The sequence below is a fragment of the Roseomonas fluvialis genome, assembly GCF_022846615.1.
GTDB lineage: Bacteria > Pseudomonadota > Alphaproteobacteria > Acetobacterales > Acetobacteraceae > Neoroseomonas > Neoroseomonas fluvialis.
This window is the reverse complement of record NZ_AP025637.1, coordinates 3,007,235-3,060,579: the sequence shown is the minus strand read 5'-3', so window position 1 is coordinate 3,060,579 and position 53,345 is coordinate 3,007,235. Positions and strand designations below refer to the sequence as shown.

The window sequence follows — 53,345 nt, the reverse complement described above, 5'->3', positions numbered from 1 at the left end:
GCCCGCGGCGGGCAGGGCGATGGCGGCGAGCAGCAGGGCGGCGGCCAGCATCCGCACCAGGCCCGGCACCGTGAACGCCATCTTCGTCCTCGCGTAAGCATTGGTGGCCAAGATGCGTCTCCCGCACGCCGCCGGCGCGGCGCGGTTGCCCGGCGCGCGCCCCGGCATCCGGGCCCGGCGGCGCCGGGGATGCGGGGCGGTGCGGGTGGTTCGGGGCGGACAGGGCAAGCGCCGTGCCAGGGCCAGAGCCGGGCGGGCGGCGGGCAGGGCGGCAGGGCTTGCCGGGTGGGCGGCGGAGCCTGCCGGCAGGAGGAAGGAGAGGACGCATGCAGCCGATTCGCGGCCCCGGAGGCAGCACCACGATCCGCGCCGGGCGCGCGGTACGCGGCGCCGCGGGCGGGTTCCGCATCGATGCCGGCGCGACCGAGGCCGAGGGCGCGCAGGCCGCCGAGCGCCCGGCCGCGGCATCGGCGATCGGCCTGCTGGCGCTACAGGAAACCGCCCCGGCCGCCGAGCGCGATGCGCGCGCGCGCCGCCGCGCGGATGCCATGCTGGATGAGCTTTCCGCCCTGCAGCGCGACCTGCTGCGCGGGCGCGCCGACCCCGCGCGGCTGCGCCGGCTGGCCGACCTCACGCAGGGGGAGACGGCGGCCGATCCGGCCCTGGCGGAGGCGGTTGCCGCGATTTCCCTGCGCGTGCGGATCGAGCTCGCGCGGCGCGAGAGCGCAGGTTTTCTGTCATCAGACTGAAAACCACGCTGTTTCAGGGATTTGTCGCCGAACCCCCCTTTTCTTTACGGCAGGGGCGCGTCTATGTTCCGCCCGCTTTGAACGGGGGTATCGGGCTGCCGCGGTGGAGGCGGCCCGGGCCTTGCGCCGGGGGATTGGACTGATGCTCGTGACGCTGCCGCCCGATTATCGCCCCTCGGATACCGAGGACTTCATGAACCCGGTGCAGCTGGAATACTTCCGGCAGAAGCTGTTGCGATGGCGCCAGGACCTGCTGCGCGAGGCGGGCGAGACGCTCTCCTCCCTCTCCGAAGGCGGCATCGCCGAACCGGACCTCACGGACCGCGCCTCCGTCGAGACCGACCGGGCGCTGGAACTGCGGACCCGGGACCGCGCGCGCAAGCTGATCAGCAAGATCGACCAGGCGCTGGATCGCATCGAGACCGGCACCTACGGCTATTGCGAGGAAAGCGGCGAGCCGATCGGCCTGCGCCGGCTGGAAGCGCGCCCGATCGCGACCATGAGCATCGAGGCGCAGGAGCGCCACGAGCGGATGGAGCGCGTCCACCGCGACGACTGAGCATGACGGTCGGTCGGGCGCCGTATGGCCCGATGACGGTGATCGACATCACGGTCACGTCGGCTGGAATTCTGCTTCGTCCCGGCGGCTGAGAAGCCGCTGCCGCCACCGCGTCGTTGGCGCGCGCCACGGCGGGGGACCCGATGGACACGCTGTACCGGACAACGTGGTCGGGCGAGGGCTGCGTGGCGATCGCGGCGCAGGTCTTCGGCATCGCCATGGCCGCCGTCGGCGGCGCGGCCGTGGTCGTCGCCCTGATCCTTTGGGCGTCGCTGCGACGCAAGCCCGGCAGCGCGCGCATGTTGCGCTGGCCGCTCGCCGCAGCCGGCACGGTCATTCTCGGCGTCATCGTGTTCTCGGTGCTCGACGGGCGCACCACGCACCGCATCCTGGTCGGCGGCGACAGCCTGGTCTTCGAGGGGTGCGACGGCCTGCGCGCGTTCCGCCAGGCGGTCGCCTTCGACACCATCACCGGCATCGGGCACCGGACGCGGCACGGGGGCGGAAGGTCGGCGACGCTGCATGACGAGGTGGCGATGTCGGTGCGCGGCTCCGACGCGATCCTGGTCATCCCGCTGTCGACCGACGCCGCGACGCTCGACCGCGCCGTGCTGCGCCGCCTGGTGCCGCCGCGCGTCATCGAGGCCTGGCGCGGTTCGCTCGCGCAGCGGGGCCTCACGCTGCCGCTGGACGATTGACCAGGGCGGGCGCGGATCAGCCGAGCGTCGGCGGCGCGTCGTCCAGCCCAGCCGGCGCCACGGCCAGCGCGTCGCGCGCGATCAGCCCCGCATCATCCTCCTTCACGCGGCCGACGCGCGCATCGACCGGCCAGAAGGCGAGCAGCGCATCCTCGGCCGGCTTGAGCAACGCGGCGGGGTCCTCGCCCGCCAGCCAGTCGTCCCAGGCCTCGCGCGGCAGGATCACCGGCATGCGTTCGTGCAGCAGCGCCTGGCGGCCGGCGGCGGCACAGGTAACGATGGAATAGGTGCGCAGCCAGTCGCCATCGGGCTGCTTCCAGCCTTCCCACAAGCCCGCGCAGGCCATGGGTTCGCCGGATTTCAGCGAACAGGCGAAGGGCTGCTTGGCCTTTCCTTCCGTGCGCCATTCGTAGAAGCCGTCCATCGGCACCAGGCAGCGGCGTTTCGCGAAGGCGTCGCGGAAGGCGGGCTTTTCCGCGACGGTCTCGCCCCGAGCGTTCATCATGCGCGCGCCGCCGGTCGCATCCTTCGCCCAGCGCGGCACCAGGCCCCAGCGCAGCACATCAAGGTGCAACGCACCGGTTTCGGGATGGCGGCGCACCACCAGGCCGTCCTGCGTCGGCGCCTTGTTGAAGGATGGGATGAGGTTCGGCACCGCGTTCGTCGTGCCGAAGTAGCGCGCGATGTCGCCCGATCCACGCGCCTGGAAATATCGCCCGCACATTTGGTTTGTCCGCCGGGGAGGTTAGCCGCGACGCCAACCCTAACCTCCCGGCGGTAGGGGGGGCAGGGCCCCCCTAGACCCCCGGCCGCGGGGCACCTCCGCGGCCCTTTCCTGGGCGGAGCGCTTCGGGAGTGGTGGCGAGGCGACGGGCAGGGCGTCTAGGCTCGGCGGCGCAACGACGGAGCCGCCCGTGACCCAGACCGCCGCCGACTTCCTCGCCGCCTCGCTCGAAGCCGCCGGGGTGAAGCGCATCTACGGCGTGGTCGGCGACAGCCTGAACGGCGTGACCGACAGCCTGCGCCGGCACGGCGCGATCGATTGGGTGCATGTGCGCCACGAGGAAGCCGCGGCCTTCGCCGCGGGGGCGGAGGCACAGCTGACCGGCCAGCTCGCGGTGTGCGCGGGCAGTTGCGGGCCGGGCAACCTGCACCTCATCAACGGGCTGTACGATTGCCAGCGCTCCGGCGCGCCGGTGCTCGCACTGGCCGCGCATATCCCGAGCAGCGAGATCGGCATCGACTATTTCCAGGCCACGCACCCCGAGATCCTGTTCCAGGGCTGCAGCCACTATGTCGAGCTGGTGTCGCACCCGGCCATGCTGCCGCAGGTGCTGCAGCGCGCCATGCGCGTGGCGGTCGCGCGCAAGGGTGTCGCCGTCGTGGTGCTGCCGGGCGACGTGGCGCTGAAGCCGCTCGATGCGACGCCGGCGCCCTGGGTCGCGCCCGTCGCGCCGCGCATCGTGCCGGCGGCCGATGAACTCGCGACGCTCGCCGCCCTGCTGAACGCGGGCGGGCGCACGACGCTGCTCTGCGGCGCCGGCTGCGCGGGCGCGCAGGACGAGGTGATGGCGCTCGCGGCCAAATTGAAGGCACCGATCGTGCGCACGCTGCGCGCCAAGGACATCCTGGAATACGACAATCCCTTCGATGTCGGCATGACGGGCTTCATCGGCTTCGCGTCCGGCTATGCGGCGATGAAGGCCTGCGAGACGCTGGTCATCCTGGGCGCGGGCTTTCCCTACCGGCAGTTCTACCCGGAGCACGCCAAGGTCGTGCAGGTGGATTTGAGCCCCGAGGCGCTGGGCAACCGCTGCCCGCTGGTGCAGGGGCTGGTCGGCGACGTGCGCGCGACCCTGGCGGCGCTGCTGCCGCTGCTGCAGGACCAGCCGGACCGCGCCCACCTGGACAGCGCGCTGGCGCATTACCGGACCGCGCGCCGCGACCTCGATGCGCTGGCCGAGAGCAGCCCGGACAGCGACATCATCCACCCGCAATACCTCTCGCGCCTGGTGGGCGAGATCGCCACCGAGGACGCCGTCATCACCTGCGATGTCGGCACGCCCACGGTCTGGGCGGCGCGCTACATCCCGATGAACGGGAAGCGGCGGCTGGTCGGGTCGTTCAACCACGGCTCGATGGCGAGTGCGATGGTGCAGGCGATCGGCGCGCAATGCGCCTTCCCCGGCCGCCAGGTGGTGTCGATGTCGGGCGATGGCGGCTTCACCATGTCGATGGGCGACCTGATCACGCTCACGCAGGTGGGGCTGCCGGTGAAGGTGGTGGTGCTGAACAACGGCACGCTCGGCTTCGTCGAGCTCGAGATGAAGGCGGCCGGCTTCCTCGATACCGGGGTCGAGCTGAAGAACCCCGACTTCGCTGCCATGGCGAATGCGATGGGCATCAAGGGCATCCGCGTGGAGAAGCCGCAGGCGCTGCGCGGCGCGCTCGAGGAAGCCTTCGCCCATGACGGCCCCGCGCTGGTGGATGTGGTCAGCGCGCGGCAGGAACTGGTGATCCCGCCGCGCACCAGCCTGGGCAATGTGCGCGACTTCGGCCTGTTCCTGCTCAAGGCCGTGATGGACGGTCGCGCGCGCGAGGTGATCGACCTCGCGAAGGTGAACCTCACACGCTGATCAGAAGGGCAGGATCACGTCCAACAGTTCCTGCCCCACGCGCGGGCGCTGAACGTCGCTGATCGTGCCGCGGCCGCCATAGGCGATGCGCGCTTCCGCCAGGCGGTCGTGCCGCACCGTGTTGTCGGAGGCGATGTCCTGCGGGCGGATCACGCCGCCCACGGTCAGGTCGCGCAGTTCGGAATTGACGCGCACCTGCTGCCGTCCGGTCACCACCAGGTTGCCGTTGGGCAGTGTCTGCGTGACCGTGGCCGCGACGCGCAGCGTGACGGATTCGCTGCGCCGCGTGGCGCCGGTGCCGTTCACGCCGCTGGTCGAATTGCCCTGCACCATGTTCGACGGGTCGAAGCCGCCGGGGAACAGCCGGCCGTAGGAGGCATCGAGGCCGAGCAGCCGCGGCACGCCCATCGATTCCGAATTGTCGCGCGACCGCGTGGTGCGGTTCTGCAATTCGGCGTCGTCCTGGATCGCGACCAGGACGGTGATGATGTCGCCCACCGCCGCGGCGCGCTGGTCGCGCAGGAAGGTGCGGCTGCCTGGCCGCCACAGGGAGTTGTTCGCCAGCGGCGGGTCCTGCGGGTTGGGCATGGGCATCGTCACCGGGCGCCAGCGCGGGTCGGCGGTGGGGTTGGTGACATTCGCCATCTCGGGCGGGTCGCCCAGGCGTGACAGGCGCTCGGCGCCCGAACAGGCGGCCATGGCGAGCGGCAGGGCGAGGAGGACCAGGCGCTTCATGGCTCAGCGCCGCCCGGCGAGGATCAGCGGCGCGGCACCCGGGCGCACGCGCACGCGGGCGGGGCCGACGACCTCGGCCTCGACGACCTGGCGGGAGGCGAGGTTCATCACCTGCACCACCTCGCCGATCGCGGCGGCCTCGAGCGCGCGGCCCTGCGCGGTGAGCGCGAGGCCCGGCGCCTCCAGCACCATCAGCACCAGCTGGTTCTTGGCGACCACCACCGGGGCCACCAGGTCGACCGTCACGAAGGGCATGGCGGAGCCGATCGGGCGGCGCAGCTGGCGGCCGATGACGTCCTCGGCGCGCTGGGCCATCCCCGGGCGCACGCGTTCGGCGCGCAGGCGGCGTTCCTCGATGTCGGATGCGCGCACCACCTCGCCCACGGCCATGCGGCGGGTGGCCAGCACCACCGGCACGGTCGGCATGGCGCGCCCGGCGATGCGCAGGCGCTGCATCGCCATGCCCTCGGCCGCCACCACCAGCGTGGCGGCGAAGCGGCGGGTCGAGGCGTCGTAGTGCGGCGCTTCGAGCGAGATCTCGGGCAGGGCTGCGATCGGCACCAGCGGCGGGGCGAAGCCCGGCAGGTCCAGGTCGTACTCCGCATCGGCACCAAGGCGGGCCAGTTCGAGCCGCAGCAGGGCCTCGATCTCGTCGCGCGCGACCGGGCGGCCGGGGCGCTCGACGACGGAGCGCTCCTCGCCGGACAGCGGCTGCCAGGGCAGGCCGTGGCGGCGCGCGATGGCGGCAAGGTTGGCGGCATCGAGCAGCATCCGTCGCCCCGGCGCGGGGGCCGCGCCCACCGCCTGGGTGGCGCGCGCGCCGGCGTTCTCGAAGATGTCGCCCAGGCGCAGCATGGCGTCCTCGGCCAGCACGACCGGGCGCGGATGCGGGGGCAGGGCGTCGGCGCGCGCGGGCAGGGCCAGCAGCGGCAGCGCGAACAGGGTGCGGCGGAACATCAGCGGAGCCTCGTGAGGGTGGAGAGCATCTCGTCGGATGCGGTGATGACGCGGGAGTTCATCTCGTAGGCGCGCTGCGCGGTGATCAGGGACGTGATCTCCTGCACGACGTTGACGTTGGATGTCTCGATGAAGCCCTGCATGGTCTGGCCGTAGCCGACCGTGCCCGGTGCGCCCTGCTGGGCGTCGCCCGATGACGGCGTGGCGAGGAACAGGTTGTCACCGATCGCTTCCAGCCCGCCTTCGTTGGGGAAGATCGCGAGCTGCAGCTGGCCCACGTTCTGCGGCTGCACCTGGCCATCCAGCTTGGCCAGCACCTCGCCATTCGCGTTGATGGTGACGTCGCGCGCATTGGCCGGGATGGTGATGCCCGGGTTCACCACGAAGCCTTCCGCGGTGACGATGGTGCCTTCTGCGCTCAGCCCGAAGGTGCCGTCGCGGGTATAGGCGGTCTCGCCGCTGGGCAGCTGGATCTGGAAATAGCCGTTGCCGCGGATGGCGATGTCGAAGCGGTTCTCGGTCTGCTGCAGGTTGCCCTGTTCGGGGATGCGGTAGACGGCGGCGGTACGCACGCCGAGGCCGATCTGCGCGCCGGAGGGCAGCGTGGTGCCGGTATCGGCCGACTGCGATCCGGTGCGGCGCAGGTTCTGGTAGATCAGGTCCTGGAATTCGGCCCGGCGGCGCTTGTAGCCGGTGGTCGAGATGTTCGCGATGTTGTTGGAGATGACCTCGACATTGTTCTGCTGGGCCATCATGCCGGTGGCGGCGACGTGGAGGGATCGCATTCGGGGTGATCCTTACGAGCGCCGGCGCAGGATGCGCTCGACGGCGGTGGACAGGCGTTCGCCTTCCTTCTCGGCGAATTGCGCGGCGAACTGGAATTCGCGCAGTTCGGCCGTCAGGCGCGTCATTTCGAGAATGGGCCGGACGTTACTGCCTTCGAGCACGCCCTGCCGGATGGCGGGGCGCTCGACCGCCTGGGCCTCGGCGCCATTCGCCTCGAAGACGCGGTCGCCCTCGGCGCGCAGCGCCTGCGGGTTGTCGAAGCGCACCACGCGCAGCCGGCCGAGCACGCCGTTCTCGCTGCGGATGGTGCCGTCGCCCTGGATTTCGATGCGCGTGTCGTTGGGTGAGACCGCGATGGGCGCGCCATCGGTGTTGAGCACCGCGTTGCCTTCCATGTCGACGATCCGCCCGCCCTCGCCGAGGCTGAAGCGGCCGGCGCGCGTGTAGCGTTCGCCGCGCGGGGTCTCGACCGCGAAGAAGCCCTCCCCGGTGATGGCGGCATCGAGAGGATTGCCGGTGACCTGCATGGAGCCGAGGTCCATGTCCCGCCAGGTGGCGCGGTCCTGCACGAAGGCGACCGGGCGTCCGCCGGGGGGCACGCCGCCCTGGTCCTGGCGCTGGATGAATTCGCCGAAGACCGGGCGCAGCGCGCGGAAGCCGGGCGTATCGGCATTCGCGAGATTGTGCGCGAGCACCTGCGTGGCGCGGTTCTGCAGCGCGAGGCGCGAGAGGATGATGTAGCCCGGGCTGTCCATGCGGCGTGTCTCCGGCGGTGGCCGGGGCGGAAAGGGCAACCGGCGTGCCAGCCCGCAGCGCCCGTCCAGGCGGCAGAAGCTGCCCGGGGCCGGCAGGGCGCGCCCGGCGCACGGCACATCCGCCCGGGCGGCGCGCGCGGCGCAAGCCTTCCTTAACGGCAGCAGCGGAGGATGCGCCCCTCGGCAGGAGGCTGTGGATGTCGGCGGCGCCCGAAGCGGCAGAAGCGACCGAAGGTGCAAAGGGCGGCGGGGGCAAGAAGAAGCTCCTGCTGATCGCAGTGCCTGTGGTGCTGCTCGGCGCGGGCGCCGGGCTGTGGTTCACCGGCATCCTGCCGGGGCTGCTGGGCATGGGCCCGCCGCCGGCCGCCGCGGGCGAAGGCGCCACCGCCGCGGCCGATGCCGCGCCGCGCCCCCCTGCCTTCTTCGACATGCCAGAGATCGTCACCAACCTGAACGCGAGCGGGCGCCGGCCGGTCTTCGTGAAGCTACGCAGCAAGCTCGAGATCACGCGCGCGGAGGACGCCGCGGCGATCACCGCCGCCATGCCCCGGCTGCTCGACCTGTTCCAGACCCATCTGCGCGAGACGCGCCCGGAGGAATTGCGCGGGTCGGCGGGGACGCACCGGCTGCGCACGGAACTGGTGGCGCGCGCCAACATCGCGCTGTCACCGCCGCCGGGCAGCACGCAGCCCGCGCCGCGCGTCACCGACGTGCTGTTCGTGGAGATCCTGGTCCAGTGAGCGGGCAGGGCGAGAACCAGGGCGACGACGAAGACCTGGCCGCCGCCTGGGGCGCGGCGCTCGAGGAAGAAGGCGCGCAGCCCGAGCAGGAAGCCGCGCCGCCGCCCGATGCCACGCGCGTGCTCAACCAGGCCGAGATCGACAGCCTGCTGGGCTTCGAGGGTGGCGGCGGTGGCAGCACCGAGGAAAGTGGCATCCAGAAGATCATCTCCTCCGGCCTGGTGTCGTATGAACGCCTGCCGATGCTGGAGATCGTGTTCGACCGGCTGGTGCGCCTGATGTCGACCACGCTGCGCAACTTCACGTCCGACAATGTGGAAGTCTCGATCGACGGCATCGTCTCGCTGCGCTTCGCGGACTACCTGAATTCCATCCCGCTGCCGGCGATGCTGGGCGTGGCCCATGTGAAGCAGTGGGACAATTACGGCCTGGTGGTGGTCGATTCCGCGCTGATCTATTCGGTGGTGGACGTGCTGCTGGGCGGGCGGCGGGGCACCGCGGCCATGCGCATCGAAGGCCGCCCCTACACCACCATCGAACGCACGCTGGTCGAACGCCTGATCGGCGTGGTGCTGGAGGACGTGACCGCGGCCTTCGAACCGCTGTGCCCGGTGAAGTTCGAATTCGACCGGCTCGAGGTCAACCCGCGCTTCGCCGCCATCTCGCGCCCGTCCAATGCCTGCGTGATGGTGCGCCTGCGCGTCGACATGGAGGATCGCGGCGGCAAGCTCGAATTGCTGCTGCCCTACGCCACGCTGGAGCCCGTGCGCGAATTGCTGCTGCAGCAATTCATGGGCGAGAAATTCGGTCGCGACAGCATCTGGGAGACGCACCTCGCGGAGGAACTGCGCTCGACCGAGGTGGCGCTGGACGTCGTGCTGGACGAACAGCTGCTGCCGCTGTCGACCGTCCTCGACCTCAAGGTGGGCGACCGCATCGCGCTGGGTGTCGCGCCAGGCGCGCCGGTGCGCCTGCGCTGCGGCGACATCGCGATGTTCGAGGGCGAACTGGGCCGGCAGGACCAGCGCCTGGCGGTGCGCATCGCGCGTGAATACGGGCGTGCGCGCCGGATGGAGGCCTGATCGATGTCGATGCTCGAATGGGGTCTGCAACTGGTATTGCTGGGGCTGCTGGGGGCGGCCATTCCCTTCGCGCTGCGGCTCGAACGCGCGCTGCGGGAGATCCGTCGCGACCGCGGCGCGCTGGAAGGCAGCGCGCAGGGGCTGGGCGAGGCGGCGCGCATGGCGGAGGCCGCGATGGTGCGCCTGCGGGCCTCGGCCGAACTGGCCGGGCGCCAGGTGGCGGAACGCACCGCCGCGGCGGAACCCCTGCGCGACGACCTGCGCTACCTGATCGAGCGGGCCGAGACGCTGGCCGATCGGCTGGAGGGCCTGGTGCGCGCCGGGCGCCCGATCGCCGCCGAGGCGCCGCGCGCGGCCGAACCCGCGCCGCTGCAAAGCCAGGCCGAACGCGACCTGGTGCGCGCACTGGCGCTGGGTGCCGCGCGGGGGCAGGGCTGATGATCCGCCCGCGCCTGCTGCCTGTCGCGATCGCCGCGATGGCGGGGCTGTTCGTCGTGAAGGCGGAAAGCCTGGTCGGGCTGCTGCGGGGCGGTGCCGCGGTGGTCGCACCGGCGCGCGCGGCCGACCCGCCGCCGGCACCCGCGCCGGCCCCCGCGCCGGCGCCGGTCAGTGCGGCGCGCGCGCCCGCCCAGCCGCCGGCCGCCGCGCCGCAGGCGATCCCGGTCGCGGCCCCCGACCCGGCCACCGCGGCCGAGCGCGCGCTGCTCGAACAGTTGCGCGCCCGGCGCACCGAGATCGAGGCGCGCGAGCAGGCCGTGGTCGCGCAGGAGGTGGTCCTGCAGGCGACCGAACGGCGCCTCGCGCGCCGTGTCGAGGAACTGACCGCGCTGCAGCAGCGGCTGGAGGCGCTGGACCGCTCCCGCACCGAGCGCGAGGAAGCCGGCTGGCGCGGCCTGGTGCGCACCTATGAGGCGATGCGCCCGCGCGACGCGGCGGCGATCTTCAACGAGCTCGAGATGCCCATCCTGGTCGAGATCCTGGACCGCATGGGCGAACGCAAGGCAGCCCCCGTGATCGGCGCGATGCGCGCCGAGCAGGCGCGGCTCGTGACAACCGAGCTGGCGCGCCACCGCGCGCGCCGGACCGCCGCCAACTGACCCGAACCCCAGGAGGTACCGAAGGACCCATGGACAAGAACATGAACGTCCTGATCGTGGACGACTACCGCACGATGCTGCGCATCATCCGCAACCTGCTCAAGCAGCTCGACTTCAACAACGTGGACGAGGCGACCGACGGGCAGGAGGCGCTGGCCAAGCTGCGCGCGGGCAATTTCGGCCTGGTGATCAGCGACTGGAACATGGCGCCGATGACCGGCCTCGATCTGCTCAAGGAGGTGCGGGCGGATGCGCGCCTGAAGAACCTGCCCTTCATCATGATCACCGCCGAGAGCAAGACCGAGAACGTGGTCGCGGCCAAGCAGGCGGGCGTGTCGAACTACATCGTGAAGCCCTTCAACGCCGAGACGCTGAAGGAGAAGATCGAGAAGGTGATGGTCCATGCCTGACGGCAGCCCCGGCGACGACCGGATCGAGGCGGCGGTGCGCGCCGTGCTCACCTCGATGGCCGGCGACCTGACGGCGCGCGAGGCGGCGCTGCTGGCCGAACTCGAAGGCCTGGGCCGCACCATCGCGCGCGCCAAGGCCGAGATCGCGGCGCTGTCGGTGGACGACATCACCGGCGCGCATATCCCGTCGGCCACCGACGAGCTGGACGCCATCGTCGGCCACACGGCGCAGGCGACCAACGAGATCCTGGATTGCTGCGAGGCGCTCGAGAAACTGCAGGCCGAGGTCCCGGAGGCCGCGGCCGCCACGCTGCAGGACGCGGTGACGCGCATCTACGAGGCCTGTTCCTTCCAGGACATCACCGGCCAGCGCATCGGCAAGGTGGTCAGCGCGCTCAAGGCCATCGAATCGCGCGTCGAGGCGGCGGTGGCCAATGCATCGGGCCGGCCGGCGCCCGTCGCGCCGGCGCCGGCGGAACCGGTGACCGAGGGACGCGCCCTGGCGAACGGCCCGCAATTGCCCGGGGGCGCGACCTCGCAGGCCGAGATCGACCGGCTGCTGGCGAGCTTCGACTGATGCGCGCCGCGGGTGCGCTGGCGCTGCTGTTGCTGCTCGCTGCCCCGGCGGGCGCGCAGGAGGGCCCGCGCGTGCCGTTGCGCGCGGGCAGCCATGCCGACCACGGCCGCCTGGTGTTCGACTGGCCAACCCGCGTGCCCTACACCGCGCAGGCCGAGGACGGGCAGGTGGTGCTGCGCTTCGATGCGCCGGGCAGCATCGACCTGGCGGCGGCGCGCCGCCCGCCGCGCAACGTGCTGGCGGTGGAACAGGCCGACGGCGCCATCGTGGTGCGCTTCGCGCCCGGCGCGCGGACGCGCCATTTCCGTCTGGGCAACCGCATCGTGGTGGATGTGCTGGATGCGCCGGCGGGCGAGGCCGCGGCCGACGCGCCGGCCCCCCGCGCCGCACGGCAGGCCGCGGCACCGGCCGCCGCGCCGCCGCGGGCGCAGGCGCCGGCCGCCGCATCCGCGGGGCGCCCTGCCGCAGCACCTGCCGTGGCTTCTCCTGCGCCGCCCGCGGCGACATCCTCCGCGCCGCCCGCGGCGACATCCCCCGCGCGTCAGGCGCCGCCCGCTGCGCCCGCGGCCGACACCGCACCGGCCGCGCGCGCCGCGACCACGACGGCCCCCGCACCGCCGCGCCCGGCCTCCGACACCGCGCCCACACGGGCCGCGGCACCCACCGCGCCGGGGCGCGCCGCCGATGCCGCGCGCCCCGGCGCCGCCGCACGTCCGGGCGTGCCGCCATCCGCGCCGGCGGCGCGCGCCAGCGAACCGTCCGCGACGCGCAACGACGCGACCGCGGCGCAGCCCGCCGAAGCCGCTGCTGCCGTGCCGACCGCGAGCCTGGCCGCGGCGGATGCGCGGCCGGTGCGCCTGCTGGACGGCGCGCCCGCCTTCGCCGTCCCGGCGGATGCCGAGGCAGGGCTCAGCCTGTTCCGCCGCGGCGACTGGGTGCTCGCGGTGTTCGACCGGCCGCTGCGGCTCGATCTTTCGGCGCTGGCGCGACATGCGGTGTTCGGCAGCGCCACCGTCGCGACGTCCGGCGAGGCCACGGTGCTGCGCCTGCGCCTGGCGCCGCCCGCGGTGCTGCAGGCACGGCGCGACGGCGCGGCCTGGGTGATCGAGGCGCGGCCCGAACCGGCGCCCGACGCGGCGCCGCTGCGCGCGGTGCCTGAACCGGGGCCGCCCGCGCGCGTCGCGCTGACTGGCGGGCTGACGCCCGAGGCGGTCGGCACCAGCATTGCCATCACCGACCCCGAGACGGGCGAAGCGCTGCTGGTCGGCACGCTGCGTCGCGCCGGCCCGGGCATCGGCATCGCGCGCCGCCTGCCGGAGCTCGAGATCCTGCCCAGCATGATGGGCGCGGTGGTGCTGCCGCGGTCGGACCGCGTGGTGCTGCGCCCGCGCGGCGAGGGTTTCGCGGTGGAGGCGGCGGGGCGTGGGCTCGCCCTCGGCGCCGCGCCGGGGCGCGACCCGCCGGCCGAGGCGATGGCGCTGTCGCGCCTGCTCGACCTGCCGGTGGCGCCGGTGCCCGCGCTGATGGAACGCCTGCGCACGCAACTTCTCGCGATCAACGAGACGCCGCCGCTCGCGCGCGGGGTACCGCGCCGCGCGGTGGCCGAGACGCTGCTCGCGCTGGGCATGCCGCAGGAGGCGCAGGCGATGGTTGGCCTCGGCCTGCGCGAGGACCCGCACGCACAGGCGGATGCGCGGCTGCTGCTGGCGCAGGGCGCCGCCGCGCTGCTGTCCGGCCGTATCGAGGAAGCGCGGGTGCTGGCCGACCCGCGGCTGCCGTCCTCGGACGAGTTGATGCTGTGGCGCGGCCTGCTCGCGGCCGCGCAGGGCGACCCGCGCGCCGCCGCCCCGGCGCTCGCGGCCGGCGCGCCGCTGGTGCTGGCCTATCCCGAGGCGCTGCGCGCGCGGCTGCTGCCGCCGCTGCTGGAAACCCTGGCGACGGGCGACGAGGCCCCGCGCGCCGCGCGCCTGCTGGCCGAGGCCGGCGACGCGCCGGGCCTGGAGTTGACGCGCGCCATGCTGGCCGAGGCGGCCGGACGCACCGAGGACGCGCTGCGCCTGTACGAGGACGTGATCGCCGGGCGTGACCGGCGCCAGCGCGCCGATGCGTTGAAGCGCGTCGCGGAGCTGCGCCTGTCGACCGGCGCGACCGACGCGGCGGGCGCGGCGGATGCGCTGGACCAGGCGCTGTTCGCCTGGCGCGGCGGGACCGAGGAACTCTCGCTGCGCCGGCGGATCGCCGCTCTGCGCATGGCATCGGGCAACGGCCAGGCGGCCTTCGCGATGCTCGACGAAGCGGGGCGGGTCTTTCCCGACCAGGCGCGCGCACTTCGCCCGGAGCTCGCGGAAGCCTTCGCCGTCGCGCTCGAGACCGCGCCACCGCTGGCGGCCACCACGCTGTTCGACGCGCATCCCGACCTGCTGCCCGAAGGCGAGCGCGGCGAGGCGGCGGTGCTGCTGCTGGCCGAGAGGCTCGCCGCGCTCGACCTCGCCGGGCGGGCGGCGGCGCTGCTGGAGAGTGCCGCGGCACGCGCCACGCCGCAGGCGCGCGCGGCGATCGGCGCGCGGCTTGCGGCGCTGCGCATGGCCGAGGGCGACGCGGCGGCGGCGTTGGCCGCGCTCGACCGCAGCCGCGCCGATGACCTGGCGGAAGCGCTGGTGGGCGAACGCGCGCGGCTGCGCGCACGGGCGCTGGCCCGGCGCGGGGACCGCGCAGCCGCCGAACAGGCGCTGGCGGTGCTCGGTGCGGCCGGGGCGGAGGCGCGCGCCGAATTGCGCGCCGAGGCGCAGGACTGGGCTGGCGCGGCGGCGGCGCAGCGCGAACATCTCGACCACATTCTGCCCGCACCGCCGGCGCCGCTGGGCCAGGCGCCGCGCGCGGCACTGGCGCGGGCCGCGGCCTATGCGGCGCTCGCCGGGGAGGAGGATGCGCTGGTCGCGCTGCGTGCGGCGCATGGCGAACGCATGGCGGGGGGGCCGCTCGCCGAGGCCTTCGACCTGCTGACCGCCGACCCGCTGCGCGGCATCGCCGACCTGCCGCGGTTGCAGCGCGAGCTGGGGCTGCTACGCGTGCTGCCCACGCGGCTGGAGGCCTTGCGGGCGGGCGTGCAGGTCGCGCGCTGAGTTGCGCGTCCCCCGGGTGGGGGCGCGGCAATTTTTCCGGTCCCCGGGGTATAATTTCACTTGCGCCCCCGGCCCCCTTGCCGCATATCGCGCGGCCGTTGACCCAAATGGTCGGACTTCCCCGACCGCCCTGGTCATCTGCTGGCTGGAAGGAGCCCTCACATGGATGCTCTCGTCCAACCGGGGATGGTCTCGGATATGCCGAGCGACACCCGGAACATTGACGAAGACCGCTCGGTGAATCCCGAGAAGGACTATTTCATTGCGCGCAACGGCGTTCGTTACGCCGGGACGCACGTGATCATCGACCTGTGGGGGGCGACGAACCTCGACGACCCCGAACACATCGATGCCGTGCTGCGCGAGGCCGCGCTCGCGACCGGGGCGACGATCCTGCACGGGCATTTCCACCACTTCTCGCCCAATGGCGGTGTGTCGGGCGTGCTGGTGCTGGCCGAGAGCCACGTGTCGATCCATTCGTGGCCGGAACGCGATTATGCCGCGCTCGACATCTTCGTCTGCGGCGAATGCGACCCGTACAAGGCGCTGCCGGCGCTCAAGCGTGGCTTCCTGCCCGAGCGGGTGCAGCTGGCCGAACACAAGCGCGGCCTGATCGGCTGAGCGCCGCGTCCGCGGCGGCCCGCGGTCCGATGACCGGAGGGGCGAAGGCCCCGGTGATCTGAATCGGCCCGCGAAAATCAAGGGGGGCCGGACGGCAGCGTCCGGCCCCTTCGCATGAGAAGGGCAGGGCCATGGCCTACGACCTGTGGGTGAACGAGACGCTGTACGAGGCCTGGGGCCAGCGCTTCCGGGTGAAGCGCGAACTGGCCCGCGTGACCTCCGATTTCCAGGACATCCTGATCTTCGAGAGCGAGACGCATGGGCGCGTCATGATGCTCGACGGCGTGGTGCAGATCACCGAGGCGGACGAGTTCTCCTACCAGGAGATGATCGCGCATGTGCCGCTGCTGGCGCATGGGGACGCGAAGAACGTGCTGATCATCGGCGCGGGCGATGGCGGCGTGCTGCGGCGCGTTCTGCAGCACCGCGGCGTGCAGCGCGCGGTGATGGTCGAGATCGACGGCGAGGTGATCCGCCTGGCGAAGGAATACCTGCCCGGCATCGGCGGCGATGCCTGGACCGATCCGCGCGCGGAGGTGCTGGTGGCGGATGGCATCGACTATGTCCGTCGCGCGCCGGATGCGTCCTTCGACGTCGTGATCGTCGACAGCACCGACCCGATCGGCGTGGGCGAGGTGCTGTTCACCGACGAATTCTATGCGAACTGCGCCCGCCTGCTGACCGCGCGCGGGATCGTGGTGAACCAGTGCGGCGTGCCCGCCATGCAGGCGGATGAGTTGCGCGAGACGTCGCTGCGCCGCGGCAAGGCGTTCCCGGACATCTGGGCGTATCTGGCGGCCGTGCCGACCTATGTCGGCGGCTTCATGACGCTGGGCTGGGCGGGCAAGGACGCCGCCTGCCGCGCGCTGCCGGTGGAGACCATCCGCGCGCGCGCCCAGGCCGCCGGCGTGCTGGGCACCACGCGTTACTGGACGCCGGAGATCCATGCCGGGGCCTTTCACCTGCCGCCCTATATCGCGCAGCACCTGCCGGCGCGCTAAGGCGGGTCAGGCCAGCTCGGCGGGGGGCATCTGCAGGAAGTCGTCGCGGCGGAAGCGTTCGGCGAAGACGCCCTCGATGCTCTCGGCGGCGGTGCGGCGGGCCTGGATGAAGGCCGGGGTCTGCGCGCCGGCGGCGAGTGCGGCGTCCGCCTCGCGTCGCAGGGTTTCCATGTCGGAGCGCAGCGTCGCCTCGGCTTCCGCGGGCAGCAGCTTGCCCACCACATAGACGCCCTGCGACAGGCCCAGCACCGACAGCATCTCGGCCGGCAGGGTGAAGGCCGCGAGATCGGCCACGCCGTTCACGACCAGCGCCACCAGCGCGAAGCCGGTGAAGGCGAAGGCCTGCAGGCGCGTCACGTCAAGTTCCCCGCCGCCGCCCAGCACGTCGCGCAGGCTCGGCATCGGTTCGGTCGTGCTCACCACGCCCGAACCGAACAGGATGCGCCGCTGCGGCGGCGTGAGCGGGCGGCGCAGCGCGGCGGCGCGCGCGAAGGCCGACCCGCCCGCGGTGATGCCGAGCAAGGCCAGGATGTCGTTCGACAGACCGGCGAACGCCCCCGTGCGCAGGAACACGTAGAACACCACGCCGATCACGGCGAAGGACAGCACCAGCAATTGCAGTCGCCCCAGGCTGCCCGCGCCGTACGCATCCTGCGAGATGAATACCGGGTCCATCGCGCGCAGCCCCTTGCAGAGCACCCGGGTGCGGTTCTCCGGCTTCAGCGCGGTGCGCCAGGTGGCGCGCGCGGCGGTCGGTGCGCCGCCGATACGCAGCCACCATTCGTGCAGCTTGCGGCGGTTCTCCCGCGCGGCGACGAAGGCGGCCAGCAGCCACAGCGCCAGCAGCCCCGCGAAGGTCAGCGCGCGCGACAGCCCGAGCGGGGCGACCGAGACGGTGACGGTGCCATAGCCGATCATGCGGTGGTCCGCGGTGCAGGCGGCGACCACGATGTGCCAGTCCTCGCCGAACCAGCCGCTGCGGTTGGCGGGCATGTGAACGGTGACGGTGGCGCGGTCGTCGCCGCGCTGGTCGATGCCCACGAAGATCGCGGCGCGCGCCACGTCGGGGGGCACGGTCTGCACGCGGCCGAGTGGATCGCGGCTGGCGGGCTTGAACACCACGTCACGGGCAGTGCGCGCGGCGCCGATGAAATAGGCCTGTTGCCAGCCTGGCAGGTCCTCCTTCAGGACTGTGCTGGCGCGCATCACCTCCATGCGCAGCGAGCCGGAGGAGGCGGCGCTGTAGCGCCCCGCCGCCATGGGCAGCACCGGCGTGTCGCGCGGCCCGCCTTCGCCGGCGGCAAGCGTGCGCGCGAGCAGCGCCCAGTGGTCGAGCCGCCGGCCATCGGGCGCGCGGCACAGGACGGGGTCGCGCGCCGAGGAGACGCGCGCGCCATCGGTCAACGAGGCGGTCTGCGCGGCCGCGGGCAGGGCGGCGACCAGCAGGACAGGCAACAGGGCAAGGCGCAGGCGCATGGCGGGACCTCCGGCCGGCGCCGAGGCTAGGCGCGGCGCGCGCGGCCGCGCGTGCGCCACCTCACAGTGCGGTCAGGAGCCCACGAAGCCCTGCACCAGGCTGGCCGAGACCAGCCGCCAGCCATCCACCAGCACGAAGAAGATCAGCTTGAAGGGCAGCGCCACGACCGATGGCGGCAGCATCATCATGCCGAGCGACATCAGGACGCTGGCCACCACCATGTCGATCACGAGGAACGGCAGGAAGATCAGGAAGCCGATCTCGAAGGCGCGCTTCAGCTCGCTGACCATGAAGGCGGGCACCAGGGCGCGCCAGGGGGCCGATTGCGCGTCGGGCGGCGCGGGCAGGTTCGCCAGTTCGAGGAAGTGCGCGAGGTCGTCCTCCCGCACATTGGCGGCCATGAAGCGGCGGAACGGCTCGGCGGCGGCCTGCAGGCCCTCGAGTTCGCCGATGCGGCCTTCCGAAAGCGGCAGCAGGCCCTGCGTCCAGGCGGTCTCGAAGACCGGCTGCATGACGAAGAATGTGAGGAACAGTGCGAGGCCCACGAGAACCGGATTCGGCGGGATGCCCTGCGCACCGATGGCACTTCGCAGCAGCGCCAGCACGATGACGATCCGCGTGAAGGCCGTCGCCATGACCAGCAGCGACGGCGCGAGCGACAGCATCCCGATCAGCGCGGTGAGCTGAACCAGGCGCGATGTCGCCCCGGGCTGGCCCGTTTGGCCGAGGTCGATCGCGACCGACTGCGCCAGCGCTGCGCCGGGCAGCAGCAGGGCCAGCACAAGCAGCGCGCGGATCATGGCGTGCGCTCCGGCAGCCAGCCGACCACCTGGTCCTGCGCGCCGCCGGTCAGCAGCAGCACGTCGCGCCCGTCGCAGCGCACCAGCACCAGGCGCCGGCGGGCATCCAGCGCCAGGCTTTCCTGCAACGCGAGCCGCGTGCCGGGCTTCGCGGCCGGGGCCAGGCCGCTGGCGCGCAGCAGCCGGCCGCCCAGCAGCACCAGGCCCAGCACCGCGGCGAGCGATGCGGCCGCGGTCAGCCAGTGTGTGATCTCGGGGGTCATGCCGCGGCCTCCTGCCGGCGGGTGGGGGGTGGGTCAGGGCGGGGCGAGGCCGCCGCGCAGGCGGTCCAGTGCACGGACCAGGGCTTCGAGGCGCAGGCGGACATCGGCGGCCGCGGCGCGCGGGGCAGCGAGGGCGGCGGCGCAGATGCGCGAGACCTCGGCCTCGAGCCCCGCGAGGTCGATGCGGCGGCGTTCGCGCGCCAGCGCCTCGGCCACTGCGAGGGTGGCTTCCATGGCATCGATGGCGGCGATCAGCACGGCGGTCTGCCGTGCCTGTCCGGTCGGTTCGCTCACGCCCCCCATGCGGCTCATGGGCGGCATTACACACGCGCCATGGTTACCGAGCGGTTGCGCGGTGTGCGGTGCGGGCGTCCTCGCGCGGCAGGCGCACAGGTCGCGGCGTTAACCGAACCTTCGGCGGCGACGTGCGACGCATCCGGGCATGGACCCGACCCGCACAGGACCGATCGCGCTGGCCGAGAGCCGGATGCGCTGGCTCGATGCGCGCCAGCGCGTGCTGTCGCACAACGTCGCGAATGCCGATACGCCGGGCTTCCGGCCATCGGACCTGCGGCCCTTCGGCCAGGCGGTGCATGCGGCGATGGTGCAGACCAATGGGCGGCATCTTGGCCCCGCCGGCGGGGCCGACCCGCGTGCGCGGGCCGAGCGCCGCGTGCCGGACCGCAGCATGGACGGCAACGGCGTGGCACTCGACCGCGAGGCCATGCGCATCGCCGATACCGAGACGGCGCATGCCCTCGCGGTCGGGCTGCACCGCCGCTACCTCGGGCTGTTCCGCACCGCGCTCGGGCGCAATTCGTAAGGGAGTTCGACGATGGATCTCGATCGCGCCCTGCGCATCTCGGCGGCCGGCATGCAGGCGCAGTCCACGCGCCTGCGCGTGGTGGCCGAGAATCTGGCCAACCGCGACAGCACGGCCGAGACCGCGGGCGGCGACCCGTATCGCCGCAAGACCGTGACCTTCCGCAACCGCATGGACCGCGCGCTGGGCGCGCCGACCCTGCAGGTGACGCGGGTGGGGCGCGCGCAGGGTGATTTCCCGGTGCGGCACGACCCGTCGCACCCCGCGGCCGATGCGCGCGGCTACGTCCGCATGCCCAATGTCGACAGCCTGGTCGAGACGATGGACATGCGCGAGGCGCAGCGGTCCTACACGGCCAACCTGTCGGTGCTGGAAGTCACCCGCGGGATGCTGACCCGCACGATCGAGGCGCTGCGCGGATGAGCATTCCTCTGGCCCCCGCCGGTGCCGCCGCGGCGGCGTATCGCGCGGCGGATGCGCTGCCCGGTGCCGCGACGCAATCCGCCACGGCCGGCTTCGGCGCCGCGCTGACGCGCGCGATGGAAAGCGCGGTCGAGGTGGGCCGCGAGGCCGACACCGCATCGACCCGCGCGCTGACCGGCCAGGGCAGCGTAACCGATGTCGTGCTGGCCGTGGGCCGCGCCGAACTGACCCTGCAGACCGCCGTGGCGGTACGCGACCGCGTGGTCGCGGCCTACCAGGACGTGATGCGCATGCCGATCTAGCGCCGCGCCATGACAGACCTGGCCCGGAAAAAGGTCCGGCCATGAACGAGGTGGCGCTCGCCAGCCGGGAAGCGCTGTGGGTCACGCTGCAGATCGGCGGGCCGCTGCTGGTGCTCATGCTGATCGCCGGCCTGGTGATCGCGGTGCTGCAGGCGCTCACGCAGGTGAACGAGGCGACGCTCGGCTTCCTGCCCAAGGTGGCGGTGCTGGCGGTGGCGCTGGTGCTGCTCGGCCCCTTCATGGCGGGGGTGCTGCGCGGCTACGCGGGCAGCCTGTTCCAAGCCATGGTCGATGTCGGGCTGAAGGGCTGACGGCGATGGACGAGGCCGCGTTCCTCGCCGCGCTGCCGGGCCTCGCCTTCCATGCCGTGCTGGCCTTCGCGCGGCTGGGCGCTGCGGTGATGGTCCTCCCCGGCCTGGGCGAGGAGGAGGTGCCGGCGAATATCCGCATCGGGCTCGGCCTCGCGCTGGTCGTGGTGCTGCTGCCGGTGGTGGCGCCGGGCTTGCCCGCCGCGCCCGACAGCGCGGCGGAGGCGGTGCGCGTCATCCTTCTGGAAGTGCTGGTCGGGCTGTGGCTGGGCGGGCTGGCCCGGCTGATCATGATGGCGATGGCAGTGGCGGGGCAGATGATTGCGCTGCTGCTGGGCCTCGCGCAGGCGATGGTGCCGGACCCGGCGCTGGGTGGGCTCGGCACCGCGCCGGGGCGGCTGCTGTCGCTGGCTGCCGTGGTGGTGGTGCTGTCCACCGGGCTGTACGCGATCCCGCTGCGCGCGCTGGTCGAATCCTACGCGCTGCTGCCGGTGGGGGACCCTTTCCCGGCGGGTGCGGGGGCCGAGGCCTTCGCCGCCGCCGCCGCGGAGAGCCTGGCGCTGTCGCTGCGCCTGGCCGCGCCCTTCGTGGTGGCGGCGATCGTCATCAATGTGGCACTCGGCCTGCTCGCGCGGATCGCGCCGCAGGTGCAGGTGTATTTCGTCGCGATCCCGGGGCAGGTGCTGCTGGGCTTGGCGCTTCTGGGGGCGGTGATGCCGCCGCTGCTGGGCGCCTTCGCGGACGCCGCGCGCGCCGCCTTCCTCGACCTGCCCGGGCTGCGCTGACCCATGGCCGAGGGCGGCGGGCAGGGCGGGTCGGAGTCCGAGGACAAGACAGAGGCCGCAACACCACGGCGGATCGAGAAGGCGCGCGAGGACGGGCAGGCCGCGGTGTCGCGCGAATTGGCGGGCTTCGGGGCGCTGGGGGGCGGCGTGCTGGGGCTGACCATCGCGCTGCCGCCGGCGGGCGCCGAGATGCTGCGCGGCCTGCGCGCCGTGCTGGAGCGCGCGCACGAGATCCCGCCGATGGTGGCCGCGATCGAGCTGGGACGGCTCGGCATGCTCGCGGCACTGCCGGCGGCGGTGCTGGCGGGGGCGGGCGCGCTGGTGGCCACGCTGCTGCAGACGCAGATGATGGTCTCGGCCAAGGGCATCACGCCGCAATTTTCACGCGTGAACCCGGTGGCGGCGCTGAAGCGGCTGTTCGGCGTGGAAGGGGCCATCGAATTCCTGCGCACGCTGCTGAAGCTGGGCCTGGTGGGGGCGGCGCTGTGGTGGGTGCTGGGGGATCCGGCCCGGCTGGTCGGGCTGCTCGCGATGCCGCCGGGGGCGTTGCTGCGCGAAGGGGCGAAGGCGGCGATCGACCTGGCGGTGGCGGCGCTGGTGGCCTTCGCGGCGATCGCGGTGCTGGACTGGCTGTGGGTGCGCTGGCGGCACCTGCACCGGCTGCGCATGAGCCGCCAGGACCTCAAGGAGGAAATGCGCGAGAGCGAGGGCGACCCGCAAGTGAAGGCGCGGCTGCGCCGGCTGCGCGAGACGCGCGCGCGCCAGCGCATGATGGCCGCGGTGCCCAAGGCGGCGGTCGTCATCACCAACCCGACGCACTTCGCGGTCGCGCTCGCCTACGACCAGGGGAGTTCGGCCGCGCCACGCGTCGTGGCCAAGGGCGCGGACGAGGTGGCGGCGCGCATCCGCGCCATGGCGGACGAACATCGCGTGCCGATCGTGTCCAATCCGCCACTCGCGCGCGCGCTGTTCCGGCTGGACCTGGATACCGAGATACCGGCCGAGCATTATCAGGCGGTGGCCGAGATCATCGCCTATGTTTGGCGGCTCGGCGGGCGGGGGCCATCGGCGTGACGGATCGCGACCACGAGGCATCGGCGTTCCGGCGCCTATTCGAAGCGGAGGAGTCGGCGGGGCTTGCGGTGCTCGACACCGCGGGGCGCATCCGCGTGGCCAACCCCGCGCTGGCGGCGCTGTGCGGGGCGGTGCCGGCGGTGGGGCAGCCCGGGGCGGCGCTGTTCGTCGAGGAATCGCGCGGCGCGGTGGCCGGGGCGATCGCGGCGGCGCTGGCCGGGCCGCCCGCGCCCGCGGTGGTGGCGGCGCGCATCGCCAATGCCGCGCTGCCGGCCGATGCGAGCTTCGAGGTGGCGTGCCGCCCGCTGCGCGGGGAGCCTGGCGCGCTGATGCGCGTGGTGGACGTGACCGCGCGCCGGCGCATGCAGGCGCAGATGGAGGAAGGCGCGCGGCTGCAGTCGATCGGCCAGTTGGCCGGCGGCGTGGCGCATGACTTCAACAACCTGCTGGCCGCGATCTCGGGCGCGGCGGAGGCGGCGCTGGCGCGCACGCCGGAGCCCGAGACGGCGGAGGATCTGCGCCAGATCCTGGACAGTGCCGGGCGCGGGGCGCGGCTGGTGCGGCAGTTGCTGGCCTTCGCCAGCCGCCAGGCGCTGGCACCACGGGTGCTGGCGCTTGGCTCGGCCGTGGAGGCGATGGCGCCGCTGCTCACGCGGCTGCTGGGCGCGCGCCATGTGCTGGTGCTCGACCTCGATGTGCCGGGGCCGCTTGCGCGGGTGGATCCATCGCAACTCGACCAGGCGCTGCTGAACCTGGTGGTGAATGCACGCGACGCCATGCCCGAGGGCGGGACGATCCGCATCGGGCTCGCGGCGGTGGACCTGGCGGCGGAGGAGGTGGCGCAGGGCGCGGTGATCCCGCCCGGCGCCTGGGCGGTGCTGAGCGTGGCGGATGAGGGGGCCGGGATAGCGGCGGCGCTGCTGCCGCGTATTTTCGAACCCTTCTTCACGACGCGGCGTGGGCAGGGGGGCACGGGGCTCGGCCTGTCCACGGTGCTCGGCATCCTGCGCCAGTCGGGCGGGCACGTGTCGGTCAGTTCGGAGCCCGGGCGCGGCACCGCCTTCCGCCTGTGGTTCCCGCGCAGCGAGGGGCGCGAGGAGGCGCAGGCGGCCGCGGCCCCGGTGGCGGCCGAGAGTGTCGCGCGGCGCGTACTGCTGGTGGAGGACGAGGCACCGCTGCGCATTCTGACGCGCCGCGCGCTGGTCGGCGCCGGGCACGAGGTGCATGCCGCCGAGGATGCCGAGGCCGCTTTGGCGGCGGTCGATGACGGCTTCACGCCCGATGTGCTGGTGACCGACGTGACCATGCCCGGCGAGATGGACGGCATCGGCCTGGCGGAGACGCTGCGCGGAAGGCTGCCGGGGCTGCGGGTGGTGCTGGTGTCCGGCTATGCGGCGGCGACGGTGGGTGAAGGGCTGGCGGGCAAGGGCGTGCGCTTCCTGGAGAAGCCCTTCCGCATGTCGGAACTGGCTTCGGCTGTCGCCGAAGCTTGATTTTGCTTGCCCTCTGGCGGCGGGCGGCCGGCATCCACCGGCCTTGCCTTCGCGCCGGGGGCTGGTGCGCCTCGGGCGGCGGGTGGGTGGGGCGCGGTCGCGCTGTCGCGCTCGCGGATCGCGGTGCGATCCGTTCTGTGCCCTCAGGCGGCGTGTTGGGCGGTGCGGGGCATTCGGCGAAACACGGCGGTCGCGTTGCGCGAGGAGACCTGCCGATGGACACCGCCGCATTCGAAGCCGCCCTGCGCGCCGAGGGCTTCGCCGACGTCGCAACCAAATTCGTCCCGCACGCGCCGCCCACGCCCGAGCATTCGCACCCCTTCGACGTGCGCGCGCTGGTGCTGGAGGGCGAGGTCACGCTGATCTGCGCGGGCGAGAGCCGGCGCTATGGGCCGGGCGAGGTCTTTGCCATGGCGCAGGGGCGCGCGCATGCCGAAGCCGTCGGTCCCGCGGGCGTACGCTACCTGGTGGGGCGACGCGCCGCAGGGTAACGCCTGCTCTGCGGTTGATGTTCTTAATCTGTTCTTGCTGTCCGGAGTGGTTTCGCGCATGCTTCCCTTGCGTCGAATCGCCCTGCCATGCGCGGGTAGGGCGAACCAGGGTCTCGCGGGACCTGATTATTAATGGGCGATAGACGCCTGAAGGAGATCGCCCTATGGTTGATAGAGCACCGGTAGAGCGGGGGAAGGGTGGCATGGACAAGGGAAAGGCGCTCGACGCCGCGCTGAGCCAGATCGAACGCGCCTTCGGCAAGGGTTCGATCATGCGCCTCGGCGCCCGACAGTCGCAGCAGGGTGAGATCGAGGTGGTCTCCTCGGGTTCGCTCGGGCTTGACCTGGCACTCGGGATCGGCGGGCTGCCCAAGGGGCGCATCATCGAGATCTACGGTCCGGAATCCTCGGGCAAGACGACGCTGGCGCTGCATGTCATCGCGGAAGCGCAGAAGAAGGGCGGCACCTGCGCCTTCGTCGATGCCGAGCACGCACTCGACCCCGGCTATGCCAAGAAGCTCGGCGTCGATGTCGACAACCTGCTGATCAGCCAGCCCGATGCCGGCGAGCAGGCGCTCGAGATCGCCGATACGCTGGTGCGATCCGGCGCGATCGACGTGCTGGTGGTCGATTCCGTCGCCGCCCTGGTGCCGCGCGCGGAACTCGAGGGTGAGATGGGCGACACCCATGTCGGTCTGCATGCGCGCCTGATGTCCCAGGCGCTGCGCAAGCTGACCGGGTCGGTGTCCAAGTCCAACACGCTGCTGATCTTCCTGAACCAGATCCGGCTCAAGATCGGCGTCATGTTCGGCAACCCGGAGACCACCACGGGCGGCAATGCGCTGAAGTTCTACGCCTCGGTCCGCATGGAGATCCGCCGCATCGGCGCCATCAAGGACCGCGACGAGGTGACCGGCAACCACACCCGCGTGAAGGTGGTGAAGAACAAGATGGCCCCGCCGTTCCGCGAGGTCGAGTTCGACATCATGTATGGCGAGGGCATCTCCAAGGTCGGCGAACTCATCGACCTGGGCGTGAAGGCCAATGTGGTCGAGAAGTCCGGCGCCTGGTTCTCCTGCGACAGCCAGCGCATCGGCCAGGGGCGCGAGAACGCCAAGCAGTTCCTGCGCGACCATCCCGAGATGTCGAATTCCATCGAGCAGCGCATCCGCTCCCAGGCCGGGCTGCTGGTGGACCAGATGCTGGCGGGCGAGACCGCTGGCGACGATGAGGCGATGGCGGCGGAATAGCCGCAGCCGCGCGGCGGCAGGCGGGGGCCGTGGCCCCCGTCAGTCGTCGCGGTCCACATCGAGGATGCGGCCATCGAAGGCGCTGACATCGACCTCGATCTGGCGTCCGCGGGAGTCGCGGCCTTCGATTTCCCACTTGCCGTCGTCGCAATCGACCTCGCGCACCAGCGCCAGGCCGGCGGTGCGGGCGATGCTGATGGCCTCCTCGGCGGTGACGCGGCCGCGGCAGCCATTGTCATCGGCGCGGACGGGTGTGGCGACCAGCGGGAACGACGCGAACAGCGCGGCCATGACCAGGGGGCGGAGCATCATCGGGTGGTCCTCTCGTTATGCATTACCAAAAATCCATGTTTCTTGTGCCGCGTGGGCGCCGTGTGGGCAACCCCGCAGGGTGGCCGACGTTCGATCGGGCAGGAGGATCCCGTCATGAATGCACCCCGCCGCCCTGTGCTTCCCCCGCAGGCGCCGCCGGCCGCCGCGCCGCAGCCCGACCCCCGGCACCGCCCTGATGAACGCAAGGAAGGCGGCCCGGATTTCGGCAAGGAGGGTCGCCAGAAGGACGCGCCGGCGCGGTTGCGCCGCGATGCGCGCGAGGGACCGCCGGGCGTCGATCCCACCTGATCCGGACCGCCGCGACCGCGTCATCTCAGTGTCAGCGCCGCCATCGCGGCCAGGCTGCCGCCCAGCACCAGGCTGATCGCCGCCAGAATCTGGTCGATGCGCGATGGCGCCGGTCCGGCCGGTTGCCGGGCCCGGATGCGGCTTCGCACCAGGTCGATGCGCGCCTGCGGCAGGTCGTTCTCATGCGTCTGCATCGCGGCTCATGCCCCTGTTCGGCACGCGGGGTCGCGGGCCATCGATGGTGCAACGCGCCGGGCACGCGCGGTCTTCCCGCCGGGCGCCCCTTCACGCCCCGCGCGGCGCGCGCTACCTGTCGGGCCCTTGGGCCAACACATTGCCGGGCCGGGCTTTTCCCGGGCGGCGCGACGGGCAGCACATGACCAGCAGCAACGACATCCGCGCCACCTTCCTCGACTACTTCGCGCGCAACGGCCACACCGTCGTCGAGAGCAGCCCGCTGGTCCCGCGCAACGACCCGACGCTGATGTTCGCGAACTCGGGCATGGTGCAGTTCAAGAACGTGTTCACGGGGCAGGAAAAGCGCCCCTACACGCGTGCCACCACCGCGCAGAAGTCGGTCCGCGCCGGCGGCAAGCACAACGACCTGGATAATGTCGGCTACACCGCGCGCCACCACACGTTCTTCGAGATGCTCGGGAACTTTTCGTTCGGCGACTACTTCAAGGAAGCCGCCATCCCCTACGCGTGGGAACTGCTGACCAAGGATTTCGCGCTGCCGAAGGACCGCTTGCTGGTCACGGTGTATTCCGAGGACGACGAAGCCCCGGCGATCTGGAAGAAGGTGGCCGGGCTGCCCGACAGCCGGATCATCCGCATCAGCACCTCGGACAATTTCTGGCGCATGGGGGATACCGGGCCGTGCGGCCCTTGCTCCGAGATCTTCTTCGACCATGGCGACAAGATCCCGGGCGGCCCGCCTGGCAGCCCGAACGAGGACGGCGACCGGTTCATCGAGATCTGGAACCTGGTCTTCATGCAGTTCCTCGAGGAGCCGGCCGGCACGCGCAACCCGCTGCCGCGGCCATCGATCGACACCGGCATGGGCCTCGAGCGCTTCGCCGCCATCCTGCAGGGCAAGCACGACAACTACGACACCGACACGCTGCGCGCGATCATCCTGGCCTCCGCCGAAGCGACCGGGCAGGAGCCCGACGGGCCATTCCGCTCCAGCCACCGCGTGGTGGCGGACCACCTTCGCGCCGGCGCCTTCCTGATCGCCGATGGCGTGCTGCCGTCCAACGAGGGCCGCGGCTACGTCCTGCGCCGCATCCTGCGCCGGGCGATGCGCCACGCGCACATGATGGGTTCGCGCGACCCGCTGATGCACCGGCTGCTGCCCTCGCTGGTGCGGCAGATGGGCGCGGCCTATCCGGAACTGGTGCGCGCCGAGGCGCTGATCAGCGAGACCCTGCGCCTTGAGGAAACCCGCTTCCGCTCGCTGCTGGAACGCGGCCTTGGTCTGCTGGCGGAGGAAACCGCGCGGCTCGGTTCCGGCCAGACGCTGCCCGGCGATGTCGCGTTCCGCCTGTACGACACCTATGGCTTCCCGCTCGACCTCACGCAGGATGCCTTGCGCGCCGAAGGCCGTCCGGTCGATGTGGACGGCTTCAACGCCGCCATGACCGAACAGCGCAAGCGCGCCCGCGCCGCCTGGGCCGGCACCGGCGAGGCCGCGACCGAAGCCGTGTGGTTCGACCTGAAGGAGAAGGTCGGGGCCAGCGAGTTCCTCGGCTACACGACCGAGAGCGCGGAGGGCGAGATCGTCGCCATCGTGGTGGACGGCAAGCCGGTCGATGCCGCGCCGGTCGGCGCCGAGGTCGCGGTGCTGCTGAACCAGACGCCCTTCTACGCGGAATCCGGCGGCCAGGTGGGCGATACCGGCATCATCCAGGCCGGGCCGTCCTGCACCATCGCCGTGAAGGACACGCAGAAAAAGCTCGGCGCGCTGTTCGTGCATGTCGGCACGGTGATGGAGGGCGAGGCGAAGCTCGGCCAGGCCGTCACGGCCGAGGTCGATCACACGCGGCGTTCGAAGATCCGTGCCCACCATTCGGCCACGCACCTGCTGCACGAGGCGCTGCGCCGCCGCCTGGGCAACCATGTCGCGCAGAAGGGCTCGCTGAACGCGCCCGACCGGCTGCGCTTCGATGTCTCCCAGCCCACGCCGATGAGCGAGGAAGACCTGCACTGGGTCGAGGCCGAGGTGAATGCGCGCATCCGCGAGAATGCCGAGGTCATCACCCGCCTGATGACGCCCGAGGCCGCGGTGGAAGCCGGCGCCATGGCGCTGTTCGGCGAGAAGTATGGCGAGGAAGTCCGCGTGGTCGGCATGGGCCATGATGCGGCCGCGGTCGAGAAGCACGGCGTCTATTCGCTGGAACTGTGTGGCGGCACGCATGTGCGGCGCACCGGCGATATCGGGCTGTTCAAGATCCTGTCCGAAGGCGCGGTCAGCGCCGGCGTGCGGCGTGTCGAGGCGGTCACCGGCGATGCCGCGCTGGCGCATATCGCCGGCATGGAGGAAAGCCTGATCGCCGCCGCCGCGGTGCTGAAGGCGCAGCCTGGCGAACTCGCCGGGCGCATCGCCGCGCTGGTCGAGGACCGCCGCAAGCTGGAACGCGAAGTGGCCGAACTGCGCAAGAAGCTCGCGACCGGCGGCGGTGGGGCGGAGGTCGAGACCGTGGCCGGCCTGCGCGTCGCGCTGCGCGACCTGGGCGAGGTGCCGGCGCGCGACCTGAAGGGGCTCGCGGAGGCCATCCTGAAGGGCGGCACCGCGGATGTGGTCGCGCTGGTCAGCAGCGCCGAAGGCAAGGCCTCCATCGTCGTCGGACTGGGCGAGGCGGCGAAGGGCCGCACTGATGCGGTCGCCCTGGTGCGCGCCGCATCCGCGGCAGTGGGCGGCAAGGGCGGCGGCGGGCGGCCGGACATGGCGCAGGCCGGTGGGCCGGATGCCGACAAGGGTGCGGAGGCGCTGGCCGCGGTGCGGGACGCGCTGGCGCAGGGGATCGCGGCGTAGCGGCATGGCGCCTGAGGCGACGGACCCCGGCGCCGTCGATCCTGCCGCGATGCCGGCACGCGGACGGGTCCGCGCCCGCGCGCTCGGCCTCGCGCCCGGCATCTTCCTGCCCGGCGCGCACAACGCCATTACAGATGTCGCGGGCGTGCGGGTCGGCCACGCCACGGTGATCGAGGGCGAGGGCACGCGCACGGGCGTCACCGCCATCCTGCCGCATGCCGGCAACCCCTACGCGGATCGCGTGCCGGCCGGGCTGTCGGTGATCAACGGCTACGGCAAGCTGGCGGGTGCCACGCAGGTGGCGGAACTCGGTGAACTGGAAACGCCGATCGTGCTGACCAACACCCTCGCGGTGGGGCGCGCGGTTGAGGCGCTGGTGGACTGGACGCTCGCGCGCAATGCCGAGGCCGTCAGCGTGAATGCCCTGGTGGGCGAGACGAATGACGGGCGGCTCAACGACATCCGCGCGCGCGGTGTCACGGCCGCGCATGTCCACGCCGCGCTGGACGGCGCGACCGACGGCGCGGTTGCGGAGGGTTCCGTCGGCGCGGGCACCGGCACCATGGCCTTCGGCTGGAAGGGCGGCATCGGCACATCGTCGCGCGTGCTGCCGCCGGCACTCGGCGGCTGGACGATCGGGGCCATCCTGCAGGCCAACTACGGCGGCGTGCTGGCCATGGACGGCGTCCCGGTCGGGCGTGAGCTCGGCCGATGGTACCTGCGCGAACACACCGACCGCGGCGATGCGGATGGGTCGGTCATGGTGGTGATCGCGACGGATGCGCCGCTGTCGGACCGCAACCTCGGCCGCGTCGCGACGCGGGCCATGGCGGGGCTCGCGCGCACCGGTGCGGCCTTCTCCGACGGGTCGGGCGACTATGCCATCGCCTTCAGCACGCATCCGGGCGTGCGGCGCACTGCCGAACGGCGCGCCCACCAGGCGATCATCGCGGACTGGCCGAACGACCGGATCTCGCCGATCTTCGTCGCGGCGGCGGAGGCGGTGGAGGAAGCGGTGCTGAACGCGCTGACCATGGCGACGACCATCACTGGCCGCGACGGACGCAGCGGGCGGCGCGCGACGGGCCATGCGATCGACCTCGATGCGCTGCGCGGCGTGCTTGCGCAGCACGGGCGTCGCGCGTGATGCGCGCGCCGGAACATGGGCGCGGGATGCGCGCGTCGGAGCATTGGCGCGTGATGGGCACGCAAAGGCATGCGCGCGTGATGCGCGTGCTGCTGGCCGCCGCGCTGCTGGCGCTGGCCGCGCCGATCGCCGACGCGGCCCGCGCCACGCTGCGCGCCGCCCGCCCGGGTGGCACGCCGCTCGTGCTGGAGGCGCGGTCCACTGACGCGGAATGGATCATCCGCGTGACCGAGGCCGGCGCCGAGACGCAGGTGATCACGGTCGAGACCGACCTGCCGGAGCGCCGCCCCTTCCTGGCCGATGCCGATGGCGACCGCGCGGCCGACCTGTGGGTGCCGGTGATCGGCGGCAATGCCAGCACGGCGTGGGACCTGTGGGTGATGCAGCCCGACCAGGCGCGCTTCCGTCGCGCGGGGGAGATCTCGGGCGTCGGCTTTTCGCGTGACCAGGCGGGGCGGCTGGTGGCACTCGGGCGCGAGGGGTGCTGCACGGTGTCGATGCTGTTCCACCGCATCGGCGCGGATGGCGTGCTGAGCGAGGTTTTTTCGGTGAACAGGCGGCTTGATGACTACGGGCCACAGCGCTGCACGGGCAATGCCATTGCCGAACCCGCGCCGCCCGCCGTGGTGCGCGCGGCCTGCGCGCTGGAGGCGGGGCGGATGCCCGGGGTGCGGCTGGGCCCGCCCTGAACGGGGTGTCACCGGCGGAACAGGGGCTGCGCCTGCGCGCCGCCTAGGGTCCGGCCATCGCAACCGATGGCCCGGAGAGACCCCGATGTCCTTCACCTTCGCCCGCTGGCTCGACCCGATGATCCAGGCGCCGAGCGTCCAGCAGACCGTCATCGCCGCCATGCTCACCGTGGGCTTCGTGAAGCCCGAGAAGGACGCGAGCGAGGGCGAGGTCTGGGGCGCCATGAAGGACCTGCAGATGATCACCTGGCGCCACCAGGCGCACGACCTGCTGTTCCTGCGCCGCTTCTCGCTGCGCGGGGACAGCAAGAACAGCCTGGGCGTGCTGTGGATCGGCGCGCAGCTGAACGGGCAGGACTACCGCATCACCTGCAACCTGCTGGAACCGGCCGAGCGCGAGCGCATGGCGCGGCAGCTCGCCTTCGCGAACCTTGCCCTCGGCACCTCGGAGTGGGGCGGGGATGCGTATGCCTTCAAGGCGCGATCCATCCGGCGCAGCAACTGGGCGGGGCGCGCGCCGGAGAGCGCGCCGTCGGACGCGGATGCGCCGCCGGCCTCGATGGGCGGGTCGTTCTACGCCACCACCTTCGCCCCGGCGCAGGGCGACGAGATGTATTTCAACGAGACGGTCGAGGACAGCGCGGACGAACCGACCTATTTCAACTGAGTGGTGGCGAGCGTATCGCGCGCGACGGAGCGGAATTCGCGCCGGTGGAGTTCGCGCAGGACCAGCAGGCTCGCCACGATCAGCGCCACCGGGTGGATGATCCAGGCCAGCGCCGCGAGGCCGAAGTAGTAGGACCGCAGGCCGGTATTGTAGTGCCGCGCGCCGCGGTTCGCGAGCCGCGCGGCCGCCTCGGCGGCGGTGATGGCGGCGGGGTCCTGCGGCATGCCCATCACCAGGATCGAGACGTAGTTGAACTGCCGCAGCGACCAGGTGAGCTCGAAGAAGGCATTCACGAAGATCAGCAGCAGCAGGCCGATCTTCACCTCCCACATCGCGTCGCTCGGTACCGCGCTCCAGGGGAAGGCCGCCACGACGCGCCGGCCGAGGTCGGGCGCGGCCATCATCGCCACCAGCCCGCCCAGGATGAGGATGGAGCTGGTCGCGAGGAAGGCGACCGAGGACATCAGGTTGCCGATGGCGGCGATGTCGGCGATGCGGTTGTCGCGCGACAGGGCGGCGATCATCCAGCGGCGGCGGTGTTCGTCCATCGCGGCGATCACGCTGCGCGCGCGGATCGACGGGATGCGGTCCACCAGCAGCGCATAGGCCAGCCAGCACAGCACGAAAACGCCAAGCGCGATCCAGTCGAGCGGCGTCAGGGGCGGCATCAGCGCGTCGGCTCCCCGGCCGTGCAGGCGCTCTCGAGCATCTGGCGCGCGGCAGGCGTGGCGCCCACGAAGCGCCCCGCGGCGCGGTCCCAGGCGTAGGACAGTGGTACGTCGCGGCAGTGGTCCGCGTCCCGGCTGCAGCTGGTCACGCGCAGGCGCAGCGCGCTGCCCTGGCGGTCGATCAGCACGCGGCCGTCCTGCATGCCTTCGAAGATTCGCTGCACCTGGATGCGCCCGCCGGGCGGTGTCCAGCGCAGTTCGACCGCGGTCCAGATATGCGCGCCATGGGCCGGCATGCGCCCAATCCGCCAGCGCAGGACGCCTGGGGGCAGGCCCTGCAGGGCGCCCTGTTCGATCACCACCTGGCGATCCGACCAGTCGAAGCAATCGGCGCGGGCCGGGGTGCCCGCCAGCGCCACAGCCAGGGTGGCGCCGAGCGTGCCGCACCGCATCACGGCCGCACGCATCGGCGCCGCCCCCGCGGTCAGGCCATCGCCTTCTTCAGGTTCTCGTCGATCTTCGCGAGGAAGGCCTGGGTGTTGAGCCAGGGCTGGTCCTTGCCGATCAGGATCGCGAGGTCCTTGGTCATGAAGCCGCTCTCGACCGTGTCCACGCAGACCTTCTCGAGCGTCTCGGCAAACGCCGTGACGTCGGGCGTGCCGTCGAACTTGCCGCGGTACTGCAGGCCGCGCGTCCAGGCGAAGATGGACGCGATCGGGTTGGTGGAGGTCTCGCGGCCCTTCTGGTGCTCGCGGTAGTGGCGCGTGACGGTGCCGTGCGCGGCCTCGCTCTCCACGGTGTTGCCATCCGGGGAGAGCAGCACCGAGGTCATCAGCCCCAGCGAGCCGAAGCCCTGCGCCACGATGTCGGACTGCACGTCGCCATCGTAGTTCTTGCAGGCCCAGACATAGCCGCCTTCCCACTTCAGCGCGCAGGCCACCATGTCGTCGATCAGGCGGTCCTCGTAGGTCAGGCCCTTCGCCTTGAACTTGTCGGCGAATTCGGCGTCGAACACCGCCTTGAAGATGTCCTTGAACTCGCCGTCATAGGCCTTGAGGATCGTGTTCTTGTGGCTGAAGTACACGCTGTAGCCGCGCGCCAGGCCGTAGTTGAGGCTGGCACGGGCGAAGCCCTCGATCGACTTGCGGGTGTTGTGCATGCCCATCAGCACGCCGCCGCCGGCGGGGAAGTTGGTCACTTCCAGCTCGATCGGCGCGCCGCCATCGGCGGGCGTCCAGGTGAGGGTGGCCTTGCCGGCGCCGGGGATCTTGGTCTCGGCGGCGCGGTAGATGTCGCCGTACGCATGGCGGCCGACCACGATCGGCTTCGACCAATGCGGCACCAGGCGCGGGACGTTCTTGCAGATGATCGGTTCGCGGAAGATCGTGCCGTCCAGGATGTTGCGGATGGTGCCGTTCGGGCTGCGCCACATCTTCTTGAGGCCGAATTCGGCGACGCGCGCTTCATCGGGGGTGATGGTCGCGCACTTCACGGCCACGCCGTACTGCTTGGTGGCATGGGCGGAATCGACGGTGATCTGGTCGTCCGTCTCGTCGCGCTTCTGGATGCCGAGGTCGTAGTACTTCAGGTCGATATCCAGGTAGGGCAGGATCAGCTTGTCCTTGATGAACCCCCAGATGATGCGGGTCATCTCATCCCCATCCATCTCGACGACGGGGGTCTTCACCTTGATCTTGGCCATGCCTGTCCTCTGGAGCGCGTGCGTTTAGCGGGCCTGCCCCAGGGGGGCGGCCGGCGCGGGCGGACCTTGCACCCCGGGGGCGGGTGCGGCAAGCCCGGGGTGGTCAAAAACCGGCGCCCCGCTGCCCTTTTTCGTGAAGGAGAGATGGATGAAGGACACGCCGCGCGGCATTGCCGCCGGGATTGCGCGCAGCCTCGACAAGGCCACGGGCGAGGGCTACCGGCTAGGCTACGAGATCGCGCGCGACGAGGCGGCGTTCCTCGCGCTCGAGGCCGGCCGCCCCGACCTGGCCGAGCGCATCCGCGCGCTGCGGCCGCTGCCGGACCGCGGCGCGCGGAAGGGGTGATCAGCCGGCGTCAGCCTGCCGGCCCGCAACCGATCGGATCGCGGCTCCACCGCGATCCGGGAGCGCAAGGCGCGACCGCGCCCAGACCGTCAGCCGACGCCCGCGTACCAGCGCACGGCGCGAAGGCAAGGCGGCCGGATGGCCGCCGCCCGCCGTCTGATGGCAAACAAAAGCGGATCGCGCAGCGATCCGAGCGTCAACCCAGACTCGTCACGTCCATCGGCGCCGGCACCCAGGCGTAGCCCTGGCCCGCCTTCACCACATTGCCCAGCCCCGGCCAGGGGAAGTGGTAGGACAGCACCTGCGGCTGGTCGGTCGCGAAGCGTTCCAGCAGCCGCGCGCGCGTCTGTGCCGAGACCTTCGGATCCGTATCGAAGGAGAATTCCAGCAGCGGGCGCTGCAGCAGCAGGATGTGATGATGCGCGAGGTCGCCCGTATACACCAGCACGCGCGGGCCCGAGGCGATCGCGTAGATGGTGTGTCCCACCGTATGCCCCGGGGCCGAGATGGCGGTCACGCCGGGCACCACCTCGGCGCCGTCGCGCACCATCACCATGCGGTCGCGATAGGCATTGAGGTTCTTCTGCGCGCCGCGGATGAAAGGCTCCATGAAGGCGGGGCCGCGGATGTTCGCGTCGTTGGTCCAATAGGCCAGGTCGGCCTCGCTGATGGCGACCTGCGCATTGGGGAAGTTGCGGTTGCCCTGCGCATCCACCAGCGCCCAGCAATGGTCGCAATGGGCGTGGCTGAGCACGACGAAGTCGATCTGCGCGGGGTCGATCCCGGCCGCGCGCATGTTGCGCAGCAGGCGCCCGGTGGTCGGGCCGAACATCTGGCTGGCCGCGCCCATGCTGTCGCCCATGCCGGTGTCGAACAGGATCAGGTGCCGGCCGGTGTTGAGGATGACGGCGTTCTGTTCGAGCAGCGCGTTGGCGGGGTCCAGCAGCGCGGCGCGCATCATGGCGTTGACCTCGCCGGGGCCGGCGCCGACGAAGGAATCCTCAGCCTTGCCGAGCGGCAGGGCGCCGTCGGAGACGACCGTCACCTCGTAGTCCCCGAAGCGGAAGCGGTACCAGGCGGGGGCGCCGCGGCCGACGAAGGGGGCGGCGGCCTCGACCCGGGCGAAGGGCAGCGCGGCGGCGGCAAGCCCGGCGCCGAGCAAGGCGCGGCGTTGGATGGACATGGCGTTTTCTCTCCCTTTGGGCGTGGCCGCGACGGCGCCGCGGCGACAGGCTAGTGTCGTGGCGACACGGCGTCCCGGTCGCGTGTGCTGCCGGGCGGGATACTACCTTGACGGGAATGGGGTGATGCAATGTTCCTTCGCGTGATCGGGGCGGGGATGCTGGGCGTGGCGGTGGCCTCGGCCGCAGCCGGGGTGGCGGCCGGCGTGCTGGCGGCCTGTGCGGTGCGGGCCTGCGCAAAGCGGCGCGCTGCCTGGCCGGAGGAGAGCGCGCCGCCGCTGGACGAGGAGGCGTGAGCCTGCTGGTCGCGGGCGGCGGGGTGGGCGGGCTGGTGCTCGCCCTCTCGCTGCACGAGCGCGGCATTCCCTGCACGGTGTTCGAGGCGGCGGAGGCGGTGCGCCCGCTGGGTGTGGGCATCAACACGCTGCCGCATGCGATCCGCGAACTGGCGGCGCTGGGGCTGCTGCCGGCGCTGGATGCGGTCGCGGTGCGCACGCGGGAACTGCGCTACCTGAACCGCTTCGGGCAGGAGATCTGGGTCGAGCCACGCGGCACCTGGGCCGGGCACGACGTGCCGCAAGTCTCGATCCATCGCGGGCACCTGCATGCGGTGCTGTGGCAGGCGGCGCGCGAACGGCTGGGGGCGGAGGCGCTGGTCACCGGCGCGCGGCTGGCCGGGTTCGACCAGGATGCGGATGGCGTGACCGCGCATCTGGCGGATGGGCGGCGCCTGCGCGGGGACGCGCTGGTGGGCGCCGACGGCATCCATTCCGTGCTGCGCGCGGCGTTGCATCTCGACGATGGCGGCATCCGCTGGAACGGCATCCAGATGTGGCGCGGCGCGGTGGAGTGGCCGGAATTCGAGGGCGGCGACACCATGATCGTCGCCGGCGACATGACCGAGAAGCTGGTGCTGTACCCGATCGCGCCGGGGTCTCGGCCGGGGATGCGCCTGACGAACTGGGTGGTCTGCGCGCAGATCGGCGATGCCACGAGGCCGCCGCCGCGGCGGCAGGATTGGTCGCGGCCCGGGCGTTTGGACGAAGTGCTTGCGCATGTCGCGCGCTTCCGCATCCCCTTCCTCGATGTGGAGGCGCTGGTGCGTGCCACGCCGGAATTCTGGGAATATCCGATGTGCGACCGCGACCCGCTGCCCTTCTGGACGCGGGGACGCGTGACGCTGCTGGGTGATGCGGCGCATCCGATGTATCCGGTGGGGTCGAATGGTGCCTCGCAGGCGGTGCTGGATGCTCGGTGTCTCGCTGCGCTGCTGGCGGAGCGCGATGCGCCGGACGCGCTGGCGGCGTACGAGGCCGAGCGCCTTCCGAAAACCGCCGAGATCGTGCGCGCCAACCGCCGCGGCGGGCCGGAACGCGTGGTGGACGTGGTGAGCGCGCGGGCACCCGAGGGCTTCGCGCGACTGGACGACGTGATCGCGCGCGAGGAACTGGCGGCGATCGCCGGCGGCTATGCGGCGATGGCGGGCTTCGCTGTGGCGCGCTGACCGCCGTCAGTCTGCGAAGGGCCCGTCCATGAGCGCCCGCAGCAGCGGATACAGCCCGTAGGCGTCGGTGATTGCGACGTAGAGCCAGGCGAGCACCGCGGCCAAGGCCAGGCTGGCCAGGGCCAGCAGCACCGCGTGGCCGCGCGCCAGGGCCTCGCGCCCCGCGGGCACCAGCCCGCCGGGGGCGAGCAGCGCCGCCAGGGTGAAGGCGCCGAGCACCACGGTCAGCAGCCCCATCCCCTGCCACAGCGCCAGCAGGAAGCCCGCGCCCGCCAGCGCCGTCGCGACATGGCGCAGCACCGGCGCCGGCAGCATCGGCCGCAGCACGATCAGCGCCAGTTGCCCGCCATCGAGCGGCGGCACCGGCACCAGGTTGAACAGGTTGAGCACGGCGAAGAAGGCGCCGCAGGCCAGCAGGAAGTCGCTGTCCATCATCCAGCCCAGCCCGCCTGCCACCAGCGCCGAGGCCAGCCCCGCCACCGGCCCGCCCAGCACCATCGCGGCGTGCCGCCAATCCTGCGCATGGTTCATCCGCCCGATCGCCACGCCGCCCAGGAAGGGCACGAAGTAGAAGGCGGAGGACCGGTCACCGAAGGCGCGCATGACGGCGACGTGTCCGGCCTCGTGCGCCACCATGCCGACCACCAGGGCCAGCGCCAGCCAGGGGCCGAAGGTCAAGGCCCACCAGCCGCAGGCGATGACCGCGAGCAGCAGCGCCACGCCCGACACGCGCATGCCGAGCAGGCTGGCACCGGCCGGCGCGGCGCCATGCAGGGCGCTGTAGCGGTCGAAGGCGCCGGACTTCGTCAGCACGGCGTTGAGTTGCGCGCGCAGGCTGGCGCCGGTCAGGCCGCGCATCAGCACCTGCATCCATTGCCATGCGCCACGACGGCCGATGGTCTCGAAGGCGATGTCCATGTCGATCCGCGCTCCGCCCGGATCGGGCCGGATCGCGACCTGGCAGGTGAGTTTCTCCGCGGCCTCGCCCGCGCCGTTCAGCGTGACGATCAACTGGCCGGCCTCCAGGCGGTCCTCGGCCAGGTCGTGGGCGTAGTGGGCACGGCCGGCGCCGCGATACTGGATCATCGCCTCGCGATCGGACCCCGGCGCCCAGTCGTAGCGTTCGATCGCATCGTACAGGTTCGGGCGCGACGGGTGCGGCACGGCCGCGTCCCACAAGTCCCGTGGTGAGACGCGGTAGACCTGGCTGATCCGCATGCGCCGGCGCGGCCAGCCGACAAACAGAAGCAGCACGGCGCCCAGCACCCAGGGAATGGCATCGGCGATCATTGAGGGTGTCGTGCTCCGCGGCGTTTGGCGCGGTAAAGGCCGTGCGCGCAGGAGGCTGTCAACGAAACGCTTCATGGCCATGGGCCGCTGTGCAACCTGCGCGCCGGGGCGCAGGATGCCGGCAGGGAGGACCACAATGGCCGGACGCATCGATGTGCAACGCACCCATGACGGGCGCGTGGCGCGGGTCGTGGTGGATCACGACGCCAAGCTCAACACGCTGAACCCACCGCTGATGGAGGATTTCGCCGCGGCCTTCGCGACGCTGGCGCAGGACGCCGCGCTGCGCGCCGTGGTGCTGACGGGCGCCGGGCCGCGCGCCTTCATCGGCGGTGCGGACATCACGTCCATGGCGGCGATCGAGGACGAGAAGGGCGCGCGCGCCTTCATCCGCCTGGTGCATGGCTGCTGCCGCGCCATCCGCGACATGCCGGTCCCGGTGATCGCGCGGGTGAATGGGTGGTGCCTTGGTGCGGGGCTGGAGGTCGCCGCGGCCTGCGACCTGCGGATCGCGTCCGACAGCGCGAAGTTCGGCATGCCGGAGGTGCGCGTGGGCATCCCTTCGGTGGTCGAGGCGGCACTGCTGCCGGGGCTGATCGGCTGGGGCCGCACGCGCCGCCTGCTGCTGCTGGCCGAGACGATCGACGCGACTGAAGCGTTGGACTGGGGGCTGCTGGAGCGCGTCGTCGCGCCCGATGCGCTGGATGCGGCCGTCGATGCGTGGGTCGCGCTGCTGCTGGAGGCGGGCCCCGCCGCGATCCGCGCGCAGAAGGCGCTGATCCGGCGCTGGGAGGACCTGCCGCAGACGGCCGCGATCGCCGCCGGCGTGGACGCCTTCGGGGCGTCGTGGCGGACGGATGAACCGCGGCGGATGCTCGGCGGCTTCGCGGCGCGGCGCAAAGGCTAGGGACGGCTGTCTTCCCGTGCCTCGCACCCGGTGGTCGGGAGCGTCTCTCCGATCGGAGGCCTGCGCTACGGCCGCACCACCATGATCCCCTCGGGGTCGAAGGTGAGGGCGATGTCCTCGCCCGGGGCGCGGCGATGCGCGCGGTCGGGGGAGGTGGCGAAGATCTCACCGACCTCTGTCGCGAAATGGTATTCCATCTGCGAGCCCATGTAGGTGGCGCGCGCGACGCGCGCGGGCAGGCCGGACTCGGCGATGCGCACGGCCTCGGGCCGGATCACGATGTCAGCGGCACCGACCGGAAGGCCGCGATGCGGCAGGCGCATATGCAGCGGCCCGAGCGCGACGTCCGCCATGTCGCCGTCGAGTGCCGTGACGGCGCCGCGCACGTGGTTCGCCTCACCCATGAAGGTGGCGACGAAGACGTTGTCGGGTGCCGAATACAGTTCGGCGGGCGTGCCGGCCTGCGCAATCTCGGCATTGCGCATGACGATGATGCGGTCGGACACCGCGAGCGCCTCGGCCTGGTCGTGGGTGACGTAGATGACCGTCACACCCAGGCGCTGCTGCAGGGCGCGGATTTCCTCGCGCATCGAACGGCGCAGCCGGGCATCGAGGTTCGACAGCGGTTCGTCGAACAGCAGCACCTCCGGTTCCAGCACCAGAGCGCGCGCGACGGCGACGCGCTGCTGCTGGCCGCCCGACATCTCCGATGGCAGGCGCGCGCCGAAGCCCTTGAGGCCGACCGTCTCGAGCGTCGCCTCTGCCTTGGCATGAGCTTCCTTTTTACGGAAGCCCGACGAGATCAGGCCGTAGGCGACGTTGTCGAGCACCGACATGTGCGGGAACAGCGCGTAGGACTGGAACACCATGGAGACGTTGCGCTCGCCCGCCGAGAGCAGCGTGACGTCGCGCCCGCCGATCAGGATGCGGCCATCCGTCGCCTGCTCCAGCCCCGCCACCATGCGCAGCAGCGTGGTCTTGCCGCAGCCCGAGGGCCCCAGCAGCGTGACCAGCGTGCCGCCCTCGATCACCAGGTCCAGCGGCTTCACGGCCGTGACGTTGCCGTAGCGCTTGCCCACCCCTTCGAGGCGGACTTCGGCGGCCTTGGTGGTGGTCATGCGCGGCCTCCGACAGTGGCGGGTGCGGCGGCGGTACGGCGCCCGAGTTGGCGGCGCCCGACCGCCAGGTTGATCAGCCCGATCGTCGCCATCATCAGCACGATCAGCACCGCGCAATAGGCGATGGCCAGGCCGTAGTCGCCGTTGATGACGCGGTTGATGATGAAGACCGTCGCCATCTCGTATTCCGCCGAGACCAGGAAGATCACTGCCGAGACAGTCGTCATGGCGCGCACGAAGGAATAGACCAGCGCGGTGACGATGGCGGGCTTGAGCAGCGGCAGCACCACCGTGCGCAGCGTGCGGAAGGTGGAGGCGCGCAGCGTGATCGCGGCTTCGTCGAGCGACTTGTCGAGCTGGCTCATGGCCGCGACACCGGATCGCACGCCGACCGGCAGGTTGCGGAACACGAAGCAGGTCACGAGGATGACGGCGGTGCCCGTGATCTCGAGCGGCGGCAGGTTGTAGGTCAGGATATAGGCCACGCCGATGACGGTGCCGGGCACTGCGAAGGTCAGCATCAGCGCGAATTCCAGCGCGGTGCGCCCGGCGAAGCGTTGCCGCGTCAGCACCCAGGCCGCGAGCAGGCCGATGCTGGCCGTGATGGGGGCGGCGATGGCCGCCAGTTGCAGCGTGGTGAACAGCGAATGCCACGCGCCGCCGGCGAAGATGATGCCGCCCGTCGATGTCCATTCCAGCGCGAAGGCGCGCTTGAAGTGGCTCAGCGTGGGCGTCCAGTCGCGCCCCCAGACGCGCACGAAGCCGCCCGCCAGCGCCATGGTGTAGACGACGATGGTGAGCGTCGCCCAGGGAATGGCGATGAGGAACGCCGCGCGCCGCACGCCGTTGGGCAGCGGGGAGGGCAGGCCGACATCGCCCTTGCCGGTCATGGACACGTAGGATCGTTTGCCGACGATGGCGCGCTGGCCCACGAAGGCGAGCAGCGCCACCACCAGCATGATTGCCGCCAGCACCGCCGCGCGCCCGAAATCCTGCTGCGCGCCGACCACCGCAAAGAAGATCTCGGTGGAGAGCACGCCGAAGGACCCGCCGAGCACGATCGGGTTGCCGAAATCGGCCAGCGATTCCACGAAGACGATCAGCCAGGCATTCGCCAGGCCCGGCAGCATCAGCGGCAGGCTGACCGCGCGGAAGGTGCGCATGCGCGACGCGCGCAGCATCTGCGAGGCTTCCTCCATGGCCGGCGAGATGCCTTCCACCACGCCGATCAGCACCAGGAACGCGGTCGGCGTGAAGGAGAACACCTGCGCCAGCCACACGCCGCCGAAGCCGTAGATCCAGCGGCCGAGCTCCACGCCGAACACCGCGTCCGCCGCCTGGTTGACCACGCCCGATCGCCCGAAGATCAGGATCAGCCCCAGGCCGATGACGAAGGGCGGCGTGATGATCGGCAGCACGGTCAGCAGCCGCAGCGCCTTCTTGGCCCGGAAGCCGGTGCGCGTGACGATCAGCGCGAAGGCGAGGCCGAGCATGGTAGCGGCCGTCGCGGACGACACCGCCAGCATCAGCGTATTCCAGAACACGCCGCAATTCACATTGGCCGTGACGCAGGACAGGCCCCAGATCTTCGCGTCGAACAGCCGCGCGCCGAGTGCCTCGGCGCCGGACAGGTCGCCGCGCGGAGTGACCATCTGCGTCAGCACATTGCCCACCGGCCAGGCGGTGAAGACGATGATGGAGGCCGCCAGCACGCCGACCGACCCCGAGACGAAGCGATCCCCCTTGAACCAGCCGCGCAAAGCGAGGCCATCGGTCAGCATCAGCAGGAACGCCACGGCGGTGACGACACCACCAAGGCCCATGCCGAATTGACGATCGTCGAGTTCACCGAAAGCGGCCGCCGCCCAGGCCCAGTTCCAGCCCTGGATGCCGATGGCGAGGCCCTGTAGCACCACGGCCAGCAGGCCGAAGGCCCCGCCCGCGACCAGGAAGGCCGCACGGCGCGCGCGCGTGCCGGCAGGCAGCGCGCCCGGCAGCGCGAGGGCCAGCGCGCCGAGCACCGGCCAGAACCAGAACCGGCCGAAAGCCGTGGCCTGAGTCAGTGCTGATGCTGCTTCCGCATCGCCGGCGCCGAGCGCCAGCAACCCGCGCAGCGTCACGCCGTCCTGCTGCATGTGCCAGGGCAGCACCAGCGCGCCGAGCGCACCGGCCAGCCAGATGAACATCGAGGATCCGACGAAGCGCATGCGGCTTCAGCGCGGCAACGCGCCGACCTCCTGGTCCCAGCGGGCGAGCAGACGGCGGCGCTCGGCGCTCGCGCCGAAGCGGGCGTTGTCGTAGTCGATGATGCGCGCGGTCGCCATGTTGGGTGCGCCCTCGGTCAGCGGGACGCGGGCATTCGCCATGGTCTGCAGCTTGCGCGCTTCCTGGCTCGCGACCTGCTGCGCCTCGGCGCTCAGCGCCCAGTCGTAGAAGCGGCGGGCGTTCTCCATGTTGCGCGCGCCGCGGATGATCGACATCGATCCGATCTCGTAGCCGGTGCCCTCGCAGGGCACGGCGTGGCCTACGGGGAAGCCGGCCGCGCGCTCCTCGGCGGCGTTGTGCACGAAGGAAATGGACAGCGCCGTCTCCCCGCGCGCCACCGCCGTGATGGGCGCGGTGCCGGAGCGCGGATAGGCGTTGATGCTGCCGTGCAGGCGCTTCAGGTAGTCGAAGGCCTGGTCCTCGCCCATCATCTGCACGAGTGTGGCGATGACGATGTAGGCCGTGCCCGAGGAATTCGGGTTCGCCATCTGGATCTCGCCGCGATAGGCGGGGTTCAGCAGGTCCGCCCAGCAGCGCGGTTCCGGCAGGCCACGCCGCGCGATCAGTTCCGTGTTGAAGCCGAAGCCGAGCACCGAGGCATAGACGCCGACGGTGCGCCCCTGCGTCTGGCGCCACTGTGCCTGCGCCCAGGGGTGCAGTTCGGCGATGCGCGGGCTTTCATGCGCGATGGTCAGGCCGTCCTCGCCGGCGGCCACATGTGGGTCCCCGGTGCCGCCCCACCAGACATCGCCGCGCGGGTTGCGCGCTTCGGCGCGCAGTTGCGCGAGCATCTCGCCGGTCGATTTCTGCGACAGCACAACGCGGATGCCGGTGGTGCGTTCGAAGCCGCGCGCGATCGGCTGGCACCATTCGATGGTGGCCGAGCAGTACAGGTTGAGCTGGCCCTGCGCCGCGGCGGGTAGGGCCGCGAGCAGAGTGAGCGCGCCGGTGATGAGCGCCCTCATCGCGGCAGGCTCCCGATTTCGCGGTCCCAGCGCGCGAGTATGCGCCGGCGCGCCTCGGCCTGGCCGAAGGCGGCGAAGTCGTAGTTCACCAGGCGGATCGAGGAGAGATCCGGGATGCGCGGGTCAGGCTTGGCGCCGCGCGCGGCGGGCACGTGCCACTGGTTCACCGTCGGGCCGATATCCATCGCAGCAGGCGTCAGGTACCAGTCCACGAAGCGGCGCGCCTGCGGCAGGTTGCGTGCGCCGCGGATGATCGACAGGCAGGCCACTTCGTAGGACGTGCCTTCCTCCGGATAGATCATCTCGATCGGGAAGCCGGCCTGCTGCATCGACGTCGTCTCCATGTTGAAGGACGCCGCCAACGCCGTTTCGCCGCGCGAGACCGCCTGCATGGGCGCCGCGCCGGATCGCGTATAGGCGTTCACGTTCGGATGCAGCCGGCGCAGGTAGTCGAAGGCGCGGTCCTCGTCCCACAGCTGGATCAGGCCGGCGATGATGGTGTAGGCGGTGCCCGATGAATTCGGATTGGGCAGCTGGATCTCGCCGCGATAGGCAGGGTTCAGCAGGTCGGCCCAGGATCGCGGAATGGCCAGGTTGCGCCGCGCCATCAGTTCGCGGTTGTAGGCGATGCCGATCGCGCCTGAGGAAATCCCCACGCAGCGCTCGCCCGCCATGGCGTGGACGCGCTGCGCCCAGTCGTGCAGCCCGGCCATGTTCGGTGACGTGTAGGCCTGAAGAAGGTTGCCCTCGGCGGCGGTGATGTGCGTCTCGGCCGATCCGCCGAACCAGATGTCGGTGCGCGGGTTCTGCGCCTCGGCGCGGATCTGGGCGAGGATTTCCCCCGACGACTTGCGCGCCATGGCCACGCGGATGCCGGTCTCGCGCTGGAAGGCGGCGGCGATCGCCTCGCACCAGTCGGCGGCGGGGGCGCAGAGCATGTTGAGGCTGCCCTGCGCCGCCGCAGGGGTGGCGAGGCTGAGCGTCAGCGCCGCGGCAGCGGCAAGCGATCGAAGTCTCATGGGGGGGCGGTCCGGTCGGGGGGCGGGGCCGGCGCGGGGGTGCGCCGGCCTGAGGGTCGTGGCGCCGTCAGGGCCGGCGCCGACGTCGAAGCGATCAGCGCGGCAGCGCGCCGACCTCGCGGTCCCAGCGCTCGATCAGGCGGCGGCGCTCGGCGGCGCGGCCGTACTTCGCGAAGTCGTATTCGATCAGGCGGATCTGCGAGAGGTCCGGCGCATTGGGCGGCAGCGGCGCGTTCCGGTTCGACGGCGTCTGTAGCTGCCCGCCCGCCTCGAAGCCCAGGCGCTGCGCCGGTTCCGTCAGCGCCCAGTCGTAGAAGCGCCGCGCCTGCGTCAGGTTGCGCGCACCGCGGATGATCGACATCGACCCGATTTCGAATCCCGTGCCCTCGCAGGGTGTCGCGTACGAGACGGGGAAGCCCGCATTGCGCTCGGTCACCGCGTCATGGACGAAGGAAAGCGATACGCCGGTCTCCCCGCGCGCCACCGCCTTGATCGGGCCGGTGCCCGACCGCGCGTAGGAATTCACGTTGGGGTGCATGCGGCGCATGAAGTCGAAGGCCTGGTCCTCGCCCATGATCTGCACGAGCGTGGCGATGATCACGTAGGCGGTGCCCGAGGAATTCGGGTTGGCCACCTGGATCTCGCCGCGGAAGCGTGCGTCCAGCAGGTCGGCCCAGCAGGCCGGCGGCGCGATATTCTTGCGCGCCAGCAGTTCCGTGTTGAAGCCGAAGCCGACCGCACCGGCATAGACGCCGACAGACCGCCGGCCGGACTGGTTCCACTGCGTCAGCGCCCAGGGCTGCAGGTTGGCGTTGTTCGGGCTTTCATAGGCCTGCGTCAGATTCTCCTCGCCGGCGGCCAAATGCGGGTCGCCGGTGCCGCCAAACCAGACGTCGGCGCGCGGGTTCTGCCCCTCGGCGCGAATCGCGGCGAGTGTCTCGCCCGAGCCGCGCTGCGTCATGTTCACGCGGATGCCGGTGTCGCGCTGGAAGTTGGTCGCGATCGCCTGGCACCATTCGATCTGTACGGAACAGTACAGGTTCAGCGTGCCTTGCGCGGCCGCCTGCAACGGCGTGAGGGCGATGCCGCCCAGAAGGGCGGCAAGGGACAGCAGGCGGCGGCGCATGACGCGGTCTCCCTGGTTTCGTGATCCCGGGTCCGATGGCGGCACGGGTTGGGTGTCACGAAACTGTCGCAGAAGCGTCACGGAGGCAAGCGCGGCGGCCTCAGCCGGGTGGGGGGAGGAACTCCACCTCGAATTCGCTGGCGATGCGCACCACCTCAGCCGGGTCGGGCACGTTGTGGATGCGCGTGAACAACTCGTACAGGCCCTTCGCGGGACTCACCCAGAACAGCGCGCGCACCGGCGCGCCCGACTTGTTGAAGATGCCGTGCATGATGCCCATCGGCAGGCGGATCAGGTCGCCGGGGCCGGCCTGCATGGGCTGACCGTCCAGCACGAGGTCAAAGCGGCCTTCCAGCACGCGGACAAATTCATCCTGCGTGGCGTGGATGTGCGGAGGCACGAAGGTGCCGTCGGGAAACAGCGTGTCGAAGGCGAAGCAGGATGCGCTGTGCGCGACCGGCTTGTAGGTCTGTCCGAGGATGTTCCAGACGACTCCGCCGATCCCTTCGCCGGCCGGCGTCACTCCCGCGCTGAGGGCTGTCATGGCATTCCTTCTCCCTGGTGGTGCGTGGCGATGTTGCCGCCTTCCGGCGCGCGCGGCCAGACTGCTTCAGGGCGGGGCTTCGCGCGGGCGCGCCCGTGCGGCGCGTGTTTGACAGCGATCCGCGCTGCGGAACATTACCATAGACGGGGCGCGGCCCGTCGCCTTGAGCGGAGGGTTCGGATGGCACTGTCGCCAGCCATGATGCAGATCGACAAGTCCCCGCGCGCGATTGTTCATGTGGGCGCCCACCTGGGGCAGGAAATCGGGCGCTACCTGGCCCTGAAGCCCGAGATCATCGTCTGGATCGAAGCGGATCCTGATGTCTTTGCACAGCTCGAGATGATGCTGGCGACTGCGCGCGAGCGGCACCCGCGGGTGCGGCAGCTGGCCTTCAACCGCCTGGTTGCCGACGCGGATGGCGGAGAGGTGACCTTCCACCGCTTCAGCAATGGCGGCAAATCCTCGTCCATGTTCGCGGCGACGCCCCGGCTGCAGCAGCAATGGCCGCATGTCACGGAGGTATCCACCGTGGAACTCCGGACATCGCGGCTCGACACCGTCCTGTCCGAGGCCGGCCTGCGCCCCGAGGAGGTCGGCTTCCTGGTACTGGATGTCCAGGGCGCCGAGCTGTTGGCGCTGAAGGGTGCGGGTCGCTACCTCGACTTCGTCGAGATCCTGCAGGTCGAGGTGTCGAGCGAGGCGATCTACGAGGGCGGCGTGCTGTTGCCGGAGTTGCACGCGCACCTGTCCGGCCTGGGGTTCACCAGCGGGGGCACCGCACGGTGGCACGGCGACGCCGTCTACCACCGCCCCCCGATCGCCGGGTCGCGTGCATTCCGTGAGCCTGCGCTCGCGCCGGCTTCGCCGCCGCCGGCGCGCGGGCCCGGGCGCTACCGTGGCCAGTACGGCCAGGACAGGTTCGTCCACGAGACCTTCTTCCCTAACCAGGCCAAGGGCGTTTTCTTCGAAGCCGGCGTCGCGGATGGCGAGCGCATCTCGAACACCCTGTTCTTCGAGCGGACGCTGGGCTGGACCGGCCTCCTGGTGGAAGCCAATCCGATGTTCGCCGAACGTGCGCGCCAGGTTCGCAAGGCGCCGGTCGCGCATTGCGCGCTGGCCGATGTCGAGGAGCCGATGCTGTTCCTCGACGCCGGCCTGCTCGGCGGCCTGGTGCGCCACATGCCGATGCAGCAGGTCCGGCAGATCGAGCGTCGTGCAGCGCGCGAGGCCAGCCTGCCGGAGTTGCAGCTGTCTTGGGTGCGCGGCCGGCGGTTAGACAACCTGTTGCTGGAACACGGCATCACGCATATCGACTACCTTTCGCTCGACCTTGAGGGCGGGGAGCCGGCGGCGCTCGCGACGCTCGACTTCGCCAAGGTGCGGGTCAACGTGATGACCATCGAGGCGAAGGGGCCGAACAAGGCGCGGCTGCTGGCGATGCTTGGGACGCACGGCTTCCGTCTCCATGGCGAGGTGAAGGAGGACGTCGTCATGGTCCACGAGACCTTCACGCCTCTATAGCGGCCTGCACCGCCGATCGGCATGGCGGTGCGCAGTGCCTCGGCGGTGTCGCCGCCTCGTGGATGCGGGTGAGCGGCGCGCGCATCGTTGCGCCGGACGCGCTGCAGATGACGCGCACGATGCCCATCGACAGGCGCACCAGGGCGCTGGCCGTGGCCTGCCTCGGCCGCCCGTCCGGCACGCCGATGACTGCGTTCTGCGCCATGGGGATGCTAGGGGTATATTCGTGCCGTACGTCGAACGTCCTCGTATGCCGCCGGCCTTCACACGTGAAGCCACGTGTCGCGCACCCCAGGCGATGCGGCGAGTGCGGCGCTCGACCCCGTCCAGACCACCTGGCCCTTCTCGATCACCACGTGGCGGTCGGCCAGGCGCTGCAGCGCGGCGATGTTCTTGTCGATCAGCAGGATCGCCTGGCCCTCGGCGCGCAGTGCCGCAAGGACGGACCAGATCTCGGCGCGGATGAGCGGGGCGAGGCCCTCGGTCGCTTCGTCGAGCACCAGCAGGCGGGGGTTGGTCATCAGCGCGCGGGCGATGGCGACCATCTGCTGCTCGCCGCCCGACAGCCGCGCGCCGAGGTTGCGGCGGCGTTCCGCCAGGCGTGGGAATAGGGCCAGCACGCCCGGCAGCGTCCAGCGCGGCGCGCCGGGGCCGCGGTTGGCGGCGGTGGCGAGGAGGTTCTCCTCGACCGTCAGCGTGGGAAACACCTGGCGGCCTTCCGGCACCAGGCCGATGCCGCGCTGCGCGATGCGGTGCGGGGGCAGGCCAGTGACGTCGGCACCGTCGATCGCGATGCGCCCGGCGTCGGGGCGCAGCAGGCCCATCACGGCGCGCACCGTCGTGGTTTTACCCATGCCGTTGCGGCCGAGCAGCGTCACGACCTCGCCCGCGCCGACGGTGAAGCCGATGCCGTGCAGCACGCGCGATCCGCCATAGCCGGCGAGCAGGCCTTCGACCGCGAGCATCAGGAATCATCCTCGCCGAGGTAGGCGGCGCGGACCTCGGCATTGGCGCGGATCTCGGCGACCGTGCCGGTCGCGATGATGCGTCCGTAGACCAAAACGGAGATGCGGTCGGCGAGGGCGAAGACCGCCTGCATGTCGTGTTCGACCAGCAGGATGGTGTAGGCGGATTTCAGGCGGGTGAGCAGCGCGATAAGGCGTTCGGTTTCCTCCGGCCCGGCGCCCGCCAGCGGTTCGTCGAGCAGCAGCAGGCGCGGGCGCGTGGCAAGCGCGATGGCGAGTTCGAGCGCGCGCTTCTCACCATGGCTGAGTGCGCCGGCGGTGGCGGCGGCGCGGTCGGCGAGGCCGACCTCGGCGAGTGCTTCCATCGCCGCGTCGTTCAATGCGCGTTCGCGTGCGGCCGGCCAGGCGAAGCGGAAGGACGACCCGCTGCGCGCCTGCACGGCGAGGGCCACGTTCTCCAGCACGGAGAAGCCGGCGATGATGCTGGTGATCTGGAACGACCGCGCGAGGCCCGCCCGCGCGCGCCGCGGCAGCGACAGGCGCGTGATGTCGGCGCCGGCAAACAGGATGCGGCCCTCATCCGGGGCGACGATGCCGGTGATCTCGTGGATCAGGGTGGTTTTGCCCGCGCCATTCGGGCCGATGACGGCGTGGATCTCGCCGGGCAGGACATCGAGCGTCACGCCATCCGTGACCGCGAGGCCGCCGTAGCGCTTGCGCAGCCCATCGAGGCGCAGCAGCGGTTCAGCCACGGCGCGCCACCAGCCCGGCCAACCCGCCGCGCAGGAAGATGACCGACAGCACCAGCAGCGGCCCGAACACCAACTTCCAGTGCTGCATCTGCTGCGCGAGCCACGTCTCGAGCAGCACGAAGACCAGCGCGCCGAGGATGGCGCCCCACAGGCGGCCCGCGCCGCCCAGGATGACCATGAACAGCAATTCGCCCGACCGCTGCCAGGACAGCGTGGCGGGGGAGACGAATTCCGTCGCGTTGGCCAGCAGGAAGCCGGCCATGCCGCCCAACGCGCCGGCCAGCGTGTAGCCGACCAGTCGGTATGGATACGGCGCGACGCCTACCGCTTCGACGCGCTGCGCGTTCTCCCGCGACGCGCGCAGCACGCGGCCGAAGCGCGAGGCCAGCAGCATGGCACACAGCGCCCAGGTCAGTGCCAGCGCGGCGAGGCAGATGTAGTGGAACGCCAGGCGGCTTTCGAGCAGGCGCGTGCCCATCACCTCGGTGCGGCTGTACATGGTGTAGCCGTCGTCGCCGCCATAGGCGGCGAGCGAGGATGCGGTGAAGAAGGCCATCTGCCCGAAGGCCAGCGTGATCATGATGAAATGCACGCCGGCGGTGCGGATTGCGATCGCCCCCGTGACCAGCGAGAAGACCGCGGCGGCGCCGACCGCCGTGGGCAGCACGCGCGCGGCATCCGTGATGCCATGCGCGTCCAGGATCGCGACCGCATAGGCGCCGATGCCGAGCGAGGCCGCATGGCCCAGGCTGACGAGGCCCGCGCCGCCCACCAGGAAGGCGAGCGAGATCGCCGCCATGCCCAGGATCATGGCGCGCGCCATCAGCGTGGTCTCGTAGGACCCGCCGAAGCCGAGAAATGGCGCGGCCGCGAGTGCGCCGAGCACCGCCAGCGGAAGCCAGGCCTGACGCATCAGCTGCTGCGGACGGGAAACAGGCCGGCGGGGCGGAAGGCGAGGATCGCCGCCATCGCGACGTACACCAGCATGGATGCGAGCGCCGCGCCGGCCTGGCGTGCGGCCGACGGGTCCAGCACCAGGCGCAGCAGATCGGGGGCGAGCGACTTGCCCAGCGTGTCGATCAGCCCGACCAGCAGGGCGGCGATGAAGGCCCCGCGGATGGAACCGATCCCGCCGATCACGATTACCACGAAGGCCAGGATCAGGACATTGTCGCCCATGCCCGGCTCGACCGAGAAGATCGGCCCGGCCAGCACGCCCGCGAAGCCGGCCAGCATCGCGCCGAAGGCAAAGACCAGCAGGAACAGGCGATTGATGTCGACGCCGAGTGCCGAAACCATCGGCGCGTTCGTCGCCCCCGCGCGCACCAGCATGCCGATGCGCGTGCGCTCCACCAGCCACCACAGCAGCCCGCCGGTCGCGAGCCCGGCGACCAGCACAGCGACGCGATAGAGCGGGTATTGCAGGCCAGGCATGATCTCGATGCCGCCTTCGAGCACCGGCGGGATCGCGACCTGCAACGGGGCCGCGCCGAACACCACCTTCACACCCTCGTTCAGGAACAGGATGACGCCGAAGGTGGCGAGAACCTGGGCCAGGTGGTCACGGGCATAGAGGTGCCGGAACACCAGCACTTCCAGCAGCAGCCCCGCCGCCAGCGCCGCCGGCAAGGCCAGCAGCAGGCCGAGCCAGAATGATCCCGTCGCCGCCGCCAGCGCCGCGCCGAGATAGGCGCCCAGCATGTACTGCACGCCATGCGCGAGGTTGATGAAATCCATCACGCCGAACACCAGCGTGAGGCCCGCCGCCACCAGGAACAACAGGATGCCGAGCTGCAGGCCGTTCAGGGCCTGCACCAGCAGCAGCTGGGTGGTCACACCCGGCGCTTTCGCTTGGCGCGCGGCCGCCCCGCCAGCCCCGCGCGCATCAGCGCATGCGGCATTCGGCCGCCCAGGGATCGACGTTGGCTTCCAGCACCTTGCGGTCGGTCTCGGTCCAGAACTTGCCATCGGGGCGGCGCGCCACCTTGAGCAGCCAGAAATCCTGCACCGGGTAGTGATTCACACCGAACTTGAACGGCCCGCGCACCGAGCGGAAATCCGCCGCGCGAATGGCCTCGCGCAGCGCATCCTTGTTGGCGAGGTTGCCGTTGACCTTGCGGATCGCGGAATCCAGCAGCATCGCGCCGTCGTAGGACTGCGCGGCGTAGGAGGCCGGCACGTAGTTGAACTGCGCCTCGAAGTCGCGGACGAAGCGCTGGTTCTGCGGGTTGTCCATGTTCGGCGCCCAGGACGCCGCGGAATAGAAGCCGAGCGCGGCTTCGCCCTGCGCGGGCAGCGTGGCTTCATCCACCGTGAAGGTGGACAGGAACGGGATGTTGGCGAGCCCCGCCTGGCGGTACTGCCGCACCAGGTTCACGCCGAGCCCGCCCGGCATGAAGGTGAAGATGGCGTCGGGGCGGGCGGCCGCGATCTTCGCGAGTTCCGCCGAGAAATCGAGCTGGGTGAGGGGCACATAGACCTCGTCGACCACCGTCCCCTTGATGCGGGACTTGAAGCCGGCGACCGCATCGCGCCCGGCCTGGTAGTTCGGCACCATCACGAAGACGCGGCGGTAGCCGCGGTCCTCGCAGGCCTGGCCGATCACGGAATGGACCTGGTCGTTGTTGTACGACGTGGTGAAGAAGAACGGGTTGCAGCCGCGCCCGGCGAAGGTGGACGGGCCGGCATTCGTGCTGATCAGGAAGGTGTTGGCTTCCGTCACCGGCCGCAGGATGGCGGCGAGGATGTTCGAGAACACCACGCCCACCACGAAATCCACGCGGTCGCGTTCCAGCGCGGCGCGCACCTTGGTCACGGCCACTTCCGGGCGCAGTTCGTCGTCGATGTGCACGACCTCGGTGGTCAGGCCGCCGAGCTTGCCATCGAGGTGCCGCAGCCCCTGCAGGAAGCCGTCGCGCAGCTGGGTGCCGAGGGCCGCCTGCGGGCCGGTCTGCACCGCGACCAGGCCGATCTTCACGCCGCCCGCCGGCTGCGCGTGCAGCAGCGCCGGCGCCGCGAGAAGTGCCGTCGATCCGGTCAAGAGCCCGCGCCGTCCGATGCCGATCATTGGAAGCCTCCCGCTGCCGTGAAGTGTCGCCCCTGTTAAGCGCGAAGCGTCACAGGGACGCAAGCCGCCGCGCCATCTCGGCCGCCCGGGTGGCCAGGGGCGAGGCGGGGTCGGTCAGCGGGTCGAGCACGGTGAAGTGGTTCGCCCCGGCTATTTCATCGAGCGTGCCGCCCCAGGCCTCGGCGAAGTCGCGCGACTGGCGGCGGAATTCGTCGCTCTCGACGCCACCC

62 protein-coding genes (2 of these 62 running past the window's edge) are annotated in these 53,345 nt (G+C 71.6%); 32 read left to right on the top strand and 30 right to left on the bottom strand.

The window, feature by feature from the left end; translation table 11 throughout:
* Window positions 1–51, bottom strand: partial view of a flagellar basal body P-ring protein FlgI gene (locus MWM08_RS14835; protein ID WP_244459969.1) — the 5' end (the start) only. Its footprint begins 1,041 nt before the window's first position; the window shows 51 of its 1,092 coding nt (coding positions 1–51); the start codon lies at window positions 49–51; its stop codon lies off the left edge, out of view.
* 275 nt (window positions 52–326) lie between these two features.
* Between MWM08_RS14835 and MWM08_RS14830 the strand changes: the two genes are divergently transcribed.
* The 3 genes from MWM08_RS14830 (at window position 327) to MWM08_RS14820 (ending at window position 2,006) form a co-directional block, all read left to right on the top strand.
* A complete protein-coding gene (locus MWM08_RS14830; RefSeq protein ID WP_244407252.1) occupies window positions 327–749 on the top strand; it encodes a flagellar assembly protein FliX in 423 nt (140 codons plus the stop codon).
* Between the two features lie 142 nt (window positions 750–891).
* Window positions 892–1,308, top strand: a complete 417-nt coding sequence (gene dksA, locus MWM08_RS14825; protein ID WP_244407250.1) for an RNA polymerase-binding protein DksA — start codon at window positions 892–894, stop codon at window positions 1,306–1,308.
* 143 nt (window positions 1,309–1,451) lie between these two features.
* The gene (locus MWM08_RS14820) at window positions 1,452–2,006 is read left to right on the top strand and encodes a hypothetical protein (protein WP_244407248.1); all 555 of its coding nucleotides are present in this window, start codon (window positions 1,452–1,454) and stop codon (window positions 2,004–2,006) included.
* 16 nt (window positions 2,007–2,022) lie between these two features.
* Here the strand turns inward: MWM08_RS14820 and MWM08_RS14815 are convergent, their stop codons facing one another.
* Complete coding sequence (locus MWM08_RS14815) at window positions 2,023–2,730, bottom strand: SOS response-associated peptidase (RefSeq protein WP_244407246.1); 708 nt, start codon at window positions 2,728–2,730, stop codon at window positions 2,023–2,025.
* A gap of 190 nt (window positions 2,731–2,920) precedes the next feature.
* Between MWM08_RS14815 and poxB the strand changes: the two genes are divergently transcribed.
* Window positions 2,921–4,642 carry a ubiquinone-dependent pyruvate dehydrogenase gene (gene poxB / locus MWM08_RS14810; protein ID WP_244407244.1) on the top strand — a complete coding sequence of 574 codons (1,722 nt, stop codon included), beginning with the start codon at window positions 2,921–2,923 and terminating at the stop codon, window positions 4,640–4,642.
* On the opposite strand, the gene flgH is transcribed toward poxB, so the two are convergent.
* The 4 genes from flgH to flgF are packed head-to-tail and all read right to left on the bottom strand — an operon-like array spanning window position 4,643 to window position 7,875.
* Complete coding sequence (gene flgH / locus MWM08_RS14805; RefSeq protein ID WP_244407242.1) at window positions 4,643–5,377, bottom strand: flagellar basal body L-ring protein FlgH; 735 nt, start codon at window positions 5,375–5,377, stop codon at window positions 4,643–4,645.
* Window positions 5,378–5,380: 3 nt separating this feature from the next.
* Window positions 5,381–6,334 (bottom strand): flagellar basal body P-ring formation chaperone FlgA, encoded by a 954-nt coding sequence (gene flgA, locus MWM08_RS14800; RefSeq protein ID WP_244407240.1) that lies wholly within the window; start codon window positions 6,332–6,334, stop codon window positions 5,381–5,383.
* A complete protein-coding gene (gene flgG / locus MWM08_RS14795; protein ID WP_244407238.1) occupies window positions 6,334–7,119 on the bottom strand; it encodes a flagellar basal-body rod protein FlgG in 786 nt (261 codons plus the stop codon). Before flgG ends, flgA begins: the two co-directional genes overlap by 1 nt.
* 12 nt (window positions 7,120–7,131) lie before the next feature.
* Entirely contained in the window at window positions 7,132–7,875 is a 744-nt protein-coding gene (gene flgF / locus MWM08_RS14790) for a flagellar basal-body rod protein FlgF (RefSeq protein WP_244407236.1), read from the bottom strand.
* Between the two features lie 197 nt (window positions 7,876–8,072).
* On the opposite strand from flgF, the gene MWM08_RS14785 reads away from it, so the two are divergent.
* The 9 genes from MWM08_RS14785 to speE all read left to right on the top strand — a co-directional run bounded on the left by MWM08_RS14785 (window position 8,073) and on the right by speE (window position 16,525).
* Window positions 8,073–8,615 carry a flagellar basal body-associated FliL family protein gene (locus MWM08_RS14785; RefSeq protein WP_244407234.1) on the top strand — a complete coding sequence of 181 codons (543 nt, stop codon included), beginning with the start codon at window positions 8,073–8,075 and terminating at the stop codon, window positions 8,613–8,615.
* Window positions 8,612–9,697, top strand: a complete 1,086-nt coding sequence (fliM, locus tag MWM08_RS14780; protein WP_244407232.1) for a flagellar motor switch protein FliM — start codon at window positions 8,612–8,614, stop codon at window positions 9,695–9,697. The genes MWM08_RS14785 and fliM overlap by 4 nt, the downstream gene beginning before the upstream one ends.
* A gap of 3 nt (window positions 9,698–9,700) precedes the next feature.
* Window positions 9,701–10,135, top strand: coding sequence for a DUF6468 domain-containing protein (locus MWM08_RS14775; RefSeq protein WP_244407231.1), 435 nt, complete (start codon window positions 9,701–9,703; stop codon window positions 10,133–10,135).
* A complete protein-coding gene (locus tag MWM08_RS14770; protein WP_244407229.1) occupies window positions 10,135–10,794 on the top strand; it encodes a MotE family protein in 660 nt (219 codons plus the stop codon). The genes MWM08_RS14775 and MWM08_RS14770 overlap by 1 nt, the downstream gene beginning before the upstream one ends.
* A gap of 41 nt (window positions 10,795–10,835) precedes the next feature.
* Window positions 10,836–11,204 (top strand): chemotaxis response regulator CheY, encoded by a 369-nt coding sequence (locus MWM08_RS14765; protein WP_480460367.1) that lies wholly within the window; start codon window positions 10,836–10,838, stop codon window positions 11,202–11,204.
* Complete coding sequence (locus MWM08_RS14760) at window positions 11,197–11,781, top strand: protein phosphatase CheZ (RefSeq protein WP_244407225.1); 585 nt, start codon at window positions 11,197–11,199, stop codon at window positions 11,779–11,781. Before MWM08_RS14765 ends, MWM08_RS14760 begins: the two co-directional genes overlap by 8 nt.
* Window positions 11,781–14,903 (top strand): hypothetical protein, encoded by a 3,123-nt coding sequence (locus MWM08_RS14755; protein ID WP_244407223.1) that lies wholly within the window; start codon window positions 11,781–11,783, stop codon window positions 14,901–14,903. Before MWM08_RS14760 ends, MWM08_RS14755 begins: the two co-directional genes overlap by 1 nt.
* 162 nt (window positions 14,904–15,065) lie before the next feature.
* Complete coding sequence (speD, locus tag MWM08_RS14750; RefSeq protein WP_244407221.1) at window positions 15,066–15,524, top strand: adenosylmethionine decarboxylase; 459 nt, start codon at window positions 15,066–15,068, stop codon at window positions 15,522–15,524.
* Between the two features lie 131 nt (window positions 15,525–15,655).
* On the top strand, window positions 15,656–16,525 hold the full coding sequence (gene speE / locus MWM08_RS14745) for a polyamine aminopropyltransferase (protein ID WP_244407219.1): 870 nt from the start codon (window positions 15,656–15,658) through the stop codon (window positions 16,523–16,525).
* Window positions 16,526–16,531: 6 nt separating this feature from the next.
* Here the strand turns inward: speE and MWM08_RS14740 are convergent, their stop codons facing one another.
* The 4 genes from MWM08_RS14740 to MWM08_RS14725 form a co-directional block, all read right to left on the bottom strand.
* Window positions 16,532–18,001, bottom strand: coding sequence for a hypothetical protein (locus tag MWM08_RS14740; protein ID WP_244407217.1), 1,470 nt, complete (start codon window positions 17,999–18,001; stop codon window positions 16,532–16,534).
* A 72-nt stretch (window positions 18,002–18,073) separates the two neighbouring features.
* Window positions 18,074–18,802 carry a flagellar type III secretion system pore protein FliP gene (gene fliP, locus MWM08_RS14735; RefSeq protein ID WP_244407215.1) on the bottom strand — a complete coding sequence of 243 codons (729 nt, stop codon included), beginning with the start codon at window positions 18,800–18,802 and terminating at the stop codon, window positions 18,074–18,076.
* On the bottom strand, window positions 18,799–19,065 hold the full coding sequence (locus MWM08_RS14730) for a flagellar biosynthetic protein FliO (protein ID WP_244407213.1): 267 nt from the start codon (window positions 19,063–19,065) through the stop codon (window positions 18,799–18,801). Before MWM08_RS14730 ends, fliP begins: the two co-directional genes overlap by 4 nt.
* Window positions 19,066–19,098: 33 nt before the next feature.
* Window positions 19,099–19,377 (bottom strand): hypothetical protein, encoded by a 279-nt coding sequence (locus MWM08_RS14725; protein ID WP_244407211.1) that lies wholly within the window; start codon window positions 19,375–19,377, stop codon window positions 19,099–19,101.
* Window positions 19,378–19,507: 130 nt separating this feature from the next.
* On the opposite strand from MWM08_RS14725, the gene MWM08_RS14720 reads away from it, so the two are divergent.
* From MWM08_RS14720 to recA, 9 genes are all read left to right on the top strand, one after another.
* Window positions 19,508–19,888: a flagellar basal body rod protein FlgB gene (locus MWM08_RS14720; protein ID WP_244407209.1), complete on the top strand. Its 381-nt coding sequence runs from the start codon at window positions 19,508–19,510 to the stop codon at window positions 19,886–19,888.
* A 12-nt stretch (window positions 19,889–19,900) separates the two neighbouring features.
* Window positions 19,901–20,311, top strand: coding sequence for a flagellar basal body rod protein FlgC (gene flgC, locus MWM08_RS14715; protein WP_244407207.1), 411 nt, complete (start codon window positions 19,901–19,903; stop codon window positions 20,309–20,311).
* A complete protein-coding gene (gene fliE, locus MWM08_RS14710; RefSeq protein ID WP_244407205.1) occupies window positions 20,308–20,613 on the top strand; it encodes a flagellar hook-basal body complex protein FliE in 306 nt (101 codons plus the stop codon). The genes flgC and fliE overlap by 4 nt, the downstream gene beginning before the upstream one ends.
* 41 nt (window positions 20,614–20,654) lie before the next feature.
* Entirely contained in the window at window positions 20,655–20,924 is a 270-nt protein-coding gene (locus tag MWM08_RS14705; protein WP_244407203.1) for a flagellar biosynthetic protein FliQ, read from the top strand.
* A 5-nt stretch (window positions 20,925–20,929) separates the two neighbouring features.
* The gene (locus tag MWM08_RS14700) at window positions 20,930–21,706 is read left to right on the top strand and encodes a flagellar biosynthetic protein FliR (RefSeq protein ID WP_244407201.1); all 777 of its coding nucleotides are present in this window, start codon (window positions 20,930–20,932) and stop codon (window positions 21,704–21,706) included.
* 3 nt (window positions 21,707–21,709) lie between these two features.
* On the top strand, window positions 21,710–22,780 hold the full coding sequence (locus tag MWM08_RS14695) for an EscU/YscU/HrcU family type III secretion system export apparatus switch protein (RefSeq protein WP_244407199.1): 1,071 nt from the start codon (window positions 21,710–21,712) through the stop codon (window positions 22,778–22,780).
* Window positions 22,777–24,273: an ATP-binding protein gene (locus MWM08_RS14690; protein ID WP_244407197.1), complete on the top strand. Its 1,497-nt coding sequence runs from the start codon at window positions 22,777–22,779 to the stop codon at window positions 24,271–24,273. The genes MWM08_RS14695 and MWM08_RS14690 overlap by 4 nt, the downstream gene beginning before the upstream one ends.
* Before the next feature lie 215 nt (window positions 24,274–24,488).
* Window positions 24,489–24,764, top strand: a complete 276-nt coding sequence (locus MWM08_RS14685; RefSeq protein WP_244407195.1) for a cupin domain-containing protein — start codon at window positions 24,489–24,491, stop codon at window positions 24,762–24,764.
* 203 nt (window positions 24,765–24,967) lie between these two features.
* Entirely contained in the window at window positions 24,968–26,014 is a 1,047-nt protein-coding gene (gene recA / locus MWM08_RS14680) for a recombinase RecA (RefSeq protein ID WP_244407193.1), read from the top strand.
* Window positions 26,015–26,053: 39 nt separating this feature from the next.
* On the opposite strand, the gene MWM08_RS14675 is transcribed toward recA, so the two are convergent.
* Complete coding sequence (locus tag MWM08_RS14675) at window positions 26,054–26,326, bottom strand: PepSY domain-containing protein (protein ID WP_244407192.1); 273 nt, start codon at window positions 26,324–26,326, stop codon at window positions 26,054–26,056.
* Window positions 26,327–26,440: 114 nt separating this feature from the next.
* Between MWM08_RS14675 and MWM08_RS14670 the strand changes: the two genes are divergently transcribed.
* On the top strand, window positions 26,441–26,635 hold the full coding sequence (locus MWM08_RS14670) for a hypothetical protein (RefSeq protein ID WP_244407191.1): 195 nt from the start codon (window positions 26,441–26,443) through the stop codon (window positions 26,633–26,635).
* A gap of 20 nt (window positions 26,636–26,655) precedes the next feature.
* Here MWM08_RS14670 and MWM08_RS14665 read toward each other — a convergent pair whose 3' ends face one another.
* Window positions 26,656–26,829 carry a hypothetical protein gene (locus MWM08_RS14665; RefSeq protein ID WP_244407189.1) on the bottom strand — a complete coding sequence of 58 codons (174 nt, stop codon included), beginning with the start codon at window positions 26,827–26,829 and terminating at the stop codon, window positions 26,656–26,658.
* Window positions 26,830–27,011: 182 nt separating this feature from the next.
* On the opposite strand from MWM08_RS14665, the gene alaS reads away from it, so the two are divergent.
* The 4 genes from alaS (at window position 27,012) to MWM08_RS14645 (ending at window position 32,175) form a co-directional block, all read left to right on the top strand.
* Window positions 27,012–29,672: an alanine--tRNA ligase gene (gene alaS, locus MWM08_RS14660; protein ID WP_244407188.1), complete on the top strand. Its 2,661-nt coding sequence runs from the start codon at window positions 27,012–27,014 to the stop codon at window positions 29,670–29,672.
* A gap of 49 nt (window positions 29,673–29,721) precedes the next feature.
* Window positions 29,722–30,819, top strand: coding sequence for a P1 family peptidase (locus MWM08_RS14655; RefSeq protein ID WP_244407186.1), 1,098 nt, complete (start codon window positions 29,722–29,724; stop codon window positions 30,817–30,819).
* Window positions 30,820–30,872: 53 nt separating this feature from the next.
* Window positions 30,873–31,508 carry a hypothetical protein gene (locus tag MWM08_RS14650; protein WP_244407184.1) on the top strand — a complete coding sequence of 212 codons (636 nt, stop codon included), beginning with the start codon at window positions 30,873–30,875 and terminating at the stop codon, window positions 31,506–31,508.
* An 85-nt stretch (window positions 31,509–31,593) separates the two neighbouring features.
* Entirely contained in the window at window positions 31,594–32,175 is a 582-nt protein-coding gene (locus tag MWM08_RS14645) for a hypothetical protein (protein ID WP_244407182.1), read from the top strand.
* Here MWM08_RS14645 and MWM08_RS14640 read toward each other — a convergent pair.
* The 3 genes from MWM08_RS14640 to MWM08_RS14630 are packed head-to-tail and all read right to left on the bottom strand — an operon-like array spanning window position 32,163 to window position 34,545.
* Entirely contained in the window at window positions 32,163–32,843 is a 681-nt protein-coding gene (locus tag MWM08_RS14640; RefSeq protein ID WP_244407180.1) for a DUF599 domain-containing protein, read from the bottom strand. The two genes, MWM08_RS14645 and MWM08_RS14640, sit on opposite strands and share 13 nt — an antisense overlap.
* A complete protein-coding gene (locus MWM08_RS14635; RefSeq protein ID WP_244407178.1) occupies window positions 32,843–33,298 on the bottom strand; it encodes a hypothetical protein in 456 nt (151 codons plus the stop codon). The genes MWM08_RS14640 and MWM08_RS14635 overlap by 1 nt, the downstream gene beginning before the upstream one ends.
* 29 nt (window positions 33,299–33,327) lie before the next feature.
* Window positions 33,328–34,545, bottom strand: coding sequence for an NADP-dependent isocitrate dehydrogenase (locus MWM08_RS14630; RefSeq protein ID WP_244407176.1), 1,218 nt, complete (start codon window positions 34,543–34,545; stop codon window positions 33,328–33,330).
* A gap of 148 nt (window positions 34,546–34,693) precedes the next feature.
* Between MWM08_RS14630 and MWM08_RS14625 the strand changes: the two genes are divergently transcribed.
* Window positions 34,694–34,891 carry a hypothetical protein gene (locus tag MWM08_RS14625; protein WP_244407174.1) on the top strand — a complete coding sequence of 66 codons (198 nt, stop codon included), beginning with the start codon at window positions 34,694–34,696 and terminating at the stop codon, window positions 34,889–34,891.
* 196 nt (window positions 34,892–35,087) lie between these two features.
* Here MWM08_RS14625 and MWM08_RS14620 read toward each other — a convergent pair whose 3' ends face one another.
* The gene (locus tag MWM08_RS14620; protein ID WP_244407172.1) at window positions 35,088–36,074 is read right to left on the bottom strand and encodes an MBL fold metallo-hydrolase; all 987 of its coding nucleotides are present in this window, start codon (window positions 36,072–36,074) and stop codon (window positions 35,088–35,090) included.
* Window positions 36,075–36,203: 129 nt separating this feature from the next.
* On the opposite strand from MWM08_RS14620, the gene MWM08_RS26430 reads away from it, so the two are divergent.
* The gene (locus MWM08_RS26430; protein ID WP_244407170.1) at window positions 36,204–36,368 is read left to right on the top strand and encodes a hypothetical protein; all 165 of its coding nucleotides are present in this window, start codon (window positions 36,204–36,206) and stop codon (window positions 36,366–36,368) included.
* Window positions 36,365–37,576 (top strand): flavin-dependent oxidoreductase, encoded by a 1,212-nt coding sequence (locus MWM08_RS14610; protein WP_279323202.1) that lies wholly within the window; start codon window positions 36,365–36,367, stop codon window positions 37,574–37,576. The genes MWM08_RS26430 and MWM08_RS14610 overlap by 4 nt, the downstream gene beginning before the upstream one ends.
* A gap of 6 nt (window positions 37,577–37,582) precedes the next feature.
* Here MWM08_RS14610 and MWM08_RS14605 read toward each other — a convergent pair whose 3' ends face one another.
* On the bottom strand, window positions 37,583–38,866 hold the full coding sequence (locus MWM08_RS14605; RefSeq protein ID WP_244407168.1) for a metalloprotease: 1,284 nt from the start codon (window positions 38,864–38,866) through the stop codon (window positions 37,583–37,585).
* 136 nt (window positions 38,867–39,002) lie between these two features.
* On the opposite strand from MWM08_RS14605, the gene MWM08_RS14600 reads away from it, so the two are divergent.
* Window positions 39,003–39,773, top strand: coding sequence for an enoyl-CoA hydratase (locus MWM08_RS14600; protein ID WP_244407166.1), 771 nt, complete (start codon window positions 39,003–39,005; stop codon window positions 39,771–39,773).
* 65 nt (window positions 39,774–39,838) lie between these two features.
* Here the strand turns inward: MWM08_RS14600 and MWM08_RS14595 are convergent, their stop codons facing one another.
* The 6 genes from MWM08_RS14595 to MWM08_RS14570 form a co-directional block, all read right to left on the bottom strand.
* Window positions 39,839–40,891, bottom strand: a complete 1,053-nt coding sequence (locus tag MWM08_RS14595; protein WP_244407164.1) for an ABC transporter ATP-binding protein — start codon at window positions 40,889–40,891, stop codon at window positions 39,839–39,841.
* Window positions 40,888–43,098, bottom strand: a complete 2,211-nt coding sequence (locus tag MWM08_RS14590) for an ABC transporter permease (RefSeq protein ID WP_244407162.1) — start codon at window positions 43,096–43,098, stop codon at window positions 40,888–40,890. The genes MWM08_RS14595 and MWM08_RS14590 overlap by 4 nt, the downstream gene beginning before the upstream one ends.
* A gap of 6 nt (window positions 43,099–43,104) precedes the next feature.
* Window positions 43,105–44,121 carry an ABC transporter substrate-binding protein gene (locus tag MWM08_RS14585; protein WP_244407161.1) on the bottom strand — a complete coding sequence of 339 codons (1,017 nt, stop codon included), beginning with the start codon at window positions 44,119–44,121 and terminating at the stop codon, window positions 43,105–43,107.
* Window positions 44,118–45,140 carry an ABC transporter substrate-binding protein gene (locus MWM08_RS14580; RefSeq protein WP_244407160.1) on the bottom strand — a complete coding sequence of 341 codons (1,023 nt, stop codon included), beginning with the start codon at window positions 45,138–45,140 and terminating at the stop codon, window positions 44,118–44,120. The genes MWM08_RS14585 and MWM08_RS14580 overlap by 4 nt, the downstream gene beginning before the upstream one ends.
* Before the next feature lie 94 nt (window positions 45,141–45,234).
* Window positions 45,235–46,266, bottom strand: coding sequence for an ABC transporter substrate-binding protein (locus MWM08_RS14575; RefSeq protein WP_244407159.1), 1,032 nt, complete (start codon window positions 46,264–46,266; stop codon window positions 45,235–45,237).
* Between the two features lie 100 nt (window positions 46,267–46,366).
* Window positions 46,367–46,810: a cupin domain-containing protein gene (locus MWM08_RS14570; RefSeq protein WP_244407158.1), complete on the bottom strand. Its 444-nt coding sequence runs from the start codon at window positions 46,808–46,810 to the stop codon at window positions 46,367–46,369.
* A gap of 198 nt (window positions 46,811–47,008) precedes the next feature.
* Between MWM08_RS14570 and MWM08_RS14565 the strand changes: the two genes are divergently transcribed.
* Complete coding sequence (locus MWM08_RS14565) at window positions 47,009–48,331, top strand: FkbM family methyltransferase (RefSeq protein ID WP_244407157.1); 1,323 nt, start codon at window positions 47,009–47,011, stop codon at window positions 48,329–48,331.
* Here MWM08_RS14565 and MWM08_RS14560 read toward each other — a convergent pair.
* The 7 genes in view from MWM08_RS14560 to MWM08_RS14530 are tightly spaced (at most 58 nt apart) and all read right to left on the bottom strand, a layout consistent with a single transcriptional unit that may run on beyond the window.
* On the bottom strand, window positions 48,318–48,536 hold the full coding sequence (locus MWM08_RS14560) for a hypothetical protein (RefSeq protein ID WP_244407156.1): 219 nt from the start codon (window positions 48,534–48,536) through the stop codon (window positions 48,318–48,320). The two genes, MWM08_RS14565 and MWM08_RS14560, sit on opposite strands and share 14 nt — an antisense overlap.
* A 58-nt stretch (window positions 48,537–48,594) precedes the next feature.
* Window positions 48,595–49,296, bottom strand: coding sequence for an ABC transporter ATP-binding protein (locus MWM08_RS14555; RefSeq protein ID WP_244407155.1), 702 nt, complete (start codon window positions 49,294–49,296; stop codon window positions 48,595–48,597).
* Window positions 49,296–50,048, bottom strand: a complete 753-nt coding sequence (locus MWM08_RS14550) for an ABC transporter ATP-binding protein (RefSeq protein ID WP_244407154.1) — start codon at window positions 50,046–50,048, stop codon at window positions 49,296–49,298. The genes MWM08_RS14555 and MWM08_RS14550 overlap by 1 nt, the downstream gene beginning before the upstream one ends.
* The gene (locus MWM08_RS14545) at window positions 50,041–50,961 is read right to left on the bottom strand and encodes a branched-chain amino acid ABC transporter permease (protein WP_244407153.1); all 921 of its coding nucleotides are present in this window, start codon (window positions 50,959–50,961) and stop codon (window positions 50,041–50,043) included. The genes MWM08_RS14550 and MWM08_RS14545 overlap by 8 nt, the downstream gene beginning before the upstream one ends.
* The gene (locus tag MWM08_RS14540) at window positions 50,961–51,884 is read right to left on the bottom strand and encodes a branched-chain amino acid ABC transporter permease (protein ID WP_244407152.1); all 924 of its coding nucleotides are present in this window, start codon (window positions 51,882–51,884) and stop codon (window positions 50,961–50,963) included. The genes MWM08_RS14545 and MWM08_RS14540 overlap by 1 nt, the downstream gene beginning before the upstream one ends.
* Before the next feature lie 49 nt (window positions 51,885–51,933).
* Window positions 51,934–53,115: an ABC transporter substrate-binding protein gene (locus MWM08_RS14535; protein WP_244407151.1), complete on the bottom strand. Its 1,182-nt coding sequence runs from the start codon at window positions 53,113–53,115 to the stop codon at window positions 51,934–51,936.
* A gap of 49 nt (window positions 53,116–53,164) precedes the next feature.
* On the bottom strand, window positions 53,165–53,345 hold the end of the coding sequence (locus MWM08_RS14530) for an alpha/beta hydrolase (RefSeq protein ID WP_244407150.1). The gene runs 635 nt beyond the window's last position; only the last 181 of its 816 coding nucleotides appear in the window; the start codon falls outside the window, past its right edge — the gene reads right to left on this strand; it ends in the stop codon at window positions 53,165–53,167.

Coding starts and splice junctions, on each gene's coding strand:
- MWM08_RS14830 (WP_244407252.1), top strand. CDS start 327: ATGCAGCCGATTCGCGGCCCCGGAGGCAGCACCACGATCCGCGCCGGG.
- dksA (WP_244407250.1), top strand. CDS start 892: ATGCTCGTGACGCTGCCGCCCGATTATCGCCCCTCGGATACCGAGGAC.
- MWM08_RS14820 (WP_244407248.1), top strand. CDS start 1,452: ATGGACACGCTGTACCGGACAACGTGGTCGGGCGAGGGCTGCGTGGCG.
- MWM08_RS14815 (WP_244407246.1), bottom strand. CDS start 2,730: ATGTGCGGGCGATATTTCCAGGCGCGTGGATCGGGCGACATCGCGCGC.
- flgH (WP_244407242.1), bottom strand. CDS start 5,377: ATGAAGCGCCTGGTCCTCCTCGCCCTGCCGCTCGCCATGGCCGCCTGT.
- flgA (WP_244407240.1), bottom strand. CDS start 6,334: ATGTTCCGCCGCACCCTGTTCGCGCTGCCGCTGCTGGCCCTGCCCGCG.
- flgG (WP_244407238.1), bottom strand. CDS start 7,119: ATGCGATCCCTCCACGTCGCCGCCACCGGCATGATGGCCCAGCAGAAC.
- flgF (WP_244407236.1), bottom strand. CDS start 7,875: ATGGACAGCCCGGGCTACATCATCCTCTCGCGCCTCGCGCTGCAGAAC.
- MWM08_RS14785 (WP_244407234.1), top strand. CDS start 8,073: ATGTCGGCGGCGCCCGAAGCGGCAGAAGCGACCGAAGGTGCAAAGGGC.
- MWM08_RS14775 (WP_244407231.1), top strand. CDS start 9,701: ATGTCGATGCTCGAATGGGGTCTGCAACTGGTATTGCTGGGGCTGCTG.
- MWM08_RS14770 (WP_244407229.1), top strand. CDS start 10,135: ATGATCCGCCCGCGCCTGCTGCCTGTCGCGATCGCCGCGATGGCGGGG.
- MWM08_RS14765 (WP_480460367.1), top strand. CDS start 10,836: ATGAACGTCCTGATCGTGGACGACTACCGCACGATGCTGCGCATCATC.
- MWM08_RS14760 (WP_244407225.1), top strand. CDS start 11,197: ATGCCTGACGGCAGCCCCGGCGACGACCGGATCGAGGCGGCGGTGCGC.
- MWM08_RS14755 (WP_244407223.1), top strand. CDS start 11,781: ATGCGCGCCGCGGGTGCGCTGGCGCTGCTGTTGCTGCTCGCTGCCCCG.
- speD (WP_244407221.1), top strand. CDS start 15,066: ATGGATGCTCTCGTCCAACCGGGGATGGTCTCGGATATGCCGAGCGAC.
- speE (WP_244407219.1), top strand. CDS start 15,656: ATGGCCTACGACCTGTGGGTGAACGAGACGCTGTACGAGGCCTGGGGC.
- MWM08_RS14740 (WP_244407217.1), bottom strand. CDS start 18,001: ATGCGCCTGCGCCTTGCCCTGTTGCCTGTCCTGCTGGTCGCCGCCCTG.
- fliP (WP_244407215.1), bottom strand. CDS start 18,802: ATGATCCGCGCGCTGCTTGTGCTGGCCCTGCTGCTGCCCGGCGCAGCG.
- MWM08_RS14730 (WP_244407213.1), bottom strand. CDS start 19,065: ATGACCCCCGAGATCACACACTGGCTGACCGCGGCCGCATCGCTCGCC.
- MWM08_RS14725 (WP_244407211.1), bottom strand. CDS start 19,377: ATGAGCCGCATGGGGGGCGTGAGCGAACCGACCGGACAGGCACGGCAG.
- MWM08_RS14720 (WP_244407209.1), top strand. CDS start 19,508: ATGGACCCGACCCGCACAGGACCGATCGCGCTGGCCGAGAGCCGGATG.
- flgC (WP_244407207.1), top strand. CDS start 19,901: ATGGATCTCGATCGCGCCCTGCGCATCTCGGCGGCCGGCATGCAGGCG.
- fliE (WP_244407205.1), top strand. CDS start 20,308: ATGAGCATTCCTCTGGCCCCCGCCGGTGCCGCCGCGGCGGCGTATCGC.
- MWM08_RS14705 (WP_244407203.1), top strand. CDS start 20,655: ATGAACGAGGTGGCGCTCGCCAGCCGGGAAGCGCTGTGGGTCACGCTG.
- MWM08_RS14700 (WP_244407201.1), top strand. CDS start 20,930: ATGGACGAGGCCGCGTTCCTCGCCGCGCTGCCGGGCCTCGCCTTCCAT.
- MWM08_RS14695 (WP_244407199.1), top strand. CDS start 21,710: ATGGCCGAGGGCGGCGGGCAGGGCGGGTCGGAGTCCGAGGACAAGACA.
- MWM08_RS14685 (WP_244407195.1), top strand. CDS start 24,489: ATGGACACCGCCGCATTCGAAGCCGCCCTGCGCGCCGAGGGCTTCGCC.
- recA (WP_244407193.1), top strand. CDS start 24,968: ATGGACAAGGGAAAGGCGCTCGACGCCGCGCTGAGCCAGATCGAACGC.
- MWM08_RS14675 (WP_244407192.1), bottom strand. CDS start 26,326: ATGATGCTCCGCCCCCTGGTCATGGCCGCGCTGTTCGCGTCGTTCCCG.
- MWM08_RS14670 (WP_244407191.1), top strand. CDS start 26,441: ATGAATGCACCCCGCCGCCCTGTGCTTCCCCCGCAGGCGCCGCCGGCC.
- MWM08_RS14665 (WP_244407189.1), bottom strand. CDS start 26,829: ATGCAGACGCATGAGAACGACCTGCCGCAGGCGCGCATCGACCTGGTG.
- alaS (WP_244407188.1), top strand. CDS start 27,012: ATGACCAGCAGCAACGACATCCGCGCCACCTTCCTCGACTACTTCGCG.
- MWM08_RS14655 (WP_244407186.1), top strand. CDS start 29,722: ATGCCGGCACGCGGACGGGTCCGCGCCCGCGCGCTCGGCCTCGCGCCC.
- MWM08_RS14650 (WP_244407184.1), top strand. CDS start 30,873: ATGGGCACGCAAAGGCATGCGCGCGTGATGCGCGTGCTGCTGGCCGCC.
- MWM08_RS14645 (WP_244407182.1), top strand. CDS start 31,594: ATGTCCTTCACCTTCGCCCGCTGGCTCGACCCGATGATCCAGGCGCCG.
- MWM08_RS14640 (WP_244407180.1), bottom strand. CDS start 32,843: ATGCCGCCCCTGACGCCGCTCGACTGGATCGCGCTTGGCGTTTTCGTG.
- MWM08_RS14630 (WP_244407176.1), bottom strand. CDS start 34,545: ATGGCCAAGATCAAGGTGAAGACCCCCGTCGTCGAGATGGATGGGGAT.
- MWM08_RS14625 (WP_244407174.1), top strand. CDS start 34,694: ATGAAGGACACGCCGCGCGGCATTGCCGCCGGGATTGCGCGCAGCCTC.
- MWM08_RS14620 (WP_244407172.1), bottom strand. CDS start 36,074: ATGTCCATCCAACGCCGCGCCTTGCTCGGCGCCGGGCTTGCCGCCGCC.
- MWM08_RS26430 (WP_244407170.1), top strand. CDS start 36,204: ATGTTCCTTCGCGTGATCGGGGCGGGGATGCTGGGCGTGGCGGTGGCC.
- MWM08_RS14605 (WP_244407168.1), bottom strand. CDS start 38,866: ATGATCGCCGATGCCATTCCCTGGGTGCTGGGCGCCGTGCTGCTTCTG.
- MWM08_RS14600 (WP_244407166.1), top strand. CDS start 39,003: ATGGCCGGACGCATCGATGTGCAACGCACCCATGACGGGCGCGTGGCG.
- MWM08_RS14595 (WP_244407164.1), bottom strand. CDS start 40,891: ATGACCACCACCAAGGCCGCCGAAGTCCGCCTCGAAGGGGTGGGCAAG.
- MWM08_RS14590 (WP_244407162.1), bottom strand. CDS start 43,098: ATGCGCTTCGTCGGATCCTCGATGTTCATCTGGCTGGCCGGTGCGCTC.
- MWM08_RS14585 (WP_244407161.1), bottom strand. CDS start 44,121: ATGAGGGCGCTCATCACCGGCGCGCTCACTCTGCTCGCGGCCCTACCC.
- MWM08_RS14580 (WP_244407160.1), bottom strand. CDS start 45,140: ATGAGACTTCGATCGCTTGCCGCTGCCGCGGCGCTGACGCTCAGCCTC.
- MWM08_RS14575 (WP_244407159.1), bottom strand. CDS start 46,266: ATGCGCCGCCGCCTGCTGTCCCTTGCCGCCCTTCTGGGCGGCATCGCC.
- MWM08_RS14570 (WP_244407158.1), bottom strand. CDS start 46,810: ATGACAGCCCTCAGCGCGGGAGTGACGCCGGCCGGCGAAGGGATCGGC.
- MWM08_RS14565 (WP_244407157.1), top strand. CDS start 47,009: ATGATGCAGATCGACAAGTCCCCGCGCGCGATTGTTCATGTGGGCGCC.
- MWM08_RS14560 (WP_244407156.1), bottom strand. CDS start 48,536: ATGGCGCAGAACGCAGTCATCGGCGTGCCGGACGGGCGGCCGAGGCAG.
- MWM08_RS14555 (WP_244407155.1), bottom strand. CDS start 49,296: ATGCTCGCGGTCGAAGGCCTGCTCGCCGGCTATGGCGGATCGCGCGTG.
- MWM08_RS14545 (WP_244407153.1), bottom strand. CDS start 50,961: ATGCGTCAGGCCTGGCTTCCGCTGGCGGTGCTCGGCGCACTCGCGGCC.
- MWM08_RS14535 (WP_244407151.1), bottom strand. CDS start 53,115: ATGATCGGCATCGGACGGCGCGGGCTCTTGACCGGATCGACGGCACTT.